The organism is Kitasatospora sp. NPDC058032 (assembly GCF_042885845.1).
Lineage (GTDB): Bacteria > Actinomycetota > Actinomycetes > Streptomycetales > Streptomycetaceae > Kitasatospora.
Genome location: NZ_JBHVRK010000012.1, coordinates 57672 through 113586, shown reverse-complemented (window position 1 = coordinate 113586; position 55915 = coordinate 57672). Strand labels below are relative to the sequence as shown.

General features: G+C 73.6%; 52 protein-coding genes (1 of these 52 running past the window's edge). 24 read left to right on the top strand and 28 right to left on the bottom strand.

Annotation, left to right across the window (positions count from 1 at the left end):
- Positions 1–30 precede the first annotated feature (30 nt).
- A complete protein-coding gene (locus ACFVUH_RS20725) occupies positions 31–339 on the top strand; it encodes a hypothetical protein (RefSeq protein WP_387914804.1) in 309 nt (102 codons plus the stop codon).
- Here ACFVUH_RS20725 and ACFVUH_RS20720 read toward each other — a convergent pair.
- Positions 274–1107, bottom strand: coding sequence for a TetR/AcrR family transcriptional regulator (locus ACFVUH_RS20720; RefSeq protein WP_387914803.1), 834 nt, complete (start codon positions 1105–1107; stop codon positions 274–276). The two genes, ACFVUH_RS20725 and ACFVUH_RS20720, sit on opposite strands and share 66 nt — an antisense overlap.
- Before the next feature lie 209 nt (positions 1108–1316).
- Here ACFVUH_RS20720 and ACFVUH_RS20715 point away from each other — a divergent pair, with 209 nt between their 5' ends.
- Together ACFVUH_RS20715 and ACFVUH_RS20710 are read left to right on the top strand one after the other, a co-directional pair.
- Entirely contained in the window at positions 1317–2861 is a 1545-nt protein-coding gene (locus tag ACFVUH_RS20715) for an MFS transporter (protein ID WP_387914802.1), read from the top strand.
- Between the two features lie 286 nt (positions 2862–3147).
- Positions 3148–3624, top strand: a complete 477-nt coding sequence (locus tag ACFVUH_RS20710; RefSeq protein ID WP_355369418.1) for a hypothetical protein — start codon at positions 3148–3150, stop codon at positions 3622–3624.
- Between the two features lie 127 nt (positions 3625–3751).
- Here ACFVUH_RS20710 and ACFVUH_RS20705 read toward each other — a convergent pair whose 3' ends face one another.
- Complete coding sequence (locus tag ACFVUH_RS20705; RefSeq protein WP_387914801.1) at positions 3752–4111, bottom strand: cyclic-phosphate processing receiver domain-containing protein; 360 nt, start codon at positions 4109–4111, stop codon at positions 3752–3754.
- A gap of 515 nt (positions 4112–4626) precedes the next feature.
- Between ACFVUH_RS20705 and ACFVUH_RS20700 the strand changes: the two genes are divergently transcribed.
- On the top strand, positions 4627–5580 hold the full coding sequence (locus tag ACFVUH_RS20700; protein WP_387914800.1) for a glutathione S-transferase C-terminal domain-containing protein: 954 nt from the start codon (positions 4627–4629) through the stop codon (positions 5578–5580).
- A gap of 197 nt (positions 5581–5777) precedes the next feature.
- Positions 5778–6203 carry a hypothetical protein gene (locus ACFVUH_RS20695; RefSeq protein ID WP_355369424.1) on the top strand — a complete coding sequence of 142 codons (426 nt, stop codon included), beginning with the start codon at positions 5778–5780 and terminating at the stop codon, positions 6201–6203.
- Between the two features lie 101 nt (positions 6204–6304).
- On the opposite strand, the gene ACFVUH_RS20690 is transcribed toward ACFVUH_RS20695, so the two are convergent.
- Positions 6305–6856, bottom strand: a complete 552-nt coding sequence (locus tag ACFVUH_RS20690; RefSeq protein WP_387914799.1) for a YceI family protein — start codon at positions 6854–6856, stop codon at positions 6305–6307.
- A 241-nt stretch (positions 6857–7097) separates the two neighbouring features.
- On the opposite strand from ACFVUH_RS20690, the gene ACFVUH_RS20685 reads away from it, so the two are divergent.
- Entirely contained in the window at positions 7098–7742 is a 645-nt protein-coding gene (locus ACFVUH_RS20685) for a GNAT family N-acetyltransferase (protein ID WP_387914798.1), read from the top strand.
- Positions 7743–8017: 275 nt separating this feature from the next.
- Here the strand turns inward: ACFVUH_RS20685 and ACFVUH_RS20680 are convergent, their stop codons facing one another.
- Positions 8018–9415 (bottom strand): carbohydrate-binding protein, encoded by a 1398-nt coding sequence (locus ACFVUH_RS20680; protein ID WP_387914797.1) that lies wholly within the window; start codon positions 9413–9415, stop codon positions 8018–8020.
- 192 nt (positions 9416–9607) lie between these two features.
- Entirely contained in the window at positions 9608–12445 is a 2838-nt protein-coding gene (locus ACFVUH_RS20675) for a BTAD domain-containing putative transcriptional regulator (RefSeq protein WP_387914796.1), read from the bottom strand.
- Between the two features lie 176 nt (positions 12446–12621).
- On the opposite strand from ACFVUH_RS20675, the gene ACFVUH_RS20670 reads away from it, so the two are divergent.
- Complete coding sequence (locus ACFVUH_RS20670) at positions 12622–13164, top strand: hypothetical protein (protein ID WP_387914795.1); 543 nt, start codon at positions 12622–12624, stop codon at positions 13162–13164.
- A gap of 65 nt (positions 13165–13229) precedes the next feature.
- On the opposite strand, the gene ACFVUH_RS20665 is transcribed toward ACFVUH_RS20670, so the two are convergent.
- The gene (locus ACFVUH_RS20665) at positions 13230–13694 is read right to left on the bottom strand and encodes a hypothetical protein (RefSeq protein ID WP_387914794.1); all 465 of its coding nucleotides are present in this window, start codon (positions 13692–13694) and stop codon (positions 13230–13232) included.
- A 216-nt stretch (positions 13695–13910) separates the two neighbouring features.
- Between ACFVUH_RS20665 and ACFVUH_RS20660 the strand changes: the two genes are divergently transcribed.
- Entirely contained in the window at positions 13911–14696 is a 786-nt protein-coding gene (locus ACFVUH_RS20660; RefSeq protein WP_387914793.1) for an alpha/beta fold hydrolase, read from the top strand.
- A 108-nt stretch (positions 14697–14804) separates the two neighbouring features.
- On the opposite strand, the gene ACFVUH_RS20655 is transcribed toward ACFVUH_RS20660, so the two are convergent.
- The 6 genes from ACFVUH_RS20655 to ACFVUH_RS20630 form a co-directional block, all read right to left on the bottom strand.
- On the bottom strand, positions 14805–15455 hold the full coding sequence (locus ACFVUH_RS20655; protein ID WP_387914792.1) for a dihydrofolate reductase family protein: 651 nt from the start codon (positions 15453–15455) through the stop codon (positions 14805–14807).
- A gap of 118 nt (positions 15456–15573) precedes the next feature.
- Entirely contained in the window at positions 15574–17166 is a 1593-nt protein-coding gene (locus ACFVUH_RS20650) for a cytochrome P450 (protein WP_387914791.1), read from the bottom strand.
- A 62-nt stretch (positions 17167–17228) separates the two neighbouring features.
- Complete coding sequence (locus ACFVUH_RS20645) at positions 17229–17849, bottom strand: ATP/GTP-binding protein (protein ID WP_387914790.1); 621 nt, start codon at positions 17847–17849, stop codon at positions 17229–17231.
- On the bottom strand, positions 17830–18189 hold the full coding sequence (locus tag ACFVUH_RS20640) for a DUF742 domain-containing protein (protein WP_355369444.1): 360 nt from the start codon (positions 18187–18189) through the stop codon (positions 17830–17832). Before ACFVUH_RS20640 ends, ACFVUH_RS20645 begins: the two co-directional genes overlap by 20 nt.
- The gene (locus ACFVUH_RS20635) at positions 18186–18593 is read right to left on the bottom strand and encodes a roadblock/LC7 domain-containing protein (protein WP_387914789.1); all 408 of its coding nucleotides are present in this window, start codon (positions 18591–18593) and stop codon (positions 18186–18188) included. Before ACFVUH_RS20635 ends, ACFVUH_RS20640 begins: the two co-directional genes overlap by 4 nt.
- Positions 18590–20266, bottom strand: coding sequence for an ATP-binding protein (locus ACFVUH_RS20630; RefSeq protein ID WP_387914788.1), 1677 nt, complete (start codon positions 20264–20266; stop codon positions 18590–18592). Before ACFVUH_RS20630 ends, ACFVUH_RS20635 begins: the two co-directional genes overlap by 4 nt.
- A gap of 664 nt (positions 20267–20930) precedes the next feature.
- On the opposite strand from ACFVUH_RS20630, the gene ACFVUH_RS20625 reads away from it, so the two are divergent.
- Entirely contained in the window at positions 20931–21809 is an 879-nt protein-coding gene (locus tag ACFVUH_RS20625) for a hypothetical protein (protein ID WP_387914787.1), read from the top strand.
- Positions 21810–21827: 18 nt separating this feature from the next.
- Here the strand turns inward: ACFVUH_RS20625 and ACFVUH_RS20620 are convergent, their stop codons facing one another.
- The 4 genes from ACFVUH_RS20620 to ACFVUH_RS20605 form a co-directional block, all read right to left on the bottom strand.
- Positions 21828–22319 carry an NTP pyrophosphohydrolase gene (locus tag ACFVUH_RS20620; RefSeq protein ID WP_387914786.1) on the bottom strand — a complete coding sequence of 164 codons (492 nt, stop codon included), beginning with the start codon at positions 22317–22319 and terminating at the stop codon, positions 21828–21830.
- Between the two features lie 14 nt (positions 22320–22333).
- Positions 22334–22828 carry a DUF2867 domain-containing protein gene (locus ACFVUH_RS20615; protein WP_387914878.1) on the bottom strand — a complete coding sequence of 165 codons (495 nt, stop codon included), beginning with the start codon at positions 22826–22828 and terminating at the stop codon, positions 22334–22336.
- A 274-nt stretch (positions 22829–23102) separates the two neighbouring features.
- Positions 23103–23486, bottom strand: a complete 384-nt coding sequence (locus ACFVUH_RS20610; protein WP_387914785.1) for a hypothetical protein — start codon at positions 23484–23486, stop codon at positions 23103–23105.
- A 442-nt stretch (positions 23487–23928) separates the two neighbouring features.
- Positions 23929–24939: a S41 family peptidase gene (locus ACFVUH_RS20605; protein ID WP_387914784.1), complete on the bottom strand. Its 1011-nt coding sequence runs from the start codon at positions 24937–24939 to the stop codon at positions 23929–23931.
- A 90-nt stretch (positions 24940–25029) separates the two neighbouring features.
- Here ACFVUH_RS20605 and ACFVUH_RS20600 point away from each other — a divergent pair, with 90 nt between their 5' ends.
- Positions 25030–25542 (top strand): helix-turn-helix domain-containing protein, encoded by a 513-nt coding sequence (locus tag ACFVUH_RS20600; RefSeq protein ID WP_387914783.1) that lies wholly within the window; start codon positions 25030–25032, stop codon positions 25540–25542.
- Between the two features lie 32 nt (positions 25543–25574).
- On the opposite strand, the gene ACFVUH_RS20595 is transcribed toward ACFVUH_RS20600, so the two are convergent.
- From ACFVUH_RS20595 to ACFVUH_RS20585, 3 genes are all read right to left on the bottom strand, one after another.
- The gene (locus ACFVUH_RS20595) at positions 25575–27386 is read right to left on the bottom strand and encodes a hypothetical protein (RefSeq protein ID WP_387914782.1); all 1812 of its coding nucleotides are present in this window, start codon (positions 27384–27386) and stop codon (positions 25575–25577) included.
- Positions 27387–27398: 12 nt separating this feature from the next.
- A complete protein-coding gene (locus ACFVUH_RS20590; RefSeq protein ID WP_387914781.1) occupies positions 27399–29447 on the bottom strand; it encodes a hypothetical protein in 2049 nt (682 codons plus the stop codon).
- Positions 29448–29683: 236 nt separating this feature from the next.
- Complete coding sequence (locus tag ACFVUH_RS20585) at positions 29684–30136, bottom strand: GyrI-like domain-containing protein (RefSeq protein ID WP_387914780.1); 453 nt, start codon at positions 30134–30136, stop codon at positions 29684–29686.
- 378 nt (positions 30137–30514) lie between these two features.
- Between ACFVUH_RS20585 and ACFVUH_RS20580 the strand changes: the two genes are divergently transcribed.
- Positions 30515–31009 (top strand): cupin domain-containing protein, encoded by a 495-nt coding sequence (locus ACFVUH_RS20580; protein WP_387914779.1) that lies wholly within the window; start codon positions 30515–30517, stop codon positions 31007–31009.
- 58 nt (positions 31010–31067) lie between these two features.
- Entirely contained in the window at positions 31068–31427 is a 360-nt protein-coding gene (locus tag ACFVUH_RS20575; protein ID WP_387914778.1) for a DoxX family protein, read from the top strand.
- 342 nt (positions 31428–31769) lie between these two features.
- Here ACFVUH_RS20575 and ACFVUH_RS20570 read toward each other — a convergent pair whose 3' ends face one another.
- A complete protein-coding gene (locus tag ACFVUH_RS20570) occupies positions 31770–33686 on the bottom strand; it encodes an FG-GAP-like repeat-containing protein (RefSeq protein WP_387914777.1) in 1917 nt (638 codons plus the stop codon).
- Between the two features lie 509 nt (positions 33687–34195).
- Here ACFVUH_RS20570 and ACFVUH_RS20565 point away from each other — a divergent pair.
- Positions 34196–34366, top strand: coding sequence for a hypothetical protein (locus tag ACFVUH_RS20565; RefSeq protein ID WP_387914776.1), 171 nt, complete (start codon positions 34196–34198; stop codon positions 34364–34366).
- A 195-nt stretch (positions 34367–34561) separates the two neighbouring features.
- Here the strand turns inward: ACFVUH_RS20565 and ACFVUH_RS20560 are convergent, their stop codons facing one another.
- A complete protein-coding gene (locus tag ACFVUH_RS20560) occupies positions 34562–35653 on the bottom strand; it encodes an SUKH-4 family immunity protein (protein ID WP_387914775.1) in 1092 nt (363 codons plus the stop codon).
- A 505-nt stretch (positions 35654–36158) separates the two neighbouring features.
- On the opposite strand from ACFVUH_RS20560, the gene ACFVUH_RS20555 reads away from it, so the two are divergent.
- The 4 genes from ACFVUH_RS20555 to ACFVUH_RS20540 all read left to right on the top strand — a co-directional run bounded on the left by ACFVUH_RS20555 (position 36159) and on the right by ACFVUH_RS20540 (position 40269).
- The gene (locus tag ACFVUH_RS20555) at positions 36159–36713 is read left to right on the top strand and encodes a hypothetical protein (protein ID WP_387914774.1); all 555 of its coding nucleotides are present in this window, start codon (positions 36159–36161) and stop codon (positions 36711–36713) included.
- A gap of 117 nt (positions 36714–36830) precedes the next feature.
- Entirely contained in the window at positions 36831–37865 is a 1035-nt protein-coding gene (locus ACFVUH_RS20550; RefSeq protein ID WP_387914773.1) for a LacI family DNA-binding transcriptional regulator, read from the top strand.
- Positions 37866–38014: 149 nt separating this feature from the next.
- Entirely contained in the window at positions 38015–39247 is a 1233-nt protein-coding gene (locus ACFVUH_RS20545) for an AGE family epimerase/isomerase (protein ID WP_387914772.1), read from the top strand.
- A 44-nt stretch (positions 39248–39291) separates the two neighbouring features.
- Positions 39292–40269 carry a carbohydrate kinase gene (locus ACFVUH_RS20540; protein ID WP_387914771.1) on the top strand — a complete coding sequence of 326 codons (978 nt, stop codon included), beginning with the start codon at positions 39292–39294 and terminating at the stop codon, positions 40267–40269.
- 56 nt (positions 40270–40325) lie between these two features.
- Here the strand turns inward: ACFVUH_RS20540 and ACFVUH_RS20535 are convergent, their stop codons facing one another.
- Entirely contained in the window at positions 40326–41201 is an 876-nt protein-coding gene (locus ACFVUH_RS20535; RefSeq protein WP_387914770.1) for a PhzF family phenazine biosynthesis protein, read from the bottom strand.
- 638 nt (positions 41202–41839) lie between these two features.
- Between ACFVUH_RS20535 and ACFVUH_RS20530 the strand changes: the two genes are divergently transcribed.
- The 4 genes from ACFVUH_RS20530 to ACFVUH_RS20515 all read left to right on the top strand — a co-directional run bounded on the left by ACFVUH_RS20530 (position 41840) and on the right by ACFVUH_RS20515 (position 45506).
- Entirely contained in the window at positions 41840–42343 is a 504-nt protein-coding gene (locus ACFVUH_RS20530) for a hypothetical protein (RefSeq protein ID WP_387914769.1), read from the top strand.
- A gap of 368 nt (positions 42344–42711) precedes the next feature.
- Positions 42712–43365: a SigE family RNA polymerase sigma factor gene (locus ACFVUH_RS20525; RefSeq protein WP_387914768.1), complete on the top strand. Its 654-nt coding sequence runs from the start codon at positions 42712–42714 to the stop codon at positions 43363–43365.
- A complete protein-coding gene (locus ACFVUH_RS20520) occupies positions 43362–44066 on the top strand; it encodes a hypothetical protein (protein WP_387914767.1) in 705 nt (234 codons plus the stop codon). The genes ACFVUH_RS20525 and ACFVUH_RS20520 overlap by 4 nt, the downstream gene beginning before the upstream one ends.
- 321 nt (positions 44067–44387) lie before the next feature.
- Positions 44388–45506 (top strand): winged helix-turn-helix domain-containing protein, encoded by a 1119-nt coding sequence (locus ACFVUH_RS20515; RefSeq protein WP_387914766.1) that lies wholly within the window; start codon positions 44388–44390, stop codon positions 45504–45506.
- 276 nt (positions 45507–45782) lie between these two features.
- Here the strand turns inward: ACFVUH_RS20515 and ACFVUH_RS20510 are convergent, their stop codons facing one another.
- The 3 genes from ACFVUH_RS20510 to ACFVUH_RS20500 all read right to left on the bottom strand — a co-directional run bounded on the left by ACFVUH_RS20510 (position 45783) and on the right by ACFVUH_RS20500 (position 50310).
- The gene (locus ACFVUH_RS20510; RefSeq protein WP_387914765.1) at positions 45783–46409 is read right to left on the bottom strand and encodes a hypothetical protein; all 627 of its coding nucleotides are present in this window, start codon (positions 46407–46409) and stop codon (positions 45783–45785) included.
- A gap of 417 nt (positions 46410–46826) precedes the next feature.
- Entirely contained in the window at positions 46827–48158 is a 1332-nt protein-coding gene (locus ACFVUH_RS20505) for a hypothetical protein (protein WP_387914764.1), read from the bottom strand.
- Positions 48148–50310, bottom strand: coding sequence for a hypothetical protein (locus ACFVUH_RS20500; RefSeq protein WP_387914763.1), 2163 nt, complete (start codon positions 50308–50310; stop codon positions 48148–48150). Before ACFVUH_RS20500 ends, ACFVUH_RS20505 begins: the two co-directional genes overlap by 11 nt.
- A gap of 648 nt (positions 50311–50958) precedes the next feature.
- On the opposite strand from ACFVUH_RS20500, the gene ACFVUH_RS20495 reads away from it, so the two are divergent.
- Positions 50959–51435, top strand: coding sequence for a DUF6299 family protein (locus ACFVUH_RS20495; protein ID WP_387914762.1), 477 nt, complete (start codon positions 50959–50961; stop codon positions 51433–51435).
- A 420-nt stretch (positions 51436–51855) separates the two neighbouring features.
- Here the strand turns inward: ACFVUH_RS20495 and ACFVUH_RS20490 are convergent, their stop codons facing one another.
- On the bottom strand, positions 51856–52476 hold the full coding sequence (locus tag ACFVUH_RS20490) for a TetR/AcrR family transcriptional regulator (RefSeq protein ID WP_387914761.1): 621 nt from the start codon (positions 52474–52476) through the stop codon (positions 51856–51858).
- An 83-nt stretch (positions 52477–52559) separates the two neighbouring features.
- On the opposite strand from ACFVUH_RS20490, the gene ACFVUH_RS20485 reads away from it, so the two are divergent.
- Together ACFVUH_RS20485 and ACFVUH_RS20480 are read left to right on the top strand one after the other, a co-directional pair.
- The gene (locus tag ACFVUH_RS20485; protein ID WP_387914760.1) at positions 52560–53384 is read left to right on the top strand and encodes a dienelactone hydrolase family protein; all 825 of its coding nucleotides are present in this window, start codon (positions 52560–52562) and stop codon (positions 53382–53384) included.
- A 100-nt stretch (positions 53385–53484) separates the two neighbouring features.
- Positions 53485–53778 (top strand): DUF1330 domain-containing protein, encoded by a 294-nt coding sequence (locus ACFVUH_RS20480; protein WP_355369513.1) that lies wholly within the window; start codon positions 53485–53487, stop codon positions 53776–53778.
- 251 nt (positions 53779–54029) lie between these two features.
- On the opposite strand, the gene ACFVUH_RS20475 is transcribed toward ACFVUH_RS20480, so the two are convergent.
- Positions 54030–55220, bottom strand: a complete 1191-nt coding sequence (locus tag ACFVUH_RS20475) for a homoserine O-acetyltransferase (RefSeq protein WP_387914877.1) — start codon at positions 55218–55220, stop codon at positions 54030–54032.
- Positions 55217–55915: the 3' portion of a bifunctional o-acetylhomoserine/o-acetylserine sulfhydrylase gene (locus ACFVUH_RS20470; RefSeq protein ID WP_355369515.1), read on the bottom strand. The gene runs 663 nt beyond the window's last position; 699 of the gene's 1362 nt are visible here — the last part of the coding sequence; the start codon falls outside the window, past its right edge; the stop codon is at positions 55217–55219. Before ACFVUH_RS20470 ends, ACFVUH_RS20475 begins: the two co-directional genes overlap by 4 nt.

Below are 55915 nucleotides of genomic sequence, written 5' to 3'. Positions count from 1 at the left end.
GAGGGGGGACCGGACCGAAGGGACACCGCCATGCTGCTGTTCGGACTCCTCCTGGTCGCCGTGACCGGCGCCTTCACCGGCCTGCTGATCGCCGACAACCTGTCCGGTGGGCCGGAGTACCAGGTGACCATCCTCGGCATCGACCTGGTGACGCTCAACAGCCTGGCCGTCTTCCTCGCCGGACTGGCGCTCGCGCTGCTGTTCTGCTTCGGCCTGTGGCTGATGGCCAGGGCCCGCAGGGCCCGCACCCGAGCTGTTCGCCGCACCGGGCGCTCAGACGTCGATGTTCCGCCGCGCGAGATCGGCCGCGATGCCGTCCAGGACACCGGCGAGGCCTGAGGCGAACAGCGCGTCGAGGTCCCAGGGGTCGGCGCCCGCACGCATGGCGCGGGCCAGCCGGGGATAGGCCCCGGGTTCGTACAGCGGATTCGGCGCGTCGTCCGGGGTTTTCGCCCCGTGCTCCGCGGCCGTCCTCGACTGCCGCTCCGCCTCCGCATCGCTGACGAGGATCAGTGCCACGCCCTGCACGTAGGACGCGAACATGAACATGTACCGGAAGGCGTCCGCCGGTTCGAGGTCGAGCCCGTCGAACGAGGAGAAGGCGCTCTCGCTGTCCGCGGCGAGCGCGGCGCTGAAGTACGCGCGGGTCGTCACCATGACCCTCGACAGGATCCACGGGTGGCGGTGGTACAGATCCCAGTCGCGGTGCGCGGCGCGTTCGAGGCCGTGTCGCCAGTTCCGCGGGGGCGAGTCGGGCAGCGGCACGTCGGTCATCGCGGCTTCCACCATCAGGGTGACCAGGTCGTCCTTGGACGCCACATGACGGTAGAGGGACATCGCGCCGGTGCCGAGTTCCGTGGCGACCCGGCGCATCGACAGCGCGTCGAGTCCCTCCGCGTCCGCGACGGCGATCCCGGCCCGCACGATGCGCTCGACGGTGAGGTGCCGCGCGCCCTCGTCGCCCTCCGGGACACCGGCCGGTGCTTCCGCCCTGCGTGCCCGGTAGCCCCTCGCCTGGCACGCACGGGAGCAGTAGATCCTCGGCCGCCCCCGCTCGGCGGGCTCCAGCGCCCTTCCGCACGAGGCGCATGTCGGCTGCGCGGACATCGGCACACTCCTTTTCGTCACAACCAACGATGTGTGACGTAATGCTATCCGTCGGCGCAAGCTGCTCCTATTCGACGCGAATCGCCAGGCCAAAAAGGCATTGCCGTGCTTTCGCACGCATGCGTACTCTGTATGCCGTTAATGCGTACGGCGTACGCGTCCGGACGGCGGCCCAGGCCATCCGGGCCTCGCACGGATCGGGAGACGGTATGACCGCCCACGAAGGAAGAGCCGGACGCAGGGAGTGGGTCGGTCTCGCCGTCCTGGTGCTGCCCTGTCTGCTCGCGTCCATGGACATGTCCGTCATGTTCATCACCCTCCCGTCCCTGGCGGCCGACCTCGGTCCGAGCGGGTCCGAGCAGCTGTGGATCATGGACTCCTACGGATTCCTCCTCGCCGGGCTGCTCCTCACCATGGGAACGCTCGGCGACCGCTTCGGGCGGCGGCGGGTGCTGCTCACGGGCGCCGCGGCCTTCGGCGTCGCCTCGGTCCTGGCGGCCTGCTCGACCAGCCCCGGGACCCTCATCGCGGCCCGCATGCTCCTGGGCATCGCCGGCGCCACGCTGGCACCGTCCACCCTTTCGCTGATCCGGAGCATGTTCCACGACGCCGCGCAGCGGGCCACCGCGGTCGGCATCTGGACAGCCGGATTCGCGGGCGGCGCCGTGCTCGGCCCGATCATCGGCGGTCTGCTCCTGGAGCACTTCTGGTGGGGATCGGTCTTCCTCGTCAACGTGCCGGTGATGGTCCTGCTCCTGGTCCTCGGCCCGCTGCTGCTCACCGAGCACCGCGACCCCGAGCCGGGCCGCTTCGACCTGCTCGGCGCCGCGATGTCCCTCGTGGCCGTGCTCGGCGTCATCTACGGCATCAAGGCCATGGCGGAACACGGCGTCGGGTGGGTCCCCGTGGCCTGCTGCGTCGCCGGACTCGCCGTCGGGGCGGCGTTCCTGCGCCGCCAGCACACGGCCTCGAACCCGATGATCGACACGCGGCTGTTCCGCACCCGCCGGTTCACCGTGCCCCTGCTCGTCGACGCGCTGGCGACGTTCGGGCTGGTCGGTTTCAGCCTGTTCAACTGGCAGTTCATGCAACTCGTCCTGGACATGGGGCCGTTGGAGTCGGCCCTGTGGTCCTTGCCCACCTTCCTGGTGATGCCCGTGGGCATCGCGCTGGCCACCGCGACCGCCCCGCGCATCGGCAAGCCCAACGTGGTCGCCGCCGGGCTGCTCGTGGCGACCGCCGGCTACCTCGTGCTGACCCTGCTCCGGGCCGGATCGGGGATCGTCCACCTCGTCGGCGGCATGACCGTCGTCTCGATCGGCATCGGCGCCGTCTCCGCCGTCGTGACCGAGGTGATCCTCTCCGCCGCACCACCGGAACGGGCCGGCGCGGCCTCCGCGCTGGCCGAGACCTCGGCCGAGTTCGGCGGCGCGCTGGGCATCGCGCTCCTGGGCAGCATCGGTACCACCGTCTACCGTGCGGTCCTGGCCGCCGAGGCTCCCGGCGACCTCACGCCCGAGGAACTGGAGGCGGCGAGGAGCACTCTCGGCGGTGCGGTCGAGACCGCCGCCGGCCTTCCGGCGAGCACCGCCGACTCCCTGCGGACCGCGGCCTTCGACGCCTTCGCCCGGGAAGCCCGGATCGCCTCGATCGTCAGCGCTGTCCTGATGGCCGGCGCGGCGGTCCTCATCGCCACCCTGCTCCGCACCGACCGCACCCGGACCGGGCCCGAGGCCGCCCTGTCCGAGGCCTGACCGGCACCTCGTGGGGCGTTTCGACGCGTCGACGGTCGCTCCCCGTCACGCGAAATTCACAGTCCGGGGTCTACCCGCATAGACGACGGTGGGCCATCCTGGTGCCGGATCGATCGGTCGGCCCTAGCGCCGGAGCACTGCCGCGTCACAGCACTGCGTACGACCCTGTCGCCCGGGCCGGTTCCGCAGGCCCGGCGCCGGACTTCCTGCCCTCCGGTCCCGCCGAGGCATGGCGGGGGAGGCAGGGGTCGAGTCGGAGGAACACCGTTCTCACCGGGAGATGCAGATGAAGCCACGCACCGCAGCCACCGTCGTCGCCCTGGCCGTGGCCGGCCTCGCCGTCGCGGCGCCCACGGCCGGCGCCAGCGGTACCAAGCTGTCGCAGTCGACGGCCGCCGGCCAGTTCAGCAGCGCCGGCATCACCTGGAGCTCCAGCGGGGGCTGCACCACCAGGTCCAACTCCACCTGCACCTCGTTCGACCAGATCAACTCGGGCACGGTGAGCGCCGTCATCACCCTCAAGCAGGCCAGCGGCTGTGCCATCAACATCACGGGCGGGACCGAGGTCGGCCACGCCTCCGGCACCTACAGCCACTACAACGGCTACAAGGTCGACATCTCCCGCAACTCCTGCATCGACGGCTACATCCAGAACAGCTTCACCTACATCGGCAACCGCAGCGACGGCTACCCGCAGTGGCAGGCCGCGTCGGGCAACCTGTACTGCAACGAGGGCAGCCACTGGGACATCCTCATCTACTGACGCCGACCCCGGGCGCCGGCTCCCCGCGGGGCGCCGGCGCCCGGCGCGTGGCCCGATCCGGAACCCCGGCCTGCCGGACGGATCCTCACCGAGCCGCCGATGCGGCCGGACAACTCCGCCTTCAAGATCACGATCCATCGCCGGAGTACGGGGCCATGGCCCGCCGGACACGGTAGTTCCAGCGGGTGAGCGACCTGACGACGGTTTCGGCACCGATGGGATTGGCGCTGTGCACGAGGACGGCTCCGATCCGAAAGGGCTGTCCGTTGAAGGCGGCCTCTTCCAGGAGGGTCACCACCGGCATGATCGTGTCGTCGCCGCCGAGATCGTGGTCGAGCCACAGCTCGTCGATGACGCAGTTGCGGTGCTCTTCCAGAAGCCGGATGCCTTCATGGCTGGTGCGGGCGATCCGTGTGGCCCTGGGCAGGGGGCGGAGGTCGTCTATGCCGAGGATGACGCGCGTCGGCGAGGCGGGGGCTTCTTTCACCGGTTGATTGTCGCGGCAGGCGGGCGGGACAGCCACGGAGTAGGGAGGATCGGCACCGGCGGCCGGCCATGGAGGGCGACGTGCCGTCTTCGCACCGGGACGGGCAACTGCCCCTGCGCGGAGCCGATCGAGCGCTAGGGTGGACCTCCACAGCTGCCGGATCCTCGACGGACGAACGGACGGGCGATGCACGCACGCCGACTGCGGGACGGACGGGTGGCCTCCGGGCGCCCGTCGCGATCGCGCGCGGCCGCGTTCCGCCCGTCGGCCCCGCGGGCTCTCGGCGTCGGCCGCGGCGCCCGTCTCGTGGCGCGGCGCTGGATCGACGGCGTCGGCTCGCCGACCGGCCTCTGTCGCCCGTAACGCCCCTGCCTCCACGCGCACTCGCGCCCGCCCCGCGACGGCTGTCCGCCAGGCCTGCCCTCACCGCGTCCGCCCACGGGGGTGGACGAACACGGTGCCCGGCGCGCGTGCTCCCGCCGCACCACCATGCCTTCACCTCCAAGGAGCCAGCCATGAGCGAGACCCTCCAGCACACCGATCCCGGGACCGGGAGCGACGCCGCGAAGGCGGTGTACGCCGACCCCGCCGACACCGCCGTCCACGGCGAGTACCGGATCACCAGGGCCCCGGGCGACGAGCGCCCGCTCTACCGCTTCACCGGACGGATCACCGCCGACGGCAGCAGCGGCTTCAAGGCCGAGCCCGGCCGGTACCACGTCTACGCGGGCTGGTTCTGCCCCTGGGCGCAGCGCGTCACCATCCAGCTCGCGCTGAACGGGCTGGAGGACGTCGTCTCGGTCTCCTACGTGGACGGCGAGCGCGACGGCCGGGGCTGGGCGTTCCGCGAGACCCACGGCCCGGACCCGGTCAACGGCTTCACCCTGCTGCGCGAGGCCTACGACCGGACCGAGCCCGGCTTCGACGGGCACGTCTCGGTGCCGACGCTCTGGGACCGGCACACCGGCCGGGTGGTCAGCAACGACTTCACCCGCATCGGCATCGACCTGGCCACCCAGTTCGGCGAGTGGGGCAACGGGGCCGACACCTACCCGGAGGACCTGCGCGCGGAGATCGACGCGCTCGACGCCGAGCTGCACCTGGCGGTCAACCACGGGGTCGGCGCGGCGGCGGGCACCGACGAGGCCGGGCTCGCGGCCCGCGCCGTGCTGCTGGACGCCTTCGCGAAGCTGGACGCCCGGCTGGCCGAGCACCGCTACCTGCTGGGCGACCGGCTCACCGAGGCGGACGTGCGGCTCTGGGTGACGCTGGTGCGCTACGACGCCAGGTCCAACCACGACCGCTCGATCAACCCGGGTCTGGCCGAGTACCCGCACCTGTGGGCGTACGCGCGCGACCTCTACCGGCTGGAGGCGTTCAACCGCACCACCGACTTCGCCACCTTCACGCTGCCCGGCGCGCAGCTGCCGGACTGGAACGCCCCGGCCGAGCGGCCGCAGACACGCTGACCCGCCCACGGCCCCGGAGGGCCGGCACCCCGGGGAGTCGCGGCCCCGGGGCGCCGGCCCCTCCGCGCTCCGGGAGCCGGTCCCGCGCGGCGCCGCGACGGCGGTGCCGCGCGGCACCGTTCGTATGCTTGTCCACGGGCGGTAACGGCACGTCCGGATCCCGGACGGCGGCGCGGGCCCCCGGAAAGGGGACGGACATGCGGAAGAGGCGCTCTCTCACGGCCCTCGTCTACTTCCTGATGGGCAGTGCGTGCCTGCTGGTCGCCGTGGTGCTGACGATGGGCGTGCACAAGGTGCAGCACCTGATCCCGGTCCTGGTCCTGGGCGTGCCGGGCGTGGTGCTGACGTTCCGCGCGCCGGCGTTCGGCGTTTCCTACGGGCCGGCCGGGTTGAAGTACTCCGGACTGCTCGGGGCGCGCTCCTACGCGTGGTCGGAGATCCGGGAGGTGCGGGTGGCCGTCCTGTCGGGCAACGTCTACTCGTCCGACGTCCCGGAGCTGGTGCTGGCCTCCGGCGGCTCGGACGAACTGCACATGCTGTCGGGGCACAGCTCGGGCGGGACCAACAGGCGGGTCAAGCGGCTGGTGGCCGAGTTGGAGGCGGCGCGCGTGGCCGCGTCCTGAACCCGGCCGCTTCCGGCGTCGGCGCGCGGGAGCGGCACCTGCGGGCGGACGGGGCCCACCCGGGCAGCCCCGGGGGCACCCCGTCCGGCGTGCCGGAGGCCCTATGCCTGCTTGATCGCGGAGATGTCGAACTCCAGGACGACCTTGTCGCCGACCAGGACGCCACCGCCCTCCAGCGCCGCGTTCCAGGTGATGCCGAACTCCTTGCGGCTGATCGTCACCGAACCCTCCAGCCCCACGCGCAGGTTGCCGTACGGGTCGACGGCGTTGCCGGTGTACTCGAAGTCGATGGTGACCGGGCGGGTGGTCTCCTTGATGGTGAGGTCGCCGGTCACCCGGAAGTCGCTGTCGGAGCGCGGTTCGACCGAGGTGCTGCGGAAGGTGATCTCGGGGTAGGTGGGGGCGTCGAGGAAGTCGTTGGTGCGCAGGTGCTGGTCGCGCTGTGCGACGCCGGTCTCGATGCTCTCGGACTTGATGGTCACCTGGCCGGCCGAGCGGGCCGGGTCACCGCCGTCCAGGTGGGCGGTGCCCTCGAAGGCCGTGAACGAGCCCCGGACCTTGGTCACCATCGCGTGGCGGGCGACGAAGCCGATCCGGGTGTGGGCGGGGTCGAGCACGTAGTCGCCGGTGAGGTCGGGAAGCGGGGCGGTCATGGTGTGCCTCCGTGCTGGTGTGGATCCGTCAGGACGGCGGCGCGGCCGGTCCGGCCGCGCACTCCAGCATCATCGCGTGTACGAAGGCCTGCGGCAGGTTGCCCCGCAGCTGTTGGCGGCGATGTCGTACTCCTCGGCGCACGGGGCGGGCGGGGGCCGGGCGGACCGCCGCTCCGCTTCCGGTGCCACCGGCGGTGCGTAAGATATCAACTCGATGCGTGGCTATTACAGGGGGTGGCAGGTGGACGAGCCCACCGTCAACGAGCTGGTGCGGGCATGGGTCGAGGGCTGGATCGTTTCGCGGGGCGCGGCCGATCCGGTGGACGAGCCCTGGGGCTGGAGCATCGACGTCGGGCAGCCCGGACAGGTGGCCCGGCACGTCCTGCCGGAACCCACCGAGGCCGACGTCCGGAAGCTGGTCGCGGCCACCACCGCGCCGGGCACCTGGCTGAAGCTCTTCGCCGACGACGACACCGTCCGCCCCTGGCTCGGCCCCGGCTGGCACCACGACGTGCCCGGCTACCTGATGACCGTGCCGCTCGCCGCCGGGAGCCCGGTGGTGCCGGCCGGATACACCCTCACCAGTCGGTGGCGCGGCGGCGTGGTCCGGGTGCTGGTCCGCACCGGGGACGGCCGGTTCGCGGCCCGCGGCCGGCTCGCCGTCACCGGGGCGACCGCCGTCGCCGACCAGATCGAGACCGACCCCGGGCACCGCCGCCGGGGGCTCGGCTCGCTGGTGATGCGGGCCCTCCAGGACGCCGGGCACCGGGGCGGGGCCGTCACCGGCATCCTGGTCGGCACCCCCGAGGGGCGGGCGCTGTACACGGCGCTCGGCTGGAGCGTGCGCGCCCCCATGGCGAGCTTCTCCTACGCGCCCGAAGCGTGAACGCCGCCGCGCCGCTCCGGACGGAGGTCCGGACCGGCGCGGCGTCACGGGCGACGGCAAGGGCGGCAGCAAACGGCTCGGCGCCGGTTCAGCACTGCGGCCGCTTGCCGTGGTTGGCGCCTTTGCGGCGGGCCCTCTTCTTGCGGCGACGCTTCGAGGACATCGGGCCTCCTAGGTGGTTCGCCCCCGTCCAAGGTCTCACAGCTGCGGCCCGCCGTCGCGCCGTGCTCCTGCGGCCGGGGCGGCCGTACGGCCACCCCGCCGTCCGCCGGAGGTCAGGCGGCCTGCCAGAGCGCCGGCGCGTTCGGCGGCTCCCAGCCGACCTGCGCCTGGTGGCCCTGGAGGCAGCGGTAGGCGGTGCCGCCGTAGGTCACCGTGTCACCGGCCTGGTAGACGGTGCCGGCCGCCCAGGTGCCGCCGGGGTTGCCCGGGCCGCCGGGGCCGGGGCCCTGGGAGTCCGTCTTCAGCGTCAGGCCGTAGCCCTGCAGGATCGGGTTGACCGGCTGGAAGTACGTGGTGCCGCCCTGCGAGCAGTTGCCGGTGCCGCCCGAGGTCACGCCCTGCGCCTGCGTGCCGGAGATGAACGATCCGCCCGAGTCACCGGGCTCGGCGCACACAGTGGTGCGGGTCACGCCGGAGACGGTGCCCTCCTGGTAGGTGACGCTGGTGCCGTGCTGCTGGATGGTCCCGCAGTGCCAGCCGGTGGTGGAGCCGGAGCGGCAGACCGAGGCGCCGACCTGCTGGAGCACCGATCCGCTCACGGCGCCGGACGCGCTGTTCACGTACGGGGTCGCCGTCCAGCTGCTGTTGGTGGCGACCCAGGACATGTCGTTGCCCGGGAAGATCGAGGCCTGGAAGGTGCCCTGGGAGACCTGGTTGGACCCGGTCGTGCTGGAGCCCGCGCGGCCGCAGTGGCCCGCGCTGACGAAGCCCTGGGTGCTTCCCCGGGTGATCGGGAAGCCGATCGAGCAGCGGCTGCTGTTGTCGATGTAGTAGGCGTCGCCGCCGCGCAGGTCGTAGAGCGGGCGCGGGGCCTCGGCCACCGCCTCCACCCGGACGGCCGCCCGGTCCACCCCGGCGGCGGAGACCAGCCGCTCGGCCGCGGCCGGGTCGGTGGCCCGCACCACCACGGTGTTGCTGCGCACGTCGACGTAGCGCACCGCGGCGGCGAGCGCGTCGGTCCGGCCCGCGGCGCCGTGCCCGGCGGCCCGGTCGAGCGCGGCCAGCGCGCCCTCCAGCGCGGCCAGCGGGTGGGCGACGAGCACCGGCCGGGCGCCGGCGGCGCGGATCGTCGCGGCGTCGGCGGCCCGGGTGGTGGCGACGGCCAGCGTGGCCGCGTCGGCGCCCTCCACCCAGGAGCCGGCCCAGCTGCCGCCCAGGCCCTGGGCGAGCGCCCCGGCCCTGGCTCCGGCCCGGGCCTCGTTGGCCAGCCGGGAGCGCGCCTGGCCGGCCGTCAGTCCGAGGTCGCGCTGCAACGCGTCGAGCACCTCGGGCGTGGCGGCGGCCACGCCGAGGGTTTCCGGTGCGGCCGCCACGGCCGCGGCGGCGGCCCGGACGGCCGGGCCGGAGGCGGGGTCCGCGGCGGCGGCACCGGCGGTGCCCTGAAGTGCCGTCAGTGCGAGGGCGGTGGTGGCCAGGACGGCGCACGCGGCCCTGGCGGGTCGTCGGAGCATGGGGGTCTCCCGCGTTCGGGGTGTGGGGGTTGCGGGAAACCGTAGGAGCCTCGTCCGCCGACGGGGGAGATGTCACCCGGGGGTACGGCCCCGGGCTATACCCCCACCGGGACCGCGCGCACGCCGACGGGCCGGCTCCGTGGTACAGAACACCTTTTCGTGGACCGTTTCGTCAAGACCGCCCCCGTCCCGTCAGCACGGTTCCCGGCCCGCCGCCCCGGGCGGCTCCGCAGGGTCGGCAGGCTCGCCCAGCGCGGCCAGCGCCGCCAGAACGTCGGCCCGCAGCCGAGGATTGCCGGTCGTCCCGTCGATCACCGCGAGGGCCTGCCGCAGCCGCTCCGCCGCCTGCTCGGGATGGTCCAGCCGACGGTGGTGGTCCCCCAGGTGGTAGAGCGTGATGCCCTCCAGCACCGGGTCCCCGGTGGAGCGGTGGCGGTCCAGCGCCCGGTGCAGGTACTCGCCCGCCTCCCGGCCCCGGCCCGTCAGCATCGCGGTGACCCCGATGTTGGTCTCGCACACCCGGATCGCCCAGTCGTCCCGCCGGTCCTCCGGCTGCGCCCGGAGCAGCGCCAGCGCCCCCTGGTAGTACAGCCGCGCCTGACCGTAGGCGCCGGTGCTGAGACAGTGGTCGCCCAGGTGGCCGATCACATCGGCCTCGCCGTCCCGGTCCCCGATCGAGGCGAACAGGGCGCGGGAGAGCCGGAGTTCGGCCAGCGTCTCGTCGTGCCGGCCGAGCGCGCCGAGCGCCGTGGCGAGGTCGTTGCGGGCGTGGCCCTCGCCGTAGCGGTCGCCGGCCCGTTCGGCCGCCGCCACCGCGAGGCGGGCCGCCTCCTCCCGGTCGTCCAGGTGCGGGCTGGTGAAGTAGTAGCTCCACAGGACCACCGGCAGCCGCCAGGCCAGGTCGTCGGGGCCGTGCCCGGCGGCGGCGCGCACCACGGCCAGGACGTGGGTGTGCTCGCTCTCGCACCACCGCTGGGCCTCGGCGGCGGTGCCGAACGTGGGCGGTTCGTACCACGGCCCGGGCGGGGCGAGCGGGATCCGCCGGCGGCGCGGGGTGAGCAGCCGGGCGGCGGCGTCGGCGTGGTGCAGGTACCAGGTGCCGAGCCGTTCGCGGGCGGCGGTGCGCACCGCCCGGCCGGTCTCGGCCTCGGCGCGCTCGGCGGCGTACAGGCGCAGCAGGTCGTGCAGCCGGTAGCGGTCCCCGCCCTCGTGGGTGAGCAGGTGGGCGGTGGTCAGCTGTTCCAGGACGGGGCGCACGACGGCGGCGCGTTCGCCGCAGAGCGCGGCGGCGGCGGCCGTGGACAGGCCGGGGCCGGGGGCGAGCGACAGCAGCCGGAACAGGGTGCGGGCGGTGGCGGGCAGGGCGCGGTAGGAGAGGTCGAGTGCGGCGCGGACGGCCGAGGTGGCGTCGCCGTCGATCGCCAGCGCGGTGAGCCGGTCGCCGGTGTCGCGCAGTTCGGCGACGTGGTCGGCGACGGTCCGCCCGGGGCGTTCGGCGAGCCGGCTGGCCGCGATGGCCAGGGCGAGCGGCAACCGGCCGCAGACGGCGGCCAGTTCGGCGACGGCGGCCGGCTCGGACCGGGCCCGCCGGCCGCCGATGACGCGGTCCAGCAGGGCGACGGCGTCGCGCGCCGGCATCAGGTCCAGGGCCAGCGGACGGGCGCCGTCCCGGGCGGTCAGCCCGGCCAGCCCGGAGCGGCTGGTGACCACGGTCAGGCACTCCGGCGCGCCCGGGAGCAGCAGGCGGACCTGTTCCGCGCTGCGCGCGTTGTCCAGGACGACCAGGACCCGCTGGCCGGCCAGCAGCGAGCGGTAGAGCGCGGCGGCCTCCTCGGGGACGCTCGGCACCTGCTCGCCGGGCACCCCGAGGGCGCGCAGGAAGCGGGCCAGCACGGCGTGCGGCGGCAGCGGCGGTTCGGCGGAGAAGCCGTGCAGGTCGGCGTAGAGCTGGCCGCCGGGGAAGTGCTCGCGCCGCCGGTGCGCCCACTGGACGACCAGCGTGCTCTTGCCGATCCCGGCGCTGCCGGAGACGGCGCAGATTCGCCCGGCGGGCGCGGCGGGGGCCACGGGGGCGGCGCCGGACGGGGCGGCCGACGGCGCGGCGGCGTCGGCGAAGGCGTCGAGGCCGGCGAGTTCGCTGTCGCGTCCGGTGAAGGTGGCGAGCGGGGGCGGCAGTTGGGCGGGCCGGGGCGGCGCCGCCCGGGGTACCGGGGGAGGGACGTCCCGGGCCGGTGCGCGGCGCGACCCGTCCCCCCGGTGCGGGCCCGGCCCGTCCTCGCGGACCGCCTCGGTGCTGAGCAACTCCAGGTGCAGCCGCCGCAGTTCCGGGCTCGGGTCGAGCCCCAGCTCCTCCGCCAGTCGGGTGGTGAAACGCCGGTGCGCGGTCAGCGCGTCGGCGGTGCGCCCGCAGGCGTGCAGCGCCCGCATCAGCTGCCCGACGAACCGCTCCCGCAGCGGATGGTCGGCGACCAGCGCGGTGAGTTCGGGGATGCTCGCCCGGTGCCGGCCGAGCCCGGCCTCCAGGTCGAGGCGCTCCTCCCAGGCGGTGAGCCGGAGTTCGTCCAGCGGCACGGCGCCCGCCGCGATCGGCTGTCCCGCCAGTCCGTCGAGCACGGGCCCGCGCCACAGCGCCAGGGCCTCGCGCAGTTCCTCCACCGCCGCGGCGGGCTGCCCGGCGGCGGCCGTCCGGCGGGAGCGGGCGACCGCGTCGGCGAAGGTCCGGGCGTCCAGCCGGTGGCCGTCGAGCCGGATGCGGTAGCCGCGTCCGTCGGTGAGCAGCGCGGGCGGCCCGGCCGGGTCGGCCTGCCGGAAGCCGCGGCGCAGCAGCCCGGCCAGGTTGCGGACCTGGCGGTCGGCGGTGGCGGGCGGGCGCTCGTCCCAGACCGCGTCCACCAGCCGGGCCACCGGTACGGCGCCGCCCGCGTTGAGGAGCAGGGCGGCGAGCAGCCGCTCCTGCCGTACGCCCCCCAGCCGGACCCGCTCGCCCCCGCCGGTCCGGACTTCCAGCGGTCCCAGAATCGCGAACTCCATGCGCTTCCCCTCCCCAGGGTCCTGCACACCGCTGTCGGACCGTCGCGTTTGGTGACGATCTGATGACTAGATCATGCCAGAATCGTGCGAGCGGTTGAGAGGGTCGATGTGTGCCGGCCCCGCAGGGAACGGCACCGTGATCACCCCGCCCCGGAGTTCCCTGGAGGAACAGACCGATGAACCGCATCAAGCGCTTCGCCGCCGTCGCGGCCGCGACCGCCGTGGCCGCCCTCGCCCCGCTGACCGCCGCTCCGGCCGCGCAGGCCACCACCACGGCCAACCACCCCGGCCTGACCTGGGAGCTCCTCAACTACGGTGCGGGCTACGCCGTCCAGGTCGGCGGCCCCGGCGGTACCGCCAGCGACCCGTACAACGGTGACACCCCGGCCTGGAACTCGCTGCCGGTGCTCTGCCTCAACCAGGACCGGCGCCCGGCCCCGCCCGGGATCGTCATCGGCTTCTACAACGGCTGGGCCCTGGGCGAGGTGGAGATCAGCCGCCCGGTCAAGGGAACGGAGCTGACCAGCCCGGAGGCGGCCAACACCATCTGCCGCCAGCAGTTCGGCCGCAACTGGCGGCAGGCCGAGTTCCACGACGGGCACTACGGCCCCAACTACTCGGAGAACGGCGGCTGGACGTTCTGGGCCAACGGCAACCTGCCCAAGAACGTCCGCTTCTGGGTGAACATCAACGACCAGGCCGCCAACCCCTGGGACTGACCACCGCCGCCCCACCACTCCCGTGGCCGGCCCCGCCCACCCGGGCCGGGGCCGGTCCTGCGCCGCTACCAGGCCTCGCCGGCCGCCAGCCAGCGGGCCCGGGCCTCGTGCTCGGCGTCCAGGTGGTTGTCGAGCCGCCAGCGCGCCACGTCGTAGTCCGGCAGGTGGCTCCATGCCTCGGCGGCCGTCAGCAGGTAGCGCCACAGCGTGCTGAGCCGGACCATCAGCTCCTCCACCGCGTCGTCGCCGGACCGGGCCCGGCCGCCCGGGCCCGATGCGGCCTCCTCCGCCGCCCCGGCCGCCGCCGCGGCCAGGGCGGTGAGCGCGCGGAGCACCTCCCGCGCGCTGCGGGTCAGGGCCGCCACCGTCCGGGACAGCGCGTCCCCGATCCGCTCCTCCTCGCTCCCCGGCGCGCCGGCCGCCGCGCGCAGCAGCACGATCCGCCGGCCGATGAAACCGGCCAGGCCGTCGATGTCCTCCGCGGTGATGTCGGCGGTGTACCGCAGCGCGGACCGGTGGGTGTCTGTCATACGGGTGTCCCCTCCCTCGGTCGGCCCGGCTCGGCCGACCGCCGGATCGGGCTCGCAGCCTCGGATATGGCACCCCGGAGGGAACGGTAAACCTCACCGGGCGGTCCCATCCGGGTCCCGTCCGGGGCGCACCCGGGCGGGCGGGGGCGCACCGGACGGCACCGTGACGATTGTCAACGGGTGGCGCGTGCGCCCGTCCGCTGCGACGATCTGCGGATGATCACACTCGCCGACGACCTCGGCCACCTCTCCTACGTCGTCGCCGGCGACGGTCCGCCCGTGGTGCTCGTGCACGCCGGCATCGCCGACCACCGCATGTGGGACGCGGTCGCCCCCGCGCTCGCGCGGCGGCACACCGTCATCCGGTACGACCTGCGCGGCTTCGGCGAGTCCGCACCCCCGGCCGGACCGTTCCGCGAGAGCGACGACCTGCGCCGCCTCCTGGACCACCTCGGCCACGAGCGCGTCCGCCTGGTCGGCTCCTCCTGGGGCGGCCGGGTGGCCGTGGACTTCACCCTCACCCACCCCGAACGGGTCCACTCGCTGGCCGTGCTCGCCGCACCGTGGCCGCGCTACCCCTGGTCGGCCGAGATGATCGCCTACGACGAGGCCGAGACGGCGGCCCTGGCCGCGGGCGACCTCGACGCCGCCGTCCGCGTCAACCTGGACATGTGGGTGCGCGGCCCGGCCCGCTCCTGGGACGAGGTGGCGCCCGGCACGGCCGACCGCCTGCGCGACCCGCTGCGGACGGCCCTGGCCAACCAGGCCGTCGTCGGCGAGCACTCCCAGGGCGTGGCCACCGGCGACCTCGCCACCATCACCGTCCCCACCCTGGTCGGCCCCGGCGCCCTCGACGTCCCCGACTTCCGCGACATCGCCCGCCGCTACGCCGCCGCGATCCCCGGTGCCACCCTGGTCGAGTTCCCCACCGCCGGCCACCTCGTCCCGGTCGACGCCCCCACCGAGTTGCTCGCCGTCCTGGAGCCCCACCTCGCCGAGTAGGACGGGCAGGACAAGCGTCCATGGTCACGCCGGCCCCGCAGCCCATGCCACCGATGGGCGGGCCGAAACCGCTGAGGTGGCTGCCGCAGCTCGCGGTCGCCGGACGGCTCAGGCCGGGTGGCGGGTGAAGGTCAGATGGGTGACGCCGCTCGGGGCGGTGAAGGACTCGACGTGGAAGCGCTGCTCCAGGCCTTCGAGGCCGTCCCAGAGGCGCTCGCCGCGTCCGAGCAGGATCGGGACCACGGCGACGTGCAGGTGGTCGACCAGGTCGGCGGCGAGGAAGGCGCGGACGGTGGTCGGGCCGCCGCCGATGCGGACGTCCAGGCCCGCGGCGGCCTCCCGGGCCTGGGCCAGCACCTCGTGCGGGGAGCCGTCGACGAAGTGGAAGGTGGTGCCGCCCGCCATCTCCACACTGGGCCTGGGGTGGTGGGTCATGATGAACACCGGGGTGTGGAACGGGGGATTGGGGCCCCACCAGCCCTTCCACTCGTACTCCTGCCAGGGGCCGCGCTGCGGGCCGAACTTGTTGCGGCCCATGATCTCCGCGCCGATGCCGTCGTTCCAGGTGTGCGCGACGGCGTCCTCGACGCCGGTGTCGCCGCCCTCCTTGCCGAGAATGGTGTGGAAGGTCCGGGTGGGGAAGAACCAGCGGTGCAGCCGGTCGCCCGCGTGGCCGAACGGGGCTTCCAGGCTCTGGCCCTCGCCCGTGCCGTAGCCGTCGAGCGAGAGGGAGAGGTTGTGGACGCGAACCAGGGACACGGGGACACCCTTCGACGGTCGGCGCCGCGCGGTGGTCGGCGGGTCCGGGCCGACTCTAGCCGCGCCCGCCGTCCCCGCACCGGGGGCGCGCCCACCGGGGGCGTCCCCGGTACGGCGGTCAGCGTCGCAGCCACCCGGTGAGGGAGTCCCACCACCCGCGCTGCGACCGGGGAACGGGCGGCACCTCGTCCGTCTCGCCCGTCTCGCCCGTCCCTCCCGCCTCGTCCCCGTCGTCGGCCCCCACCACCTCGACCGGCTCCACCGGACGCGGCTCGGCGGGCGGGGTGGCGGGCACAGGCGCGGCTGCCTCCCTGGCGTACGCCGCCGCACCCGGCTGCTGGTCGGGCGGCGTGAACTCCACCGGCAGCTCGACCAGGTGGCGCGACAGCCAGGCCGAGGTCCAGGCCAGCTCCGACTCGGGGACGGCGAGGCGCAGGTCCGGCAGCAGGGTGAGCAGGCAGTCGATCCCGGACTCCGCGATGGCCCGGCCGATGTCCTGGCCGGGGCACTCGTGCGGGCCGCTGCCGAAGGACAGGTGGGAGCGGTTGCCGTGCAGCGGCTTCGCCACGTCGGGCCGCACCACCGGGTCGACGTTCCCGGCGGCGAGACCGAGCAGCAGCATGTCGCCGGACCTGATCCGCCGGCCGCCGAGCACGGTGTCCCCGGTCGCCCACCGCCCGGCCACCAGCGACATCGGCGGGGCGTCCCACAGCACCTGGTCCAGCGCGTCCGGCACGGTCATGTGACCGCCCGACAGGTGCTCGCGGAACCGCTCGTCGGTGAGGATCATCTTCAGGGTGTCCGCGATCAGGTTGACGGTGGTCTCGTTCGCCGCCAGCAGGACGACCCGCAGGTGCTCCAGCACCTCCTCGTCAGTGAGTCCGGCCGGGTGCTGCATCAGCCGGGTGCACAGGTCGGGCCCGGGGTCGTTGCGCTTGCGCTCGACGGTGCGGCGCAGCGCGGCGACCACGTGGTCGTTGCTGGCGATCGCCGTCTCGGTGCCCTTCATGAGGTCACGGGCCGCCTCCACCAGCCGCGGCCCGTACTCCTCGGGCATGCCGACCAGCTGGGTCATCACCAGCATCGGCAGGTGCTCGGCGAACCGGCTCACCAGATCGGCCCGGCCGCGCGCGCCGAACCCGTCGACCAGCTCGGCGGTGTAGCGGGTGACGAAGCGGCGGACCCCGCGCCGGTCGGTGCCGTTCAGACCGTCGGTGACGGCTCCGCGCAGCCGGCGGTGCTCCGCGCCGTCGGCGAAGACGCAGAGCGGCTGCCAGGCGATGACGGGCATCAGCGGCGAGTTCGTCGGGACCCGGCCCTCCTCGAACGCCGACCAGCGGCGCGAGTCCCGGGAGAAGCGCGAGGGCGTGCGCATCGCCGTGAGGTTCGCGGAGTGGCCGAGGACCAGCCAGGCCGGGAGGTCGCCGTGCAGCAGGACGGGAGCCACCTCGCCGTACTCGGCGCGCAGCTGCTCGTACAGGCCCGCCGGGTCCGCCTCGGCCGCGGGCCCGTAGAGCCGGCGGAGCCCCGCGACGGGCAGTTCGTCGAGGCCGGGCTCGTCGGGGCCGAGGTCGTCGAGCGGGCCGGGCGAGCCGAGCGAGCCGGGTGTATCGAGGCGGGCCCGGTCCCGGCCGCCGGGGTCGCCGGCCCGGTGGGCGGGGCAGCCGGCCGGCGGGGCGAGGGCGGCGTCGTCGCGGAAGGGTGAGGTCACGGTGTCTCCGGGGGTGGTCGACGGGCGGGGCGGGGGAGGGACGGGGGAGCAGGGGGGTGCGCTCACTGCGCCGGCGGTGGCTCCGCGAGGTCGTAGAGGTAGTGCATGAGCGCGAGCAGCACGTCCCGTCCGGACTCGCGGACCCGGGCGTCGCACGCCACGATCGGGACCTCCGCCGGCAGGTCGAGCGCGAGCCGCAGCTCCTCGTCCGGGCAGTCGGGGGCGTCGGGGAAGGCGTTGGCGGCGACGACGAACGGCACGCCGCGGTCCTCCAGCCGTCCGATGACGTCGAAGCTGATCTCCAGCCGGCGGGTGTCGACCAGCACGACCGCGCCCAGTGCCCCCTCGAAGAGCCCGGTCCAGAGGAACCAGAACCGCTCCTGGCCCGGGGTGCCGAACAGGTAGAGCACCAGCTCGTCGGTGATGCTGATCCGGCCGAAGTCCATCGCGACGGTCGTCTCGGACTTCCGTTCGATCCCGGCCAGGTCGTCGACCTCCGCCCCGGCCTGGGTCATCGTCTCCTCGGTGGTCAGCGGGCGGATCTCGCTCACCGAGCCGACCAGGGTCGTCTTGCCGACGCCGAAGCCGCCGACGATCACCACCTTGACGGCCGTGGCGGCCGAGTCCGGCAGCAGATCCTCGTCCGCCGGCCCGAGCACCGTGTCAGAGCCGCTGAAGTCCATGCATCACCGCCTCCAACAGGGCACGGTCGGGGAGTAGCGCGGCCGGGACCGGGGCGCGCGCCTCGACCCGTTCCTCGGCCACGAGGTCCGCCAGCAGCAGGGTGACCGCGCTGACGGGAAGCCGCAGGTAGGCGGAGACCTCCGCCACGGAGAGCGGCGATCCGCACAGGCGCACGATCGCCGCGTGCTCCGGCGGCATCGAGGGGGCGGGCTCCGCACGGGAGACGATCAGCGTGACCAGGTCCAGCGCGGCCCGTCCGGACGGCTGGGTGTGCCCGCGCGTGACCACGTAGAAGCGTTCCGGGGCCTCCTCGCCCCAGTCCCGGCCGGTGGTGCTCATACGACGGGCTCGCCCCTTCGCGGAGGCGTACTGAGGTGCTCGCCGATCCGCGCGACCAGGTCGCGCATCCGCTGGCCCATCAGCCCGGCGTCCACGCCCTCGTCGGCGAGCACCGCGAGGTAGGCGCGGGCCCCGGCCGCCATCAGGTAGAAGAACCCGCCGCCCATCTCGATCACCACCAGCCGCATCCGGCCGTCCCCGTACGGGAACTCGTGGCCCACGGCGGCGGCGAGGCTCTGCAGCCCGGCGCAGGCGGCGGCGAGCCGGTCGGCGGCGTCGGGCGCGGTGCCGTGCTGGGCGATCCGCAGGCCGTCGGCGGAGAGCACGATGACGTTGCGGACGAGCGGGACCTCGTCCGCCAGCTGCTTGAGGAGCCAGTCCAGGTTGGTCCGTGGCCGAGTCACCGCTCGTCCCTCCGTGTTCCGGTCGAGTCGTCGTTGCCGTTGCCGTTGCCGTTGGTGTGGTCGTTGCCATGGTCGCTCGGTCCGGTGCCGTTGATGCCCTCGGTGAAGGCGGCCAGCCAGAGGCCGGGCTGCACCGGCTCCCCGGGCGGCGCGCCGGCACCGTTGCCGCCGGCCGGCCTGCCGCCGGTCGGGGTGCCGCCGGCGGGAGTGCTCCCGGCCGGGGACCGGAACCTGACGGGCGGCCCGGTGTGCCGACGGCGCCGGGGCAGACCGGTGGCGGTCCACTCGGTCACCACCGGGACGTCGTCCGCACCCGAGGACGAGCCGGTCCGCGACGCGTTCGGCGACCCGTTGCGGGGCCGGTTCAGCGACCCGGCCGGTGAGCCGATGCGCACGCCGCCGAGCGGCCCGGGCGGCGGGCCGGTGAGCGGGCGACGCGGCGGCGGCGAGGTGTGCGGCCGGCGGTCGTCCACCGGCTCCGGTCCGGACGACCCGGTGACGCCGATGCCGTGCGCGCGCCCGGTCGCGTGAGCGGTGGTGAGCAGGCGCTGCGGGAAGACCAGCACCGCCCGCACCCCGCCGTAGGCCGACGGCCGCAGCGAGACCTGGAAGCCGTACGCGCGGCAGAGCCGGCCGACGACCGCGAGGCCGAGCCGCGGCGTCTCGCCGAGGTCGTTGAGGTCCATGCCGGCCTGCGCCTCCGCGAGCATCCGCTCGGCCCGGGCCCGGCCCTCCTCGCTGAGGCTGAGGCCGCCGTCCTCGATCTCGATCGCGATGCCGCTCTGCACCTCGACCGCGGTCAGGTGCACCAGGGTGTGCGGCGGGGAGTAGCGGGTGGCGTTGTCCAGGAGTTCGGCCACCGCGTGGATGAGCGGTTCCACGGCCGGGCCGACCACGGCGACGTCCGAGACCGGGTGCAGCTCGATCCGCTCGAAGTCGAGGATGCGGGACATGCCGCCGCGCAGCACGCTGTACAGCGGCACCGGCTTGTTCCACTGACGGCCCGGCCGGGCGCCGCCGAGCACCGCGATGCTGTCGGCGAGGCGGCCGATGAGGGCGTTGCCGTGGTCGAGCAGCAGCAGGTCGTCGAAGACGGCGGGGGTGTTGCCGTGCGCGTACTCCATGCTGCGCAGCTCGGCGGCCTGTCGGTGGACGATCGCCTGCACGCGGCGGGCGATGTTGACGAAGGCCTGCTGGGCGGCCTCGCGCATCGCCTCCTCGTTCTCGACCGTCTGCAGCACGGAGCGCAGCAGGGTCGTCTGCGCCGCCCGGAACTCGGCGGTGACCGTGACGTCCTTCAGCGCGTACGCGTTGACGACCCTGTCCAGGCCCTCGCCCGCCGAGAACCTGGTCATCGCGGCCGGCAGGACGGACTTGGCCATCCGGAGGTACTCGGTCTCCTGCCGGGCCAGCCGACGGATCAACTCGCCCTCGCGCCGGCTCGCCCGGGCACGCAGTTCCTCCGCCGCCCGGCCCCGGCGGGCGGCCTCGGCGGCGACCAGGATCACCGCCAGGGTGCCCACCACCGCGCACAGGGCCACCCCGGTACGGGCGTCGGGCGAGGCCGCGGCCACCGTGACGGAGGCGACGGCGGCCGTCGCGAGGGTGGGCAGGAGCCAGACGAGCACGGGGGCGGAGCGCCGGCGTCCGGGTGACGAACCAGCACCTAGCATTCAGCATCCTCAAAACGGTCGAAGGTCGAAGGTCGACGGGCGGGGAGGGGACGGGGGGAGGGGACGGTCGGTCGGCCCGGGAGGCCTGTGCGGTCCGGGCAGGGGCGGGTGGCGCCGGAACCGCCGTGGCCGTGCGCTGCGCGCGCCGGCGGGAGCGGTCCGGCCGGACTCCCGGGCCCGCGACCGGGCCGGTGTCGGCCTCAGGTTTACCGTGCGCCGCCCGCCACGCACGGGCGCCCACGCCCAGTTCGCCAATGCGAGCGGACTCCCGGTGAACTTGCCGCCGGCACGCGACCTTTCGTGCTACGGGCTGTCCCCGACCTCCCGCCTGCCGGGCGACCCGTCGCCAGCCCGGCGGCCGGGAGGCGCCCCGACACCGCGTTGTCGTCGGTCGCCGAAGGCCGGGGGAGCCGCCCGGGCCGCCCTCCGGGCGGATGACGGGAGTTCGAGGACGGTTCCTTGTTCTGGGGGCGTGCGCCCTGGCGTCGCGCGCCCGGCGGGAATGGTCGGACGCGCGCCGAGGGGCGTCGTGGTGCGCCCCGGCGCCCGGGGCGTTCGGCGGCCCACCGGAGCTTCCGTCCGCCGGCATCGACGGTCGGTCGGACGGGTCGCGGACGAGTGGGCGGGGAACCGTCGTCGTACACGCCCGAGTCCGGGGGGACGGATGCCGAACGGATCCCGGCCGGCGGCCGGTCCGGCCGCCCTGCTGCTCGACCTGGTGGCCACCGCCGTGGGCCTTGCCGTGGCCGCCGCGGTGGTGGCGGGCTTCGCCCTGGGCGGCCCGCCCGCCGACCGGTGCGCCGCCGTGCTCGGCGCCGCAGTGCTCCTGGTGGCCGTGCACGCCGCCGGGGGCGCGCTGGTGCGCCGCCTGCCGGCGGGCCGCTCGTGCGCGTCCTGCCTCGGGGCGCTGCTGCTGGTCCCGATGCTGCTGGCGGCGGAGCCGGCGGCGCTCTGGCTGGCGGTGCGGCTGGCCGACGGGCTCGGCCTGTCCGCCGGGCTGACCGGTCCGGGCGCGACGCTGGTCGCCGCCGTGGTGGTCATGCTGGTGGGCGTCACGGTGCGCCACCTCTGGTCCGTCCTGGCCGACCGTGACGGGGACGGGGCGGCGCTGCGGGGCGTCGCGCGGCACCTGCTCGCCGTCGTCGGCCTCGGCCTGGTGGTCGCCGCGCTCGACGGCGCCGCGCTGGCGAACGGCCCCGGCTGGCGGCAACTGCTCACCCTGGTCGCGCTGGGGGCCCTGCTCGGCCCCAAGTTCAGCCGGCTGTCGCTGCCGGGGCGCGGTGTGCGGCTGCGGTCGGCGGCGGGTCTGACGGTCGCCACGGCGGGCAACCTGCTGAAGCTGTGGCTGGTGACCTGGCTCAGCACCTGGATGCAACTGCCGTTGAGCATCGCCGGGTTCGGCGCCTTCGCCGTCGCGGCGCTGATCGTCGCGGTGGTGATGCTGCCCACCTCGGTGGCCGGCCGGCGGGCGGCGGACCCCGGCGGGCCGTCCCTGGCGGGCGCGGTGGCCGAGCTCTACGGCCGGCTGCCGCCGGGCTGCTGACCCGCGCGGGGGCGGCGCTCAGCCACGGCGGACGGCGAGGGGTCCCACCACCGCGGCGCCGAGGGCGGTGACCCGGGCGCGCAGCCCGCGGTCGGCCGTGACGACCAGGCACGCCCGCCCGGGGTCGGTGGCCAGCGCGGTCGCGACCAGGTCGACGATCAGATCGTCGCCACTGCCGCTCGCGCTCTCCACCCGGACCGCCGGTGTCGCCGTGATGCCCCGGGCAGCGCCCTCGACGACCAGGACCACCTCCAGCGGCCTGGTCCGCGCCCACGGCGGAAGGTCGGGCCGGTCGGGTCGGTCGTGGAGACCGGGCCGATCGCGGAGTTCGGGCCGGCCGTCGCCCGCCGCCGCGCCCAGGCCGCGGCCGGCGACCGGTGCGAGTGCGTCGCGCAGCCGCTCGGCCGCGCCCCGTCGGTCGCGCCACCAGCCGTCCGGGACCGAGCCCACCACGTTGGCCCCGTCCACCACCAGCAGCGGCACACCCGGTGCGGCATCGCTCTCGCCCATGGCGGGCAAGTCTGTCACGAACCCCCTGCTGCCCGGCCGTCCTGCTGCACCGCCGTCCGGTGGTCCCGCCAGGCCTGCTCCCACTGTCGGGTCAGCGCCGGGTAGACGATGAGATAGCGGAACGGTGCGATGAACATCAGATAGCACCGCCCGAGCAGGCCGTTGGGCTTGACCAGGACGGCCATCCGCAGCTGGTGCTCGCCGTTGCCGGTCGGTACCCAGCCGAGGTGCATCAGGGTGTGGACGGTCCCGTTCGCCAGCTCGGCCACGTACTCGTCCTGGAGCTGGTAGACCGGGGTGAACGGCAGCCGGCTCGGCGCGGTGGGGTCGACGGTCTCCGACAGCTCGCGCGGCAGCCGTTCGCGCAGCGAGCGGACCCGGTTGCCGAGTCCCGCCTCGGGCCGGTCCCAGCCGAGCAGGGCGCCGAGCTTCCAGCGCACCGCGAACAGGAAGCGGTTGGCCGAGGACTGCCGGGCGAAGCCGCCGCCCGCCCGCATGGCGGTGAGCATCACGGCCAGCTCGCCCGGTCCGGCCCCCGGGGGTTCGGAAGGCCCAGACGTCCTCGGTCCGGAAGTCGGGCGCGAACTCGTGGATGCGCCACGGCCGACGGGTGTGGGCTGTGAGGGGAAGTCGCACGGCCGGTACCGCCTTTCCAACGCGGGGCGCCGACCTGCGGGCCCCGTCTGTACGCCAGCGTATATGAGCAGACTAGAGGTCATATTCGGTGGCGTACACGCGGGGGCCGGGTGAGCCGGAGCACAGTTCCCGGCCACCCCGCCCGGGTCAGAACTCCGGCAGGCACTGCTCGGCGAACTCGCCGCGGAACACGTGGTGCGCGTGCGTGAGCATCCGCCGGGCGTACACACCGTCCTCGGCCAGGCGGGAGTACCCGTCGAGCTCGACGGTGAGGGCGCCGGAGGTGTCGGCCAGGTAGACGTCCAGGCCCGGATACATCAGCTCGACGCACGGGATGTCGTCGATGTCCAGCGCGAACACCGGGTACTCGCCGTGCTCGTCGCCCACCCCGGTCGCCAGCACCCGGCGCGAGTCCGAGCCGCCGGGGAGCAGGAAGCACTCGTCGAAGCGGTCCGAGACGGTGTCGAAGCAGGAGCCCCAGCCGTCCCCCAGCCGAACCGGCGCAGCAGACCGGCGTCGAAGGCCAGCCACCGGCGTAGGCTCGGCGGCAGCGGCCGCCCGCTCGGGAACACCGCGGCGGCGAGCAGGCCCGGCGCCATCGGCTCCGGCTCACCGGTCAGCCAGGGGCCGGCCCACGGGCCGTGGTCCAGGATCGGCCGGTGCGGATCGGCGACGACGGCGGCGATGGCACGCTCGGTGAGCGCCACGCCGTGTGCGTCGTCGTGCGCGCCGTCGTGCGCGTCGCTCGGGGGGATCGGGTTCGCGGAGTTCATCGGGCTCGGTGTCCTGTCCGGGAATCGTTCGGCAGCTGCTCGGTCGCGCCGCAATCTACGGCCCGCCGCCGACATCCGCCCCATCCTCCGACGGTCGGAACCGGCGTCCTGCCGCCACCGGTCCCGTGATCCAACGCCCCTGCCCGAACGCCGCGTTGGGACCCGCTCGCACGTACGGGTCCGAATCTCGGCGCCGGACGTCAGAGCCGGGCGCCCGCCGCCGCGGAGTCGTCCTCCGCCCCGCCTCCCAGCACCCGCCGGGCCTCCTCGGCCGACGGGCTGTCACCGCCACGCCGGACGACCTCGGCCAGCGCCGCGCGGTGGGCCACCTCGGGGGCCAGCGCCGGGTCCGTCCCGGTGTCCGGCAGCACCCCGGTGCCCTCCCAGTTGCCGCCCGACACCGGGTTGATCGAGCGGGCGGTCGGGATGGTGGCCTCCAGGTGGGGGTGGAGCGTGAAGCCCCGGCGCGGGTTGGCGCCGCCGCCGGACGCCTCGCCGATCACCACGGCCCGGCCGCGCTGCTGGAGGTCGTACGCGAGCGCCTCGCCACCCGAGAAGGTGGCCTTGCTGATCAGTACGTAGATCGGCTTGCTGCCGCCGAAGCGCGGGCCGGACACCAGTGCCGGGCTCCAGAACTGCTGCTCGGCGCCCTCCTCGCGGTCGTAGAGGGTGCTGAGGTGCGTCGGCTCGTCGAAGAAGTGACCGCAGATGTGGGCGGTCGTGTACGGGTGGCCGCCGACGCACTCGCGCAGGTCCAGGATCAGGGCCTCGGCCGGGGCGACCAGGTTGAGCGCGGCGTTCAGCGACTCGCCCATCATGTCGAGCGGGAAGAGGATCGGCGCGAGCTTCAGCAGGGCGACACCGCCCTCCAGACGCTCGATCCGGGGGACGCCGCCGAGCGAGAGGTCGGCGGCCCGCGTCAACTCGGCGAGCAGGGCGCCGTCCTCCTGCTCCGCCGGGATCGCCCGGGGGTGGAACTTCAGCCGCAGATGGCCGTCGCCGTTGACCGACTGGAGGTCCTCGGTGACCAGCCGGCCGAGCGCCTCGGGGTCCTCGGCCCCGTGGTAGCGGCCCCGGGACAGCGCCTCGCCGAGGCGTCCGGCGATCTGTTCGGCGACCTCGGGGAAGACGTAGAGCCCGGTCGTCAGCCGGCCGACCTCGGTGACGATCTCGGTGATCTCGGCCGACTGAAGCCGCTGAAGCTGTGCCATGTGCCGTCCCCTGCTGGTGGTGATCGATCGGGTCTGGGGGAGTAGAGCACGCGACTTGCGAAAGCGTCAAGAAAATTGGACGCTTTACACATGGAGCAACAGACCCCGGAGCAGGACCTCGCCATCGAGAGCCCACGGCAGTTCAAGGCGCTCTCCCACCCGCTGCGCCAACGGCTGCTGCTGGCCCTCGGCGGGCAGCCCGCCACGGCCGCCGAGCTCGCGGCGGCGCTGGACAGCCGCAAGAGCACGGTGGCGCACCACCTCAAGGTGCTGCAGGAGGCCGGCGTCGTGCGCATCGTGGAGACCCGCAAGGTGCGCGGCGGCAGCGAGCACCTCTACCGGCGCACCGCGCGCCGCATCACCGTGGCCGGCCGGGACGCCGGACCGGCCACCGCCCTGCTCGGCGCGGTGGCCGAGGAGTGCGCCAAGGCCCCGCGCGAGCCACTGCTGTCGCTGCGCCACCTCCGGCTGACCGCCACCCAGGCCGCCCACCTCGCCGCCACCCTCCAGGCCCTGGTGGACGAGGCCGTCGAGGCCCCGGACGGCGAGCCGGTGCACGGCGTGCTGGTGGCGCTCTACGAGCAGGGCGCCGGCCGCGACTGACCCTCCGCCGTCCTCACCAGTGGTCCCGGCTCCTAGGTGTACTGACCCGTGAGGTTGGGGACGCGCACGTGCAGTGCTGCGCTGCCGCGGCGTTCGAGCCAGGGGCCGGTGCGGGTGCCGCCGCCGTCCTCGTGGACGGTCGTCCGGTAGCGGAACCTTCTGGAGAACGACGCCCCGTTGGCCGGGAACACGATCCACCGGCGTGGCCGGTCGTCGTCCCGGTCCGGCCACGCGAAGGTCGCCGCGTACGTCCCCTCGACCGTTTCGAAGCGCACTTCGGCCCGCTCGCCCGCCCGCAGACCGGGCAGCAGCCGGATCGGGTGGACGTCCAGGTGGTTGACCATGGCGGGGGAGATGTCGATGGCGATGTCGTCGAACGGCCGTCCTTCAACGGGGGGCTCGATGTGGAGAGAGGCGTTGTCGCTCCGGCTCAGCACGAAGAGCTCGGTGTTCACGTCCGCCGGAAACTCGACAACGACGTTCCGCTGGACGTACGTCGTGTTGGGAGTCCAGTCCTTCATCGGCTCCGGGATCTCCTCGACGTCCTCGTACGGCACCCACCGCGTGCTGAAGTACCACGGCGAGGCGGCCGGAGGGAAGGAACTCCAGGGGTGCGTGACGAACGTGCCGGTTTCGTCGGGGTAGCGGCAGCTCACGGTGACCCCTCTGACGGCCGGGTTGTCGAGGGCGTGGACGGGGCGGATCACCCGGGTCAGGTCGTGCCGTTCGTCGTCCGGGTAGACGTTGAAGAAGTACTTCGACGGCTCGCGCCGGATCTCGTCGAACTCCGTGGTGAAGCGGGTGTCGACGGTGAGACCTCGGAGGTAGCGGTAGCCGCCTTCGCTCGTGTGCGCCAGCGTCGGTTCCGGCGGGCCGTCGGCGGCGACCTGCCAGCTCGGCCCCCAGGGGTTCGGGGGTCCGTCCGCCGATCCGACCAGCGCGGTGCCCGTCGCCCGGGGGCCTTCCAGTACGGCGGCCCGCGCGAGCTCCAGGAAGTACGCGTCCGCGCAGCCGGTGCGGTCCAGCAGGCGGCCGTCGTAGCGGCTGTTCACGGGGACGGTGGAGTCCACCGCGTAGTCCATGGTGAGTTCGCCGTCGGCGCGCAGCCGGCCGACCGCGCGGCTGAGGGCGTCGAGCGTGAGGTGCGTGCCGGTTCCGCTCGCCTCGGCCTCGGCCAGCAGGCCGGAGCGGATGGTGTGCCAGTCGCCCTGCGCCGTGAGGCGCCGCACCGGGGCGGTGAACTCGATGCCGAGGGTGCGGTTGACGGCCAGCGGCGCGGTGCCGTCGATGATCGCCTCCTCCAGCCACTGGGTGGGGACGCGTCCCATCAGCGTGGTGTAGGTCCGTGCGTCGCCCGACGACATCGGGCCGCTGGTCGCTCCCTGGGTCTCGCAGTACCAGGGGGTGATCCCGGCGAGGCCGCGGGCGGTCCGGTCCGCGCGGGCCGTGATGTTGGAGAGCGTGGTGTGGGTGTACTGGAAGGTCAGCGGGACGAAGTTGTCGCGGCTGTAGGAGGACCAGCCCCAGTAGGGGTCGTCCTTCGGGCAGGAGAGCAGGAACGCCCGCAGGGCGTCGTCGACGTCGGCGGTCGGGAGATCGGGTGCCAGGGTGAACCGCAGGATGCCGCAGACCTCCTGGTCGTCCATGTCGCGGCGGGGGTAGCGGGTGAAGCGGAAGTCGTAGCCGGTGGTGGTGCGGCCGAGGTGGAGCCGGCCGGGCATCCAGTGGAAGACGGATGCCTGGCCGGCCGCCCGAGCCGGATTCCGCGCGTCAGGGTAGAGGACGTAGCTGTGTGCGCCGGCCTCGTGGGTGCGGGCGCCGGCGATCTCGGTCGGGCCATTCACGGTGACGGTCCGTTATGCCTGGGAGTTCCTGAACCGGAAGGTGACCCCGGGATCGTTCTTTCGCGGGATTCTGACGCTGAGTTTGTCGGTGTTGCTGACCAGGTAGGGGGACGTCCATTCCGAGTCCTCGGCCAGGTCCGTCACCGTGACCTTGTAGCGGTAGCCGAACTTCCCGCCGGGGGCGACCGGGTAGACGATCCAGTGGCGCTTGCGGTTGATGTCGGCCTGCTGGCCGATGAAGGTCGCGGACGGTCCTCCGGTCGGGTTGCCCTTGTCGTCCACCGGTTCGAGCACCAATTCGAGGTACCAGTCCTCGTTGAACAGCTTCTTGGTGGTCTTGAACGCGATCTCGGTCGAGGCCAGTCTGGCGGACTCGGCCCGGACCTCGACCAGCTCGTCGTTGACCGGGGTGCCGTTGGGCCCGGGGTCGATGTCCAGCGTCCCCAGGCCGGTTTCGAGGTGCGCGACGACGTAGTCGTCGTTCGGGTCGGGCTCGTCGAAGTGCACGGTCCGCTTGACGAAGGTGACGTCCGGATGCCAGCCGACCGGCGGGTTGTTGACGTCCGTCTCCCGCTTCTGCGCCTGCCGGTACGTGTAGACCTCCGGCTTGTCCCCGGCGGCCGGCCGGGTGAAGACGTGGCCCTCCCAGAGGAGCTGCCCGTTCTTCTCGGGGTACCCGAGCTGGACGGAGAGGCTGTTGAAGATCCCGGTCTGCCATTTGACGATGGGGATGCAGTTCCGGACCAGCCTCTGGGGGTAGTCGTCCAGGTAGATCAGCGGGAAGTACTTCTTCTCCGCCTCCGCCCCGCCGGCCGCCATCTCCTGGAGCATGCCGTCCAGTGAACTGGAGACCACGTGGGTCTGCAGGTGGCTGAACTGGGTCTCCTCGTGGTAGCTCAGGTCCAGATGGGTCTCGTCCCAGCTCGCCTTGAGGGCGACGGCGAAGCCCCACGGACTGGCCCCCGAGCTGGAGGACGACGCCTCCGCTGCCGTTTCCTTCGGGGCCACGGGCTCGAAGATGACGTGGTTGGCGAGCTCCATGAACTTGTCGACCAGCAGGTCGGACCGCTCGGTCAGCTGCTGGGCGACCTTGTCGGCGCCCGGGAAGTTGCCGGGCACCTTGATGACGACCTTGATGTCCCCGCTCTTGCGGAGTTCGTCGAAGCGCGCCTTGACGTCGGCGCTGAAGAACCAGCCGTGGGCGTTCGCGTGGGCGGAGAAGTGCTTGCGGATCGAATCCCAGGCGCCGGTGATCGTCAGTTCGACCTTGGGCGTCCACATCTGCATCTGCATCACGGAGGACGCGAAGACCGGGCTGGTCGTGGTGCCCTGGAAGCCCGCGTAGAGGATCTGCGACGGGTAGTTGCCGACCAGGGCGGTGAACGCGTGTTCGGCCTCCGGGTCGATCCCCGCCTCGCCGGCGCCCTGCAGCACCCAGTACCAGTTGCCGATGTCCCCGTCCTTCTCGGGGGACCCGTGCAGGAGCAGCTTCTCGTCCTGGTCGGCGAGATCACCCTGGGTGACCAGTTCCGGCACCCCGCCGTCCTTGTCCTGTACGAAGTAGCGGAAGCCTTCGTGAGTGAGCGTGATGTTGGACAGTGTGGTGTTGTTGGACATCAGAACCACGGGGGAGAACTCGGGCTTCAGGTTCTTGTGGTTCCACAGCCCGTTGGAGCTGTTGGCGTTGTTCTTGACGATCTGCTGCTGAGCCTCCTGCATCGCCGCCGCCGGAATCGTGCCGGTGGTGGTGAGGCTGAGCAGACCGCCGACCGTCTCGCCCGTGGCCTTGGGCCCCGCCCCGCTCTCCCCGCCGTTGCCGGACCCTTCTCGCACGGGGTTCGTGATGCCGCCGATGAAGCGCAGCAGGCTGAATTTGAAGTCGCCCTTCTCGCCGTCCCGGCGGGCGATGCGCAGCTGCGTCGGCAAGTAGTAGTAGTGCGGGCTCTTCCCCTCCTTGATCAGGTCGAAGTTGTTGGCGTCGGGGAAGAACGTGACGTAGTAGCCCTGGGAGGTGATGGCTTGGGTCCCACCGGCCATGGTGGGGCCTTGCGGCTCGGTCATGGATGACACCTTGCGTGATGTGGGGAAGCGGAGCGGCCCGCCGGGGCGGGCCACGGCCGGCCCGGGGACCGGCCGGAACCTGGACGTGATGCTGATCCGGATGCAGGTCTCTGTTCCCGTGGCGCCGCCGTCGGGAGACGGATGCGCAGGCAAACCACCTCAATGGAGCGGCCGGCGGCCACGAACGCCGGAACGCCCGTAGCGGGGCGCGCCGCGGTCACCACGGCACCTTGGTGTCAGCGGATGGGGACGCAGATCTCGCAGAGGTGCTGGGTGAGGAGGTCGGGGCGGTAGCGCTCGAGGATGGGGCGGATGGTGTCGAGGGCGTGGCCGTGGGCGGTGAGGTTGCGGAACAGGCCGGTCCAGGCCTGCTGGAGGCCCTGGGCGGTGTGGGGGACGGTGAGGACGGCGTGCGGTCCACCGGTGAGGCGGGTCTCCCGGATCCCGGGGTCCTGGACGTCGGTGTCGTCGGGGACGAGGAGGCAGGTGTCGTAGCGGCAGGCGTGGGGCGGGGTCGTTGCCGGGTCGTCGTGGGCGATGCCCAGGACGGCGGTGTCGGGTCGCAGGAGGTTGTGCGTGGCGGCCCAGGATTTGAGCTTCTTCATGTGGTTGTTGTTCGCCGCGCCGTAGGCGCCGGTGCGCCTCAGATAGACGATGCGGGATTCCGCTATTTCTTCCAGGGTGAACATTTCCTTGCTTTCCTTCGGATGACGTGGGGCCACGATAGCAAGGTATAAAAATGTATTTGACGGGCTTTTAAAAATACGGGCCCGGTGCTTGAGTCGGCGGGGGGACCGGAGCGATAGGAGCGGCGCAGTCCGTACGACCGGGGGCGGTGGTCCGGCCCTCAACGCTCTTCACAGCCGGGCGGTCATCGGCAGATCCGGTAGCTGTCGCGGGCCGGGCACCTGTGTGGTGCACCGGCCGGACCGGACGAGGCGGTGTGGCGGAGGTACACAGTGGTGGCGCAGGGGCCGCAGCTCCACGCTGCGCCGATACCGGCAGGGTATCGGCGCAGCGGAACGGGTCTTGGACGCCGGCAGGCCCCGGGCGGTGCACTGGTGAGCATGACCGAAGAAGCGAAGACCACCGCGCCGCAGGCCGACCCCGCCGTATGGGTGGTGGGGCCCGGCGAGGGCGAGAAGATCGTGCTGGGCAGCACGCGCATGCGCGTCCTGGAGGACGGCAGCCACACCGGGCACCGCCTCGCGATCGCCGAGTCCGTCCTCGCCCCGCACACCCAGGGGCCGCCGCAGCACCGCCACGGGCTGCACGACGAGGGCTTCTACGTCCTCTCCGGCACCGTGCGGTTCACCGTCGGGGACGAGGACCACGACGCCACCGCGGGCACCCTCGTGATGGTTCCGCCCGGCACTCCGCACACCTTCGCCAACCCGGCCGACGAGCCCGCCGTCATGCTCAGCACCTTCACCCCCGACCTGTACGTGCAGTACTTCCGCGACCTCCGGGAAGCGCTCGCCGACGGCCGGCCGCTGACGCCGCGGACCAACGCCGACACGATGAGCCGCTACGCGACCGAGCCCGCCACCGACCCCGCCTGAAACCGAGCCCGCCGGAGACCGACCCCCCGTGAACCGGTGGCCCATGAACGGAAGACCGATGAACACCGCCTACTGGATCGTCGCGGCACCGCTCGCACTCTTCTACCTCTACGCGGGCATGCTGAAGGCGATCCGCAGCCGTGACCAGCTCCGGCCGATGATGGCCTGGGTCGACCGCACACCCCTGCCGGTTCTCAGGGCGCTCGGGGCGGTCGAGATACTCGGCGCGAGCGGCCTGGTCCTGCCGCCGCTGACCGGTGTCGCTCCCTCGCTGGCGCCGGCCGCGGCGATCGGCTTCGTACTCCTGCAGACCGGCGCGATCGCCGTCCACCTGAGGGGCGAGGACCGTCGGATCGCACTGAACGCCGGACTGGTCGTGACCGCGGCCGTGGCCCTCTGGCTGGCCACCCGGCCGTGACCGAGCACAGCCCGTGAACCACGGCACACGGCGGCCCGACACGGCGATCACGGACGACGCCGCCGGCAAGACCGCCGCGCCGTCCGGCGCCGGCTTCGCGGCCGTTGGATGGTCCCGGAGACAGGCGGGTCGCGAAAGTGCCGGAGACCGACCAGGCTCACGTCAGGTAGTCCGTCCGACCGCCCGTGGGCCGGCAGCCCGCTCTGCAGGAAGCGAAGCGGGCTGCCGGGACGTCCGACGGACCGGCCCGGCGCCCGGCTCGTCCCGGCCCGGCCCGGCACCTGACGCCGCTGAGCGACTCGGTCGGACCGTCCGTTCCCGACGCCGGGCCGGCTCAGTAGGTCACCAGCCGTTGCCTATCTCGCGGGCGGGGTTGACCTGGCCGGTGCCGCCGGCTCCGGGGTAGACGTAGAGGTTGCCGTTGCCGTTGTTGCGGGTGACGACATCGGGTTTTCCGTCGCCGGTGTAGTCGGCGACACCTGCGAAGGTGAAGTCCTGCCAGCCGGCGCCGATTTGTGCGGCGGGGTTGACCTGGCCGGTGCCGCCGGTCCCGGGGTAGACGTAGAGGTTGCCGTTGCCGTTGTTGCGGGTGACGACATCGGGTTTTCCGTCGCCGGTGTAGTCGGCGACTCCCGCGAAGGTGAAGTCCTGCCAGCCGAAGCCGATCTCGACGCCTGCGGCCAAGCGGCCCGTCCCACCGGTCCCGGGGTGGACGTAGAGGTTGCCGTTGCCGTTGTTGCGGGAGATGACATCGGGTTTTCCGTCGCCGGTGTAGTCCGCGACACCGGCGAACGTGACGTTGTTCCAGCCGGTTCCGATCTCGACGCGCGCCCGGCTGCTGTATCCGTCTCCGGCCCCGGGGAAGAGGTAGAGGCTGCCGCTCGCGTCGTCCCGGGCGATGGTGTCGGCGTATCCGTCGCCGTCGTAGTCGGCGATTCCCGCGAAGGTCCATCCGGTGCCGGGAACGTAGGCGGGTGCCGGGGTGAGAACGTTGCCGCGGACGTAGGCGCCCAGGGAGTTGCCCGCCGCCACTCCGGCGTCGGCGTCCCAGCGGTAGTGCACGCCGAGGTAGATACGGCTCAGGGCGTCCTCCAGGGCTGCGGCGGTGAAGGTGGTGAAGGTGCGGGTGGCCCCCACCGCTTGAGGGTCGTCGGTGGTGGCGGTGAAGGTGACCTGGTCACCGAAGATGCCGCGCATCACCCCGGCCCAGGCCGCGCCGAAGGTGGCGTGTCCGGAGATGTAGGCGGGGAAGGGCGGGCTGAAGCGCTGGCCCGCCCGGTTGACGGACAGGGGCTGCCAGGCCGGGTCCGGGGTGATGGCCGGGCTGGTGCTGGGGTCCGCGAGCCGGATCGCGCTCTGTGGGCGCCACAGGTCGATGTTGCTCGCGTACTTGGCGTCCCAGGCGACGATCGAGGCGTCGGCCAGCGCCACTGCGACCAGCGCGAACAGCCTGGCGTTCTCCGTCTGGGTCAGCCCCTTCTGCTGGGCGACCGTCTGGGTGATGTCGAACAGCTGGCCGGGCGGCTTGTAGGTGCCGTCGACGTCGTTGGCCCAGAAGAACGCCTGTTTGGTCTGATCGGCGGTGCGGGTGGTGGAAGTGGCCGAGCCCAGGGACCTGACCTCGTTGACCTGCGAGGCGTAGGCGGGGTCGGCCAGCAGCGCCGCGTAGGAGGTGGCCTGCGCGGGAGGCTGGGGACGGAACTGCGCGCCGGAGGTCATGGCGAACGGAGCGAGCCGGCCCCAGTTGGGGTTGACCGGGGCCGACTGCCCCGAGTCCGTGGGCCGCCAGGCGCCGGGCACGTTGTCCAGGGTGTAGGACGGGTCCCAGGCGGGTGTGGTGCTGGGCCGGTTCCCGACCGCGACCCGGGCCACCTCGCTTCCGACAGCGGCTCCCTGGTTGCGGGCCGTGACGGTGACGGAGGCCGGGATGGTGGCGCGTGCCGTGGCGAGGGCCTGGTCGAAGTCGGCGGCGAAGTCGTGGCCGGGGTTGAAGCCGGGGAAGAGCCCGGTCAGGGTGTCGTGCGCGGCCTGGTCGATCGCGGCCTCGACCGAGGCGGTACCCGGAGCCGGCACCACGGTCAGGTACGGACGGAACCGGCGATCGGCGGCGGGCGTGACGGAGTCCACCGCGTCCCAGATCGCCGTGTGCATCACGGCTCCCGCGTGCGCCAGAGGCCCGGGACCGGTATTGCGAGTCTGCCGGTACGCGTCGAGCAGGACCTTGTTCCAGAAGACGACATGATCGGTGGGCCCGGACACGGCCACCGCCTCTCCCGGCGGTACCAGTACGGCGGACCCCGTGACGGTCATTACCGCGAATGCCGGGATGATGATCCGATGGCGTATTCGAACGTGTTTCATTTACCCCCCTGGTCATGGAGATGTCATTCGCGCTGGAGAACGCACCGGGGTTCGGCCGGGAACGCTCGCCGGCTGAACCCGAATTCTGCGGCGCCCGCTTGGCGAGGGCGCGACTACAGGCCGGACGCACGATGAGGGTGCGCAGATGGCAGAAAGGCTAGCGGGGGCCCGCGGCCCGGACGAAATGATTGGATTCGACTTCCGCAAGTCTCTCGATTCCGCCGGCCCCGGAGGAGGCGGGAGCGGAATGGGTCTGACGTGGCCTCAGACCCGAGCGCCGAACCGGCACAGCAGCACACCGGCAGACCCGCATCCCGTGGGTACAACACCACGGCCCGGTTCACCGGACTCTGCCCGGGCAGCCAGGTCGGCTACGTGCGGACCATCACCGGTCTACTCTTCGCTCCATGGACCTGGACCTGGACCTGGAACTCGGCGCGCTGGCAGCCCAGGACGGCCTGCCCGCCTCCATGGTGTGGCGCCTTCTGTGGCACCCGGTGGCCCGACGCCAGGCGGCACTGCTGCGCCGGGACCTGACGGGGAAGCAGATGGAGGATCGCACTCCAGCCACCCTCTGACCGCCACGTAGACGCCCATTGATGTTGCCCTTGCTGTTGCTGTCAGCCCTGGTGTGAGAGCCGTCGGCTGACGTCGGCCGCGCAGGTGCCCCGGTCTCCGGCCCCTCCCGGCGACCGTCTGATCCACGGGGTACTGCCTCGTGCCGCGAGGGTGTGGGGCCGTCCAGCGTGCTCCGTGCCGGACGGCCGTGGCCGCTATTCGATCAGCTCTCCCATGTGGCAGTCGTCCGCGCGCGTCGGCCAGAACTGGTCCTCGGTGGCCCATGCCTGAGGGTCGAGGGCCCGCAGGACGGACTGCGCGACACCGTCGAGGAGGTCACGGGGCCGGAAGACGGCCCACGGCGACGCCCCGAGGCCGGTCGAGCGGCGGCGTTCGAGGCGCAGCCGCTCGAAGGTCCACAGGACGTGGAGCAGCGTGGCCAGGTCCCGGTGCAGGTAGGGGGCGGGCTGGTCCTCGTCGTGCCAGTCCGGCAGCTCGATCCGCCCGGTGGCGCCGTCGAGGGCGGCTTCGAGGTCGTACGTCCAGCCGCCGAGCGCGAGGTACTCGCCCTGGTGCGGGCGGGCGGTCGACTCCTCCCCGTCGTCCGCGTAGACGTCGGGGAAGGACTGCGCCATGGTGACCAGCGGCCCTTCGGCGGCCACCGTCAGGGCTCCGCGGGCGCAGACCGGCAGGCCGATCTCGGTGAGCAGCTGCCGGGTCGGGGCGTGGACAAGCCGGTCGGGAAGTTCGTCGGGGAGGAAGCGGCGGACGGTTCCTGCGCCGGCGAGCTCCGCGAGGTCCTCGACCAGGTCCGGTCCGACGAGGTACGGCGCCCCGTCCGCTGTCCGCGGCTCGGCGCCCCACGCGAGCGCACGGATCCGCAGGGCGGTCTCCCAGTGGGCGGGCCGCCCGTCGGTGCGCTGCCAGAGGTCCGGGTCGGCCTCGCCGAGTTCCTGCAGTCCGAGCCGGACGGCGGTGTCGACGGTCGCGGGCCCGTACGGCGCCACGCTCTCGCCCTCGTCCCGTTCGTAGGCGCCCGTGGCGGCCAGCGTGACGGCCTCCACCACAATGGCCAGGTCGATCAGGGCGCGCGGACTGCTGGCCAGCAGGTCCCGCCGGAGCGCACCGCTCCCGTCGGGGCAGGCCAGGTACACCGCACCGCTCGCACCGTCGAGCAGGACGGCGATGTCCTCGCCGGCCGCCGAGTACCGGGCTTCGCCCAGGACGAAGAGCGCCTCGCCGCCCTCAGCCCCGGCCCAGTCCCGGCCGAGAGCCGGTTCCGGAGGCCCGGCCGACGTGGCTCGCAAGTCCAAATAGGCGTAGCACCACGACAGCTCGCCGGCTGCGAGCAACGTCCGGCTCGGCCCGTCGGTGAGCCCCGCCGGCCACGTCCAGGAGCCACCGGGCTCCCCGCTCCCGTCGATTCCCACCGGTGTGCCCCCCGTGTCGTCGTGCCTCGTCCCGCGACAGTAGCCCGTGCCACCGACAGTCCGGTCGGGTGGTGTTCTCCCGCGACGCGCCAGGTCGGCCGATCGTCATGGGCTGTCGGTCAGGTGATCGGGGCCGTCCGGTGCGGAGCCTCCACGCGGTGCGCCGGCTCATCGGGCGAAGACCGACCGCCGAAGGGTGGCGGTCGATCGGCCGCGACCACCAATTCGGCAGCGATACCGTGTAGTTCGACGTCCCACCGTTCGAACTGCCGCAGTACCCCGACACCTTGCCCAAGACCGTGCCGGACACCGAGGAGGAGTTCGGCGAAGACCAGCGCGCCGCCGGCGAGGGCGGCGCCCAGACGCATAAGGCGACCACCTGATGACGAAACACACCGCCCGGGCCCTTGCCCTCGCCGCCGCCTTGCTCGCCGCAGCCGGCTGCGCCTCGACCGGCACCGAGAAGAACCTCGCGCCCATCCCCATGCCGGCCCCGATCCCCACCGCCACCCAGGCCGCGCTGGCCGCCGTCGCCCAGAACTACCAGGACGCGGCCAACCACGGTGACTGGCAGGCCGCCTGCACCCTCAGCTCGGCCCTCCTGCGCGGGGGCACCGTCGCCGACTGCGTCACCACCCGCACCACCCCGCCGCCCACCGCCACCCCGGTGAAGCCGCCCACCTACGCCGACGGCTCGACACCGGCCGGTCCCGTCACGGCCGGCGCCAACGACATCATCAGAGTGCCCGCAGGCCCCGGCACCCACCCCGCCGGCTACGGAGCGTTCGTCACCTTCCCCCGCAGCACGCCCGAGGACCTCGACCACCGCGCGCTGCGCCTGGTCGAGGAGGACGGCGCGTGGGTGGTCGACCAGAGCGAGGAGTCCGTCACGGAGGCGGCCGAGGTCCGCCGCGTTCTACTCAGGCGTAACCGATGATCGGGGCGCTGTACTGGGCCGCCGGCCATCGCGGATCGTTGTGACAACGTTGTCCAAATGCTGCTGCTGTCAGTAGGATCACAGGATGGACGAGACTCCGGAAGGGCGGTTGGAGTGATGCCGGACAGGGCGGAGCGGACGGGCTCCGAGATTCCCGCACGGCCGACCATGAAGGACGTGGCCGCTGCCGCGGGAGTGGGACTGAAGACGGTGTCACGCGTCGTCAACGGTGAGCCGGGCGTCAGCGAGGAGACCGCCGACCGGGTCCACGCCGCGATCAGGGAGTTGGGGTTCCGCCGCAACGACGGTGCCCGGCTCCTCCGCCAGGGCAGTCGCACCAGCTGCGTGGGGCTGATCCTGGAAGACCTCGCCGACCCCTTCTACGCGCAGCTCAGCAGGGCGGTCGAGGAGGTGGCGCGTTCCCACGGGTCCCTGCTGTTCACGGGCTCGTCCGCCGAGGACCCGGCCCGCGAACGGGAGCTGACCCTCGACTTCTGCGCCCGTCGGGTGGACGGCCTGATCGTCGTACCGACCGCGGCCGACCACGGCTTCCTCGCCCCCGAACTGGCCGCGGGCACGGCGGTGGTCAGCATCGACCGGCCGATGAACGGCCTGACCGTGGACACCGTTCTGGCCGCCAACCGCCGCGGCGCGGCGGAAGCGGTGGGACACCTGATCCGGCAGGGCCACCGGCGGATCGGCTACCTCGGCGACGACCCGGAAATCTTCACTGCGGCCGAACGCCTCGCCGGCTACCGGCAGGCCATGGCGGAGGCCGGCCACGGGGTCGACGAGGCGTGGCTCGCGATGGGCCGGCCGGAACCTGTGGGCATCCACCTCGCCCTCGACCGCATGCTGTCCGGGCCCGATGCCGTGACCGCGCTCATGTGCGGCAACAACCGGACCACGGTCGCCGTGCTCCGCAGCCTGGCCACCCGCCCGGGACGCACCGCCCTCGTCGGCTTCGACGACTTCGAGCTCGCCGACATGCTCCCCGTGCCGGTCACCGTGGTGGCCCAGGACCCCATGCTGATGGGGCGGATGGCCGCGGAGCTCCTCTTCCGCCGCATGCGCGGCGAACGGGCCCAGGCCCAGCGGCTGGAGATCCCCACCCGGCTGGTCCTGCGCGGCTCGGGCGAACTTCGCTTCTGAGCGCCCCGCCGCGCGCGGTGTGCTGACCTCCCCGCGTCCTGCCTGCCTGGCGTCCTTCCGCTGTTGACAGTCCGAGGGAAGGCGGGTGATGCTACCCACCGCGCTCTGACAACGTTGTCTAACCGCACCCAGCACGATCGAGGAGAACGATGTCCAGCGAGACCTCCAGCACCCCCCGGCCGGGCGATGACGCCTGGCTCCGCGCGGAACAGGAGAGGCTGCTCGAGTTCGCCCGCGGTGCGCGGCTGCCCGCCGGGGGCTTCGGCTGGCTGGACGACCGGGGAAGGGCGCAGGAGGACGGCCTCGTCCACACGTGGATCACCTGCCGGATGACCCACGTGTTCGCCCTCGCCCACCTGCTCGGCGACCGGGACGCGGCCGCACTGGTCGACCACGGCATCGCCTCCCTGGCGACCCTCCTGCGCGACCGCGAACACGGAGGCTGGTACACGGGTGTGGACCGCGACGGCCGCCCGCTGACCACCGACAAGTCCGCCTACGCCCACGCCTTCGTCGTGCTGGCCGCCGCCGGCGCCACCGCCGCCGGGCGCCCCGGAGGCCGGGAGCTGCTGACGGACGCACTCGGTGTCGTCGAGCGCCATTTCTGGGACGAGGAGCGGGGCCGCCTGGTCGAGTCCTGGGACCTGCCCTGGCGCGCGTGCGAGTCCTACCGTGGCGCCAACAGCAATATGCACGCCGTCGAGGCGTTCCTCGCGGCCGGCGACGTCACGGGTGAGAGCATCTGGCACGAGCGGGCCCTGCGGATCGTCCGGCACATCGTCCACGAGCACGCCCGCGCCGCCGACTGGCGCGTGATCGAGCACTTCGACACCGACTGGACCCCCCTGTACGAGTACAACGAGGACCGGCCCGACGACCCGTTCCGCCCGTACGGGGGCACCGTCGGCCACTGGTTCGAATGGGCCCGGTTGATGGTCGCCCTGCGCGCGAGCCTGCCGAACCCTCCCGCCTGGCTGCTCGACGACGCCGAAGCGCTGTTCGCCGCCGGCGTCCGCGACGGTTGGCACGTGGACGGCCGGCCCGGGTTCGTCTACACCGTGGACTGGAAGGGCGAGCCGGCCGTGCGCGTCCGCATGCACTGGGTCGCCGCCGAGGCGATCGCCGCCGCCGCCGTCCTCCACCGGGTCACCGGCAGGGCCGAGTACGAGTACTGGTACCGCACGTGGTGGCGGTACGCCGAGGAGGCGTTCCTCGACCGCGCACACGGCAGCTGGCACCACGAGCTGACCCCGTGGAACACGCCCGCCGCGACCGTCTGGCCCGGCAAGCCGGACGTCTACCACGCCGTGCAGGCCACCCTGATCCCCCGTCTCCCCGTGGAACCCTCGATGGCCGAGGCCCTGCGCCGGAAGCCGATCTGACACCTCGCCGGACCGAAATCCCCACCCCCCCCGGAGGACCGAACGTGATCACTGTCGTCGGCGAAGCCGTCATGGACCTGGTGAGGTCCGTCCAGGGCGCCACCACCGCGCATCCGGGCGGCAGCCCGGCCAACGTCGCGGTCGGCCTCGGCCGCCTGGGCCACCCCGTGGCGCTGCTCACCCGTCTCGGGCAGGACCCCCACGGCGCGCAGCTCGCCGCCCATCTCGCGGGCAGCGGTGTCGCCCTGGTGGGGGGAGTGATGGACGACCACCCCACCAGTACCGCGATCGCCCGCACGGACGACTCGGGTGGCGCGACCTACGAGTTCGCCATCACGTGGCACCTCGACGGTCCGGAGCCGGACGGCCTGCTGGCCCGGAGCGCGTGCCTGCACACCGGCTCGATCGCCGCGACGCTGGAGCCGGGTGCCGGCATGGTCCGTCGCCTCATGGAGCGCGCCCGCGGCCGCTGCACGGTCTCGTACGATCCCAACTGCCGCCCGTCGCTCATGGGGCACCCCGAGGAGGCGCGGGCCCGGATCGAGTCGCTCGTCGCGTCGGCCGACGTGGTCAAGGCCAGTGACGAGGACCTCGCCTGGCTCCGCCCCGGTCAGGACGTCGTCGACGTGGCCCGCGAGTGGCTGGCCCTGGGTCCGGCCGTGGTCGTGGTCACCCGGGGTGGGACCGGCTCGGTGGGTCTGTGCCGGGAGGGGAGGGTGACCCGGCCGGTGGTGCCCGTCGAGGTCGCGGACACCGTGGGCGCGGGCGACGCCTTCATGGCCGGTCTGCTCGACGCCCTGCACCGCCGGGGGCTGCTCGGCCCGGACAACGCGGACCGCCTGCGCGGCATCGACACCCGCGTCCTCGGCGAGCTGCTGGACGAGGCGTCGCTGGTGTCCGCCATCACCTGCACCAGGCCGGGCGCGGATCCTCCGACTGCCGAGGAACTGGCCGCCTTCCGCGAGGGCTGCGAGCGCGCCGGTCAGGAGTCGCGGCCCCGGCCGAGGGCAGTGAGGCCGTGATGTGACCGCCGGCCGGTTCGGTCCGCCCGCCGCGCTCCGGACTCCTGCGGCAGGCCTCAGGCCCGGTCAGTCGTCTCGTCCAGCATGAGCGGCCCCCGGAACAAGGTGCGCACTCCTCCGCCTACGCTTGCGAGCAGACCTCGATCGGCTTGCCGGCGAACGTTCACCTGCATTCTGGCAAAGCCGAGTTCGGCCGTGCCCTGGACGATGTCGAACGCCAGCGACTCCTCAGGCCGCCCCTGGTGCGCAAGCCATCCCGCCACTGCCAGCGCGGCCGAGCCGGTGGCCGGGTCCTCCGCGCACACCGGCTCGGGAACGAAGACCCGAGAGCGAACCTCAGGCAACTGCGGAACGAACACTGCCACCCCGAAAACGTCGGGCAGTCCAGGAACCCGCTCGGCGAGCGCCGCGACCTCGAGCGGCAGGGCTTGGGCAGATTCAAGGTCGGCGACACTCACCGGGAGGCAGACGAACCCGAGTCCGGCCGATGCCAGGCGCACCGGCCCCGCGGCCGCATCCGAAGCAAGCCCCACTGCGTCGCACACGAGGTCCGGCACGACGGGCGGACCCACCCGACAGAGCCGTTCCTCCAGAACCGCGCTGTCCGCTCCCGGTTCCACACGCGCGCGAACGATCCCGCTGCGCGTGCGCATGGCCACCCAGCCAGGCGTGGCCAGCCCCCGTTGCACCGCCACGGCGGCCGCCCCCACAAGCGGATGACCCGCGAAGCCCAACTCCACATAGGGAGTGAAGATCCGCACATCCACCTCCCCGTCGTCACCGCTGCGCAGGAAGACGGTCTCCGGCATGGCCAGGCGGGCAGCCAGACGCTGCATCAGCGCGTCGTCACACGTTGTGTCAAGCATGACCACGCCGAGCGGCCCCCCGGTCAGGGGCCCGGTTCCGAACACCTCGACCAGCTCAAACTCCATGCCCACTCCCACCAGATCCGTTCCAAGCCTCGGCGGCGTGGCTCGTCATTGCGGTTTCCTTCCGAACAACTCGGTCGTCATCGGCCGGGCCGCTGCCCGTGCCTGTGGTGGCCGGCGCCGGCGGACATGCTGATCACCGGGCCGGCGGGGCCGGCTCGCGCAGGACGGCCGAGGCGAGTGCCGCGTCCACGGCGCCGACGCCCGTGAGGCCGGCGACCGTGATCGCCCCGTCCGGTCGATCGACGGGCCCTTCGGGTAGGAGACCGACGGGTGTGTCGCCGGTCTCGGGGGCGCCAGTGACGACAGGCGTGGCGTGCCGGTCGGCGACGACGCCGGCCTCGTCGAGTCGGGAGGACGGCCCGCACCGGCGCTCACGTCGGCACCCGCGGATCCATGCCCTCATCGATGGATCCCATGAGCTGGACTGTATGTCTAATCTGGACTAAGTGTCCAGTCGAGCGGGCGATGTCGAGCCCGGCCGGCGGCTTGGCAGGGCTGCCGGACAGGACCACCCGAATGCCTCACCGGAGGAGCGGTCCACGGGCGGGCGCGGACACTCGACGTGTGGCGGCCGGAACGACACGCGGACCAGATGGCCGCGGGCTGCCAACTCCCCTGTACCGGTAGGAGGTACGCGCATGTCCCTCAGGAATCTCGGCGGCGCCCTGATGCTGGTCGCCGGCGCGCTCGTGCTGCAGACATCACCGGCCCAGGCGGTCGCCGAAAGGGTCCCGGCGAACTCCTGCCCGGCCAACGACCCCGCGAGGATCGTCTCGACGATCTACGACGCCCTCCCCCCAGGTGACGGCGCCGCCCGCCGGGTGTACCTGCGGTGCGGTGTGCACACGGGCCCGAACGCCGGATACGGGCTGCGGCACATCGACGCGGGCCATGGCCCCGGCCCCAACGCGGACATCAATGCCGGGCAGGTCACGCGCTGTGTCAGGGCGATCGCCGAACACTACCGGCCCGCCAACGAGGGCGGCCAGTGGGTGTACAGAACCAACCCGGCCAACGCCACCCGGTGGCGGCTGGTCGTCGATCCCGTGCACGACGAGCGCGGCGTCGTGACCCTGTTCGCCGAGAACAACGCGCCGAACGGGTACCGGGACTTCGGCCTCTGTCCCGCCGACGTGCAGTAGCCGCTGTTGCCTGCGGGCCGTCACCGGGAAGCCGGTGACGGCCCGCTCCGCTCGCTCTGTCCGCCGGCCTCCCGGGTGGCTGTCTCCGCTCCGCACCGGCCGGCGATGCTGGTGTGGTGGCCGCCGGGGTCTCGTCCGCGGGGCCGGGCCGCTCTTCGCGTGCGTGGACCTTCCACCGCCTCGGCCGAACCGGCTGACCGGCACAACCCCGTGACGCGCTCGGCCGGCCCGAGAGACCGAGCCGGTCGCAGCCCAACCCCGGCCACGGTGACTCGGCGTCGACGTGCAACCTTTGCGGCGGCGCGGGGGTGAGTAGGGCGGAGCGACGGCCCGGTGGGGCCCTCGCGCGGACCGCGGAGAGGAATGGGATGACCACGAGTGCAATACCCGTACCGGTGGACGGCCGGTCCCGGCCGGCCGCCCAAGCGGACTCGGACCCGGGGCCAGGGGCCGAACCGGTGGCCGCCGGCGGCGGCCCGGGGGTGCGGGAGCTCGGCTTCGAGGGGTTCGCCGCCACGCGGTGGCGGCGGCTGGTTCGCACCGCCTACCTGCTGACGGGCGACCACCACGAGGCCGAGGACGTGGTGCAGGCGACCCTGGCGAAGGTGTTCCGGAGCTGGTCGCGGATCAGTGGGCTGGAAGAGCCGGACGCCTATGTCCACCGCGCCCTGGTGAACAACAACCTGAGCCGCCACCGGCGCCGCCGGGTCAGGCAGCTGCTCGTGCCCGTCCTCCCCGAGCGGGCGCACACCAAGGACGTCGGCCACCGCGACGTCGAGGAGCGCTCGATGCTGCTCCAGGCGCTGGCGGAACTGCCGCCGCGCCAGCGTGCCGTCGTCGTGCTGCGCTACTGGGAGGACATGAGTGAGCACCAGGTCGCCGAGGTGCTCGGCTGCTCGGCCGGCAACGTGAAGAGCCAGGCCAGCCGGGGTTTGGCGAAGCTGCGCGGGCATCCGGCGCTGGCGCTGTACGCGGTGGGGACCGGTTCGACGATCGAGGGCACGGACGGAGACGACAGGTGATGGACACCGAGGACGTGGTGCGCGGCGCGCTGCGGGAGGAGGCCGGCCGGCTCGCGGTGGGGGAGTGGCCCCGCGGTGGCGTGCAGGTCCACGTGCGACGCCAGCGCCGCGGCCGGCGCCTGGCGCTGGGGGTGGTGGCCGCGGCGGCTGCGCTCGTGGTGGTCGCCGGCACGGGAGCGGCGCTGTCCGCGCGGGACGGAACGCGTACCGTGGTGGCGGCCTCGCAGCCGCTGGCGGCGCCGGTGGGTCCGGCGCCGGAGCCCGTGGTCGTGGAGGTCGGTCAGCGGCTGCCGATGGGCCGTGACGGCTGGTGGATGCAGTTGGGGGACCAGGAGGTCTGCATCCACGATCCCGTCGCGTACAAGGACGGTCAGGGGTGCGGCGGGTACTCCTGGGCGTCGGGCGGGACCCAGATCACCGTGCAGTACCTCGGGTCGTCCCCGGAGTACCGGGAGGGCCTGTACAACCTCGTGTACCAGGGGCCCGGACGGGTGGCCGCGATGGCCATCGAGCTGGACGGCCAGGCGCACTGGGCCACCGTCGCCTCGCTCTCCGGCGACCCGGGATTCGCGAGCGGCGTCTTCTGGGGGCCCGCCCTCAAGGGCTCCAGCGGCCCGGGCGGCTACCCGCTGGGGGGCATCCGGATCGCCGCGTACGACGCGCGGGGCGGGGTGCTGGCGAGCAGGACGCTGTCGCCCTGAACCATCGTCGGCCGCGACGGGCCCGGGGCGGCGGCCAGGCGGTCGCCCCCCGCCGCCGCCCGGGTGCCCCGGGCGGCGGTGCCGCGCGACCGCCTGGCCGCACTCCGCCCGCCCGGCTGCCCGGCTGCTCTCCGGCTACCCAGCGGCCCCTGTCTCCCGGTTCGGACACGCAATGTCCGTGCCGCGGAACGATCCGGTCAGAGCCGGGCAACGCCCCGCTCCTGCCACGCCGTCCCGCCTACGGTGGTCGTAGGGACGCAGAGGGGAAACGGGGCCGGGACGCCGCGGCACCCCTGCCGATGTTCGGTGGAAGGGGCGGAATTGCTGCGGATCCACTTCACCCACGACGACCTGACCAGGGTCCGGATCGCGCGGGCACCCGACCCGCTCGCCGAGTCGCTCCTGAGCCTGTCGCTGGTGCAGACCCGCGAGGCAGGCGGCGTGGCGTTGGCGGGGTGGCGCAGTCGGACCCGCAGAAGCATCCGCCCCGAACAGCGGGTGCTGTTCGACCTGGCTACGCCGGTCGGCACGGTGGAGGCCGCGGAAGCGTTGCTGCACGCCGGCAGCCACACCCTGCCGGAGAGCCTGGAGCAGACGTGGTCACTGCCCGGCCGACGGTGGAGCGCGGACCTGCGCACCCTCAGCAGGACGCGCCCCCCAGCACCCCGGTGGGTCTACGAACTGCACCGGGGCGAACGCGAGTGGCGCGAACTGGTCGACCGCCGGCTGCGCGAGTACCACGCCTTCGCGGTCGCCCCGTACTGGTCGCAGCTCCTGGCCGCCGCGCACACCGACCGCGCCCGGCGGGCCACCCTCGCCGCCGACCGCGGCCTGGACGGACTGCTCGACAGCCTCCACCCCGACATCCGGTGGCAGTCACCGGTGCTGACGCTGCCCTGCCCCGTCGACGCCGACCTGCGGCTGCGCGGCGCCGGCGTCATGCTCGTCCCCACCTTCTTCTGGCCCGACCCGATGGCCCTCACCGACAACCGCGGCCTCGACCACCCCCTCGTCCTGCACTACCCGCTCGCCCCGGACCTCACCACCTACCGCGCGATCTGGTCCTCGGCCGCCGCGGACGGGCCGGACGGCGCGCTCGTCGCCCTGCTCGGCACCACCCGCGCCCGCACCCTGCACGCGGCGGCCGACCCGGCGGGCACCGCCGAACTCGCCCGCCGCACCGGCACCTCCGCCGCCACCGCCAGCCACCACGCCGGCGTCCTGCGCGCCGCCGGCCTGCTCACCACCGAACGCACCGGCCCCGGCGTCCGCCACACCCTCACCCCCCTCGGCCAAGCCCTCCTCGACGACCGCACCCCCGACCGTCCGCAATCGCCCGCGCCACCATCCACTCGCCGTGACCGCCCCGAGGCGCGCACGCCAGGCCGGGGCGACCACCCCCGCCAAGGGCAACCGGGGCACCTCCGTTCGGCTCCCTGAGACCCGGCGGCCGGAGGCTGCGCCCGGGCCGGACACGGCCGCAGCGGCGCTCGGGACGGTTCGCTCGGGGACGGGTGCAACGGCCCGGGGACGCCGCCCGCCCGGTCCGGCGGGTAACAGGTACACGTCCGCTGTCCGCCGGGTCGTCGCGCGTCGTCGCCCGGATCGTGGTGGAGCCGACGTCGGATCACCCCGGCCGGGACATCGGGGTGGGCGGCCGGGTGAAGGCGCAGAGGTCGCGAACCTGCCGGCACGTCGGCGAGGGATGTGCTCGGCTCAGTGCGACCAGTAGGCATCCTCGGTGTCCGGTCGCAGGGGCGAGAGCGGGCGGGCGTACTCCGGAGCCCACGCGACGCCGGTGCCGCTGACGGACATGGTGAGGGTGATCGTCCCGTCCGGTTCCGGGGAGAGCGCGACCCACACACCGATCCCCTCCGGGGTCTCGGTGCTGAGGTAGTCCGGGCCCTCGGCCGGACTGCTCGGAGTCCAGATCGGTGACTCCGGCTGGTAGCCGTGCAGTCGCCACGCGGCCTCGACGCGCTCCTTGAGCTCTTGCCGATGGGACGCGCTGATCCTGGTCCGGGCGGTGAACCGCCGGTCGAAAGTGGACAGCTTGCTCAGCGTGCCGTCCGAGCGCGGCTCGTCTCGGTCGACGGTACAGCCCCTGTCGCTCAGCATCAGGCCGGGGCTCAGGCTTCCCAGCGTGTCCTGGACGGTCCGCTCGCTGAGCGCCTGGAACTGCTCCGGGGTACGGCGGACGATCTCGGGCCCGGGCTTGGAGTAGTAGTCCTCGGACCCGAGGGACCACCACACACCGATCTGGAGCACGAACATCAACCCGACCGCGCCGGCGATACCCGCCACCGCGACCAGAGCCGCCTTCATCCACGCCTTGCCGGACAACCCCCACCCCCTGCTTCGTACCGCCACCGTACGCGCGGGACCCGGCCCGGCTCCTGAGCATCCGTACTCAGATCGGTGCCGCGGCCGGCCGCGAGCACCCGGTCGGGCAGGCCGACGAGGAGGGGGCCGGAGCAGGTGAGCGGCGCGGGGGACGGGTCGGATCGTCCCCCCCGGTGCGCTCCGGCTGTCCGGACCCACGGCCCGGCGGTAGGCGCCCCCGCGGCACCCCGGGCGGGCGGTGCGGTGGCCGTCGTCAGGCTGCCGGGTTCATCACCAGCTCGCGCGCCGCCGGCACCGCGACGCCGTCGACGGCGCGCCGACGGGGCGGAACCGCGGAACGGCGGAACGGCGGAACGGCGGAACGGCGGAGCGCCGGTTCCGCCGGGAACCGGCGCTCCGCCGGAGGACTTTCCGGGCTCAGTCCTCGGACTGCCGCCGCGCGCGGCTGAACTCGCCGGTGCCGACCCGGGCGGCGAGGGTGTCGTCGGGGCCGGAGAGCAGCGAGCCGTAGCCGGTGGCGGCCCAGAGGCTGCGGTCGGCGGGCAGTTCGAAGTAGGGGACGGTGCGTCCCTGGTCGCGGACGGCGAGCACCTGGGGTGCGCGGCGGGCGCGCAGGGACTGGGCGCAGTCCTCGCAGACGGCGACGTCGACGCGTTCCCGGCGGCCGAGCGGGCGCCAGGTGGTGCGGCCGACGGCGGCGCCGTGCCGGGGGTCGAAGAAGCACAGCGGGAGCCGCGGTCCGGCTGCGAGCGCGGAGCGTCCTTCGGCGGCCAGGGCGAGCACGCCGGCCAGGTCGGGGATCCCGCGGGCGGCGTCCAGGACCCGGCCGGCCGCGTCGTAGGCGTCCAGGGCGCGGCCCAGGCCGGGGGTGGTGGCCCCGTCGGCGCCGTCCACGGCCTCGCCGAGGGCGAGCACCTCGGCGGCGGCCTGCCGGCGCAGTCCGGCCTCGTCGGCGGCCCGGTCGGCGGCGAAGACGGCGTCGGGGAAGGTGAAGGCGGTGTGCCGGGGCGAGCGGCGGCGCAGCACCAGGAAGGCGGCGCCGGCGACGGCGAGGACCAGCGCCGCGGCGACCGCGAGCAGCGCCCCCGAGCCCCCGGAGGAGGAGTCGGCGGCCTTCTCCTTCACCTTGGGGCGGGCCGAGTACTCGCGGTCGGCCCGTGCGGCCTCGGCCTTGTAGACCTCGGTGCCCCGGCCGGTCCGGATCAGTTCGACGGCCCGGCCGACGCGGGCGGCCAGTCCGGCGTCCTTGAGTTCCTTGAGCATGCCCACGGCCATGGCCGCGTCGCGGGTCTGGTGGGTGTCGTTCGGCCACTCGGTGCCCTGGAGCCAGCTCAGGTACTCGTCGTTGGTGAGCAGGATCAGCTGCGGCTGGCCGAGGCGTTCCTGGACCACCGCGGCCAGGGACTTGGCGCTGCCGTCGAACGCGTCGCCCTTCTTCAGCGGCACCAGCACCACCTTGATCGGCAGCCCGGTCGCGGCGATCTGGTCGGCGAGTTCCCGCTGTTGTGAGGCGTTGACGGCAGCGGCGAAGGACGGGTCGACGTAGACCGGGGTGGTGGCCAGGGCCTCGACGATCGTCGTGGCGGTCGGTCCGGGGCCCGCGCCGTCCGCGTGGGCGGTGGCACCGGTGCCGAGCAGCATCGTGCAGGCCGTCAGCAGCGCGGTGAACAGCCCTCCGAGCAGGCGGCGGGCGGGGCGGACGGCCGGGCGGTGCGCGGTCGGGCGGGTGGTCGGGCGGTCACTGGACACTGGCGGACTCCCTGGCCCTGAGGATGAGTGCTTCGAGCCCTTCGCGGGCGGCCGGCAGGATCTGCCCGGCCTCGTCCCAGGCGGTCCGGGTGCGGTCGTCCGCCCCGGGCAGGTGCAGCAGCCGGTCGCGGGCCCGGCCCGCACGGGCGGCCCGGTCGGCGGGCGAGGCGCCGGCGCCGCCGCCGTGGAGGGCGTCGCGGCAGGTGGGGCACAACTGCGCGGACCGGGGGCCGAGGCCGAGCTCGGCGACCCAGGCCGGGATCCGGCCGCCGGTGGCCTCGCCGTGCAGCGGGTTGAGCCGGCAGACGGCGGGGTGGAGCCGGCCGCGCAGAGCGGCGAGCCCGGCCTGGGCGAGCACCACGACGGCGGCCAGGTCGCCCGCCTCGGTCGACTCGTCGGGGTGCTGCCCGCTGCTGTCGGCGAGGAGTTCGGCGGCGTCCAGGCAGTCCCAGGCGCGGGTGCGGCCGGGTGCGTGCTGGTCGGCGGCGGCGAGTTGCGCGGCGAGTTCGCGGGCGTCCTCGCCGGCCCAGGCACGGAGTTGCCGCAGGGACGGCCGCGGGGTGGTGTGCCGGGGCTCGGCGTGCTGCGGCGAGGAGCCGGCCGCGCGGGCGCGCCGGGAGCCGCTGACGGCCCGGGCGGTGGCGAGGGCCGCCCAGGACAGCAACAGCAGGACGCCGAGCAGCATCACGCCGAGCCAGATGCCGCCCCCGAAGTCGTTGCTGAACAGGGCGGGCAGCCGGTTGTCGTGCAGCGGGGGCAGCGTGGTGCGGCGTTGCGCGGGATCGTGGCCCGGCTTCGGCTCGGCGGCGGCGACGGCGTCCAGCACCTGGTCCAGCCGCGGCGCCACGTTCAGGCCGTTGGTTTCGCCGTACGCGTACCTGACCTCGGTCGGCACGCGTGCGAACCGGCGCAGGGTGTCCAGGCCGGTGCCGTAGCTGTCGAGGTCGATCACGCCGGTCAGCGGGTCGACGAGGAGGTAGACGCCGTTGCGGCCGGTGCGTTCGTGGATCCGGGCGAGCAGCAGGTCGGCGTTGTGTCCGGTCTCGTCGTCGCTGTCGGTGGGGGTGACCACGATGTGCACCGGGCCCTTGGGGGCGAGTTCGACGAGCCGCTGCCGGATCGCGGGCAGGTCGGCGGAGCTCAGCGCGTCGGGGCCGGACGGGTCCTGGTAGATCGGGCCGGCCGTGAGCCCGGCGGCGATCTCGTCGACGCGGGCGTCCAGGTCGGCCTGGGTGACGTTGAGGTCGGGGCTGTCGATGACCTGGGGGAAGGCGGTGGGCGCGAAGTGCACCACGCCGAACACGGTGGCGGCCGTCGCCAGCAGGGTCACCGGCAGCAGGACGCGGCGGCGCCGCACGGCGCCCGGACCTCGGGCACCGCGTGGCGCCGCCGGCTCCTTCGTCAGGCTGACGGCGGTCGTCCTGACGGGGCCGGGGCCGGGGCCGGAGGATCGGGTCCGGCGGCGGGAGAGGTACAGACCGAGGGCCAGCACCAGGCCGGGGAGCACCACCACGGCCAGCCCGAGCAGCAGGTTCTGGTTCTGCCGGTCGGTGGAGCTGATGTAGAGGCGACGCCGGTCGCTGTCGTGGTACCGGTCGTACAGTTCCTCGGCCTTGGCGGCGGCAAGTTCCTTGCCGGAGGCGACGGCGTCGACGAAGTTCTTGAACGCGGCGAGCGGCTCGGCGCCGTACGGGGTGCCGTACAGGGAGATCCGGCGGGCGTCGTCGATCGGTACGTCGACGCCGAACGCGGACGCGGTGATGTGGCCGTAGCCGGCGATCAGCACGTAGAGGCCGTCCGCGCCGAGCCGGTCGTGCACCAGGGCGAGCAGCGCGGCGTCGCCGTCCGGCAGCGCGAGCACGTAGGTGGGTACGCCGGTGCGCTCGGCGACGGCGGCGATCTCCGGGGCGAGCGAGCGCGGCAGCCTGCGCGGCAGGGCGGCCGAGACGTAGACCGGGTTCTTGCGCAGTTCCTCGGCCAGGCGCTCGGACCGGCTCGTCCCGTCGGTGAGTTGACCGGTCGGCGCGGCGGCGGCGCTCGCCGCGGACGCTGCCGTGGGGCCCGGTGCGGCGCTCGGGTCGGCCGCGGCGGCCGTTCCGGTGCTGCCGAGCAGGATGAGCGCCGCGAGCGCCGTGCCCGCCCGGGCTCCCAATGTTCCGGTCCGTCTCCGTATCCGTGTCGGTGTCCGCATCGGCGCCCCTCCTGGTGGTTCGGCCGATCACTTTACCCGTGCTCGGTCCCGACGAGATCACCTTCGAGCGCCCCTGCCGGCGCCGCCCCGGCCTCGGCATCGACACCATGGACCTCGCCCTCGGCCTGGTCATCACCCCGACCTGTCGCCCTCGACAAGGCCCTGCGTGTGCGTCGGGCGCCGACACCGGGCCGCGAGTGGCGAGGCTGCCGCGGCAGCAGCCATTGGGCGGCCGTCATGGTCCCGGTCAGCAGGCCGCCCAGCAGGAGTCCGGGCAGGACCACCAGTCGGACCGCCGTGGTGGGCCCGAGGAGCAGCGGCAGGCCGGCCCGGGCGGTCGGGGCCGTCGGTTCGTGCGCCGGGTCGAGTGCCTGCGACCACGACGCCGTGCCGGCGGGCCCGGTGCTTCGCCCGCTGATCCGCCAGGCCGGGCGCGAATGCGCACTCGTGGCCCGCTCTCGCTCCGGGCAAGGGGCTGTCCGATCGGGCAGTCCCGGCCGGCGGGCCGGGCAGGTCCTGACGGGGCGACAGATGCACCGGAGGGGCTGTTGGTACGGTCTCGCTGAAAGGTCTAGACAAGTCAATCATCTTTCAGTGAGGGGAAGTTCGTTGCGCCGCTTTGCTTCTGCAGCCCTGTCCACGGCTGTGTCCGTCACCTTGCTCTCGGCCGTCTGGGCCGCCGTGCCGGCCCAGGCGGCCACCTCGGCGGCGACCCCCGGTTACACCGGGACGGTGTTCCTCAACTCCACCGGGACTGTCGACGGCAATGGGTTCGTGACCCTCTCGGGCACGTACCGCTGCTCCGTTCCGGTGCCCGCCCCAGCCCCTTCTCCCTTCGGTCCCCGCATGGTCCGTCTCCACAGCTCGGTGTGGGGTCCCGGTCGGGCCGAGGTGGCGGTCTGCGACGGTGTCGAACACACGTGGGTGCACCGCGACAGGCCCGAAAGGGTGCCCCTGGTGACCGTGGAGAAGATCCAGTCCGGAGCGGAACTGGAACTGTGGGAATCGACGGGCTGGCCGGTCATCACCATCACCCGCCTCTCGGCCGACCGGAAGATCGTCGACCTCCAGGCCGCCACGAGCTGACGCGGCGGTGCCCCGGCGCGACGGGACCGACACGGGCCCGTCGTGACGTCACCGGTGCCGGCCCGCTGAGGGAGCGACGACGGGGCACACGGCGGACGGCGGCGGGCAGCGGGCGTCCGCCGCGTGGTCCCTCGTGCTCGGCCCCGAGCCTCTCGTCCGGGCCGCACCGACGCGCTCGTCCTGCGGAGCGAGACCAAGGCTCTGGCCGGGTCCGGACGGGCGGTGGCCGCCGTGGGTCGTTTCCGGGGGCGATCGACGGTGGAGCCGAACGGCAGCCGGGGCCACAGTACCGGCGACGTCCGGCCGGGCGACCGCCGGTCCGCCCGTCGTGCTGCGGTGCGTCGGGCCGACACCGATCAGGGGAGGGGCGCAGGCCCCGTCTCGGTGCCGGTGGTTTGCGGGCTCCTTCGAGCGTCGCCGTCAGGCGCTGATCACGTCCAGGGACAGGCGTCTGGCGCGGTCCAAATCGGTATCGTCGCCGAAGAGTTGGTAGCGGGTGTTGGCAGCGCGCAGGTAGGCGTCGATGCGGAAGGCGTCGTCGGCCGGGAAGCGGCTGCCGGCGGCGGACAGTTCGGACTCCAGCAGGTGCAGCCACTCGCGGACGAGGTCGCGGACCGCGTCGGCGACGGGGCCTTTGCGGCGGCCGTATTCGACCGAGGTCGTGGTGATGAAACACCCGCCGGGGAAGACGCCGTCGCGCAGGTAGGCGACCCAGTTGTCGAGCAGGGCGCAGAGCCGGGGCCGCCCCGGGGCGGCGGGCCACGACGGCTCGACGACGTGCCGCAGGTACAGGGCGCGGGCCTCGGCGACGGCGGCGACCTGGATGGCTTCCCGGTTGGCGAACACCGTGAGGATGCCGCTCTTGCTGTGCCCGGTCCGGGCGGCGAGCGTGCCGACGGTGATGGCGTCCAGCCCGTGCACGGTCGCGGACAGGGCTGCCTGCAGGGCGACTTCGTGCCGTGTCCGGTCGCCGCGGGCGCGGCGGCCGTCGGCGCGCGGCGCGGGGGATTCCGCGGCGGAGTCGGGGGTGTCCGGGGCCATGCGCCGATTGTATGCGATTGATCGGTCGTGTAGTGTGGCGCAATAATTACGATCGGTCGATCGCATAGTTGGGGGCGCAGATCATGGGTGTCGACGGCGGCGCCGGGCTGGACGGCTTTGCGCAACGCGTGCTCTCGCTGTCCGGGAGCGCGAAGACCGTCCATGTGGCCGGGAGCGGGCCCGCGGTGGTCGTGATGCCCGAGATGCCGGGTATCAGCCCCGACGTGGTGCGCTTCGCCGGGTGGGTGCGCGATGCGGGGTTCACCGTCTACGTGCCCTCGCTCTTCGGCGTCGACGGGGCGTATCCCACCGTCGAGCTTGCCGAGCCGATCCTCGGACGGGCCTGCGTCAGCGAGGAGTTCAGGGCGTTCGCGGGCGGTGGAACGAGTCCGGTGGCGGTGTGGCTGCGCGCGCTGGCCAGGACCGCGCACGACGAGTGCGGCGGACCGGGCGTCGGCGCGGTGGGGATGTGCTTCACCGGCAACTTCGCGCTGAGCATGACGCTGGAACCGGCCGTCATCGCCCCGGTCCTCGGCCAGCCCTCGTTGCCACTGGACGACCCGGCCGCCCTGGAGCTGTCGCCGGAGGACGGGGCCGCCATCCGCGAGCGGTTCGAGCGCGACGGACTCACCGCACTCGGCCTGCGCTTCGACACCGACAAGTGGTGTACCGGCCGACGCTTCGCCGCCTATGCACAACTGCTCGGCGACCGCTTCGACGGCCGCGTCCTCCCCGGCGAGTCCGCGAACCCCGAACCACCGCCGTTCTTCCGGGACGTGGTCCAGACCCCCCACAGCGTGCTCACCGCGCACCTCGTCGACGAGGAAGGCCACCCCACCGTGCAAGCCCGCGACGAAGTCCTCGCCTTCCTGAGCGCCCGCCTGCTGCCCGACCGCACGACGGCCTGACGGCCGGAAGCGGCTTGATCGCGACGGCACGCAGCCCGCCGACGCTCGTCCACGACCAACCCGTTACGCCGGATGCATTCATCCCAACACTGGAGGTTCCATGCCCAAGGGCTACTGGGTCAGCGTCTACCCCGCCATTTCCGACCTCGAGAGGCTGACTGCCTACAACACGCTCGCCGGTCCGGCCGTCCGCGCCGGGGGAGGGCGCCTCCTGACCCTCGACGGTCGGGTCGTCGCCCACGAAGCCGGAATCACGCAACGCGTCGTTCTGATCGAGTTCGACAGCTTTGAACAAGCCGTCGCGGCCTACGAGAGCGAGGCGTACCAGAAGGCGCTGGTGGCCCTCCCCGACGGCTACGAGCGGGACTTCCGCATCGTCGAAGGCACCGGCTGACTCGGCCGCCGCCGCCGCCGCCGTCCGGCCCGACCGGGTCCGGCGGCCGCGCCACGCTCGTGCGCCGCGCTGAAACCGTCCCGGCGGCGCCCGGCCGGGACGCATCTGCCCGGCCGCTCCCCGCCGGAGGGCCGCTGACCCGCGGTGACCCCTGCACGGACCACCTCGGTTGCGACGGCGCGGTGTTCACCGTGCTGCTGCCCGGCCCGCCGGGGACGACGGGGCCGCCCCGAGAGCCCCCGCCGGGGTCCTCATCCGGCGGGGACGGTGGCCGACGGTTCCCGTACGTCGTCCACGAGCTCCCGTACCAGCGCCGCGACCTGCGCCGCCTCGATGAGGAACCCGTCGTGGCCGTAGGGGGAGGAGATCACCCGGGCCCGGTCGGCGGAGGGGATGTAGGCGGCGAGCTCCTCCTGCTGCGCGAGCGGGTAGAGGCGGTCGGTGTCGACTCCCGCCACGAGGGTCCGGGCGGTCACCCGGGCCAGCGCGGCGCGCGTGCCGCCGCGTCCCCGGCCCGTGTCGTGGGCGTTCATCGCGTCGGCCAGCACCGCGTAGCTGGCCGCGTCGAACCGCCGGACCAGCTTGGCGGCGTGGTGGTCCAGGTACGACTCGACCTGGTAGCGGCCGCCGGCCCGGGGGTCCTCACCGTCCTGGGCGCGGTTGCCGAAGCGGACGTCGAGCTCCTCGGCACCGCGGTAGGTGATGTGGGCGATGCGCCGGGCGATGCCGAGACCGGCATGCGGACCCTGTCCGGGAGCGGCGTCGTGAAAGTCACCGCCGTTCCAGTGCGGGTCGGCGCGGATCGCGTGGAGCTGGGCGGTGGTCCAGGCGATCTGGTCCGCGCTCGCCACCGCCGTGGAGGCGAGCACGAACAGCGAGGCGACACGCTCCGGGTGGGAGACAGCCCACTCCAGCGCGCGCATCCCGCCCATCGAGCCGCCGACCACGAGTGCCCAGCGCTCGATGCCCAGCGCGTCGGCGAGCCCGACCTCGGCCAGCACCTGGTCGCGCGGGGTCAGGCGCGGGAAGGACCCGCCCCAGTGCCGCCCGTCGGGGCGGAGCGAGGCCGGGCCGGTGCTGCCCTGGCAGCCGCCCAGGACGTTGGGTGCCACCACGAACCAGCGGTCGGTGTCGAGGGCCCGGCCCGGCCCGACCAGCGCGTCCCACCAGCCGGAGGTCGGGTGACCGGGCCCGGCCGGCCCGGCGACATGGCTGTCGCCGGTGAGCGCGTGCAGGACGAGGACCGCGTTGGAACGGTCGGCCGCGAGCCGCCCCCAGGTCTCGTACGCCAGCCGCACGCCCGAGAGTCGACCGCCGGCCTCGAGCGGCAGGGGCGCCGTGCTGTCGTACCAGAGGCGGCGCCCGGGCGGGTCCCCCTCCCGCCACGCGCCGGTGGCGGGAGGGGGCGTCGCCTGCGGGGTGGTCCCGTCAGCGGCGTTCAGGACGCCTCCTTCGCCGCGCGGAAGCCGGCTTCGAGGTCCGCCTTGAGGTCCTCCAGGTTCTCGATGCCGACCGACAGCCGCAGCAGACCCGGCGAGGTGCCGGTGGCGGCGAGCTGCTCCTCGTCGAGCTGGCTGTGCGTGGTGGAGGCCGGGTGGATGATGAGGCTGCGCACGTCGCCGATGTTGGCGAGGTGGCTGAAGAGCTCGACGGCGTCCACGAACCGCTTGCCCGCCTCGGCGCCGCCGCGCAGCTCGAAGCAGAACACGGCCCCGGCACCGCGCGGGAGGTAGCGGCGCCCGGCCTCGTACCACTGGTTGGAGGGCAGCCCGGCGTAGTGGACGGCGGCGACCTCGTCGTGCTGCTCCAGCCACTCGGCGAGCGCCTGGGCGTTGGACGAGTGGCGCTCCATGCGCAGGCTCAGCGTCTCCACGCCCTGCAGCAGCAGGAAGGCGGAGTGCGGTGCGATGGCCGGCCCGAGGTCGCGCAGCAGCTGGACGCGCAGCTTGACGGCGTACGCGCCGGGCCCGAGGGCGGGCCAGTAACGCAGGCCGTGGTAGCTGGGGTCCGGCTCGTTGAAGTCGGGGAAGCGCTCGGCGTGGGCACCGAATTCGAAGGTCCCGGCGTCGACGACGACACCTCCGAGGGTGGTGCCGTGGCCGCCGAGGAACTTGGTCGCCGAGTGGACGACGACGTC

Coding starts and splice junctions, on each gene's coding strand:
- ACFVUH_RS20725 (WP_387914804.1), top strand. CDS start 31: ATGCTGCTGTTCGGACTCCTCCTGGTCGCCGTGACCGGCGCCTTCACC.
- ACFVUH_RS20720 (WP_387914803.1), bottom strand. CDS start 1,107: ATGTCCGCGCAGCCGACATGCGCCTCGTGCGGAAGGGCGCTGGAGCCC.
- ACFVUH_RS20715 (WP_387914802.1), top strand. CDS start 1,317: ATGACCGCCCACGAAGGAAGAGCCGGACGCAGGGAGTGGGTCGGTCTC.
- ACFVUH_RS20710 (WP_355369418.1), top strand. CDS start 3,148: ATGAAGCCACGCACCGCAGCCACCGTCGTCGCCCTGGCCGTGGCCGGC.
- ACFVUH_RS20700 (WP_387914800.1), top strand. CDS start 4,627: ATGAGCGAGACCCTCCAGCACACCGATCCCGGGACCGGGAGCGACGCC.
- ACFVUH_RS20695 (WP_355369424.1), top strand. CDS start 5,778: ATGCGGAAGAGGCGCTCTCTCACGGCCCTCGTCTACTTCCTGATGGGC.
- ACFVUH_RS20690 (WP_387914799.1), bottom strand. CDS start 6,856: ATGACCGCCCCGCTTCCCGACCTCACCGGCGACTACGTGCTCGACCCC.
- ACFVUH_RS20680 (WP_387914797.1), bottom strand. CDS start 9,415: ATGCTCCGACGACCCGCCAGGGCCGCGTGCGCCGTCCTGGCCACCACC.
- ACFVUH_RS20675 (WP_387914796.1), bottom strand. CDS start 12,445: ATGGAGTTCGCGATTCTGGGACCGCTGGAAGTCCGGACCGGCGGGGGC.
- ACFVUH_RS20670 (WP_387914795.1), top strand. CDS start 12,622: ATGAACCGCATCAAGCGCTTCGCCGCCGTCGCGGCCGCGACCGCCGTG.
- ACFVUH_RS20665 (WP_387914794.1), bottom strand. CDS start 13,694: ATGACAGACACCCACCGGTCCGCGCTGCGGTACACCGCCGACATCACC.
- ACFVUH_RS20660 (WP_387914793.1), top strand. CDS start 13,911: ATGATCACACTCGCCGACGACCTCGGCCACCTCTCCTACGTCGTCGCC.
- ACFVUH_RS20645 (WP_387914790.1), bottom strand. CDS start 17,849: ATGGACTTCAGCGGCTCTGACACGGTGCTCGGGCCGGCGGACGAGGAT.
- ACFVUH_RS20640 (WP_355369444.1), bottom strand. CDS start 18,189: ATGAGCACCACCGGCCGGGACTGGGGCGAGGAGGCCCCGGAACGCTTC.
- ACFVUH_RS20630 (WP_387914788.1), bottom strand. CDS start 20,266: ATGCTAGGTGCTGGTTCGTCACCCGGACGCCGGCGCTCCGCCCCCGTG.
- ACFVUH_RS20625 (WP_387914787.1), top strand. CDS start 20,931: ATGCCGAACGGATCCCGGCCGGCGGCCGGTCCGGCCGCCCTGCTGCTC.
- ACFVUH_RS20620 (WP_387914786.1), bottom strand. CDS start 22,319: ATGGGCGAGAGCGATGCCGCACCGGGTGTGCCGCTGCTGGTGGTGGAC.
- ACFVUH_RS20615 (WP_387914878.1), bottom strand. CDS start 22,828: ATGCTCACCGCCATGCGGGCGGGCGGCGGCTTCGCCCGGCAGTCCTCG.
- ACFVUH_RS20605 (WP_387914784.1), bottom strand. CDS start 24,939: ATGGCACAGCTTCAGCGGCTTCAGTCGGCCGAGATCACCGAGATCGTC.
- ACFVUH_RS20600 (WP_387914783.1), top strand. CDS start 25,030: ATGGAGCAACAGACCCCGGAGCAGGACCTCGCCATCGAGAGCCCACGG.
- ACFVUH_RS20590 (WP_387914781.1), bottom strand. CDS start 29,447: ATGACCGAGCCGCAAGGCCCCACCATGGCCGGTGGGACCCAAGCCATC.
- ACFVUH_RS20585 (WP_387914780.1), bottom strand. CDS start 30,136: ATGTTCACCCTGGAAGAAATAGCGGAATCCCGCATCGTCTATCTGAGG.
- ACFVUH_RS20580 (WP_387914779.1), top strand. CDS start 30,515: ATGACCGAAGAAGCGAAGACCACCGCGCCGCAGGCCGACCCCGCCGTA.
- ACFVUH_RS20575 (WP_387914778.1), top strand. CDS start 31,068: ATGAACACCGCCTACTGGATCGTCGCGGCACCGCTCGCACTCTTCTAC.
- ACFVUH_RS20565 (WP_387914776.1), top strand. CDS start 34,196: ATGGACCTGGACCTGGACCTGGAACTCGGCGCGCTGGCAGCCCAGGAC.
- ACFVUH_RS20555 (WP_387914774.1), top strand. CDS start 36,159: ATGACGAAACACACCGCCCGGGCCCTTGCCCTCGCCGCCGCCTTGCTC.
- ACFVUH_RS20550 (WP_387914773.1), top strand. CDS start 36,831: ATGCCGGACAGGGCGGAGCGGACGGGCTCCGAGATTCCCGCACGGCCG.
- ACFVUH_RS20545 (WP_387914772.1), top strand. CDS start 38,015: ATGTCCAGCGAGACCTCCAGCACCCCCCGGCCGGGCGATGACGCCTGG.
- ACFVUH_RS20535 (WP_387914770.1), bottom strand. CDS start 41,201: ATGGAGTTTGAGCTGGTCGAGGTGTTCGGAACCGGGCCCCTGACCGGG.
- ACFVUH_RS20530 (WP_387914769.1), top strand. CDS start 41,840: ATGTCCCTCAGGAATCTCGGCGGCGCCCTGATGCTGGTCGCCGGCGCG.
- ACFVUH_RS20525 (WP_387914768.1), top strand. CDS start 42,712: ATGACCACGAGTGCAATACCCGTACCGGTGGACGGCCGGTCCCGGCCG.
- ACFVUH_RS20490 (WP_387914761.1), bottom strand. CDS start 52,476: ATGGCCCCGGACACCCCCGACTCCGCCGCGGAATCCCCCGCGCCGCGC.
- ACFVUH_RS20485 (WP_387914760.1), top strand. CDS start 52,560: ATGGGTGTCGACGGCGGCGCCGGGCTGGACGGCTTTGCGCAACGCGTG.
- ACFVUH_RS20480 (WP_355369513.1), top strand. CDS start 53,485: ATGCCCAAGGGCTACTGGGTCAGCGTCTACCCCGCCATTTCCGACCTC.